General features: G+C 49.3%; 45 protein-coding genes and 2 tRNA genes (1 of these 47 running past the window's edge). 19 read left to right on the top strand and 28 right to left on the bottom strand.

Translation table 11 applies throughout. The annotated features are described in order from the left end of the window. Positions 1-1,104: the 5' portion of a CTP synthase gene (locus BMW31_RS10205; protein ID WP_091825161.1), read on the bottom strand. It extends 501 nt beyond the left edge of the window; only the first 1,104 of its 1,605 coding nucleotides appear in the window; the start codon lies at positions 1,102-1,104; its stop codon lies off the left edge, out of view. Between the two features lie 112 nt (positions 1,105-1,216). Between BMW31_RS10205 and BMW31_RS10200 the strand changes: the two genes are divergently transcribed. Continuing rightward, positions 1,217-2,500, top strand: a complete 1,284-nt coding sequence (locus BMW31_RS10200) for a DUF3078 domain-containing protein (RefSeq protein ID WP_091825156.1) — start codon at positions 1,217-1,219, stop codon at positions 2,498-2,500. Between the two features lie 69 nt (positions 2,501-2,569). Here BMW31_RS10200 and BMW31_RS10195 read toward each other — a convergent pair whose 3' ends face one another. The 6 genes from BMW31_RS10195 to BMW31_RS10170 form a co-directional block, all read right to left on the bottom strand. After that, positions 2,570-3,769: an L-serine ammonia-lyase gene (locus BMW31_RS10195; protein ID WP_091825153.1), complete on the bottom strand. Its 1,200-nt coding sequence runs from the start codon at positions 3,767-3,769 to the stop codon at positions 2,570-2,572. 71 nt (positions 3,770-3,840) lie between these two features. Next, positions 3,841-6,315, bottom strand: a complete 2,475-nt coding sequence (gene feoB / locus BMW31_RS10190) for a ferrous iron transport protein B (protein ID WP_091825150.1) — start codon at positions 6,313-6,315, stop codon at positions 3,841-3,843. Between the two features lie 441 nt (positions 6,316-6,756). Then, positions 6,757-7,497 carry an ABC transporter ATP-binding protein gene (locus BMW31_RS10185; RefSeq protein WP_091825147.1) on the bottom strand — a complete coding sequence of 247 codons (741 nt, stop codon included), beginning with the start codon at positions 7,495-7,497 and terminating at the stop codon, positions 6,757-6,759. 104 nt (positions 7,498-7,601) lie between these two features. Beyond that, positions 7,602-10,946, bottom strand: a complete 3,345-nt coding sequence (gene secA, locus BMW31_RS10180; protein ID WP_091825144.1) for a preprotein translocase subunit SecA — start codon at positions 10,944-10,946, stop codon at positions 7,602-7,604. Positions 10,947-11,135: 189 nt separating this feature from the next. After that, entirely contained in the window at positions 11,136-12,539 is a 1,404-nt protein-coding gene (locus tag BMW31_RS10175; RefSeq protein ID WP_091825139.1) for an alkaline phosphatase family protein, read from the bottom strand. Next, entirely contained in the window at positions 12,532-13,758 is a 1,227-nt protein-coding gene (locus BMW31_RS10170; RefSeq protein ID WP_177166308.1) for a lipoprotein N-acyltransferase Lnb domain-containing protein, read from the bottom strand. The genes BMW31_RS10175 and BMW31_RS10170 overlap by 8 nt, the downstream gene beginning before the upstream one ends. Positions 13,759-13,901: 143 nt before the next feature. Between BMW31_RS10170 and BMW31_RS10165 the strand changes: the two genes are divergently transcribed. From BMW31_RS10165 to BMW31_RS10150, 4 genes are all read left to right on the top strand, one after another. Continuing rightward, positions 13,902-15,197, top strand: coding sequence for a porin family protein (locus BMW31_RS10165; RefSeq protein ID WP_091825212.1), 1,296 nt, complete (start codon positions 13,902-13,904; stop codon positions 15,195-15,197). Positions 15,198-15,223: 26 nt separating this feature from the next. Continuing rightward, positions 15,224-15,883, top strand: coding sequence for an LPS export ABC transporter periplasmic protein LptC (gene lptC, locus BMW31_RS10160; protein ID WP_091825135.1), 660 nt, complete (start codon positions 15,224-15,226; stop codon positions 15,881-15,883). A gap of 18 nt (positions 15,884-15,901) precedes the next feature. Continuing rightward, positions 15,902-17,176, top strand: a complete 1,275-nt coding sequence (locus BMW31_RS10155) for a hemolysin family protein (protein ID WP_091825209.1) — start codon at positions 15,902-15,904, stop codon at positions 17,174-17,176. A gap of 146 nt (positions 17,177-17,322) precedes the next feature. Next, positions 17,323-19,464 (top strand): peptidylprolyl isomerase, encoded by a 2,142-nt coding sequence (locus tag BMW31_RS10150; protein ID WP_091825132.1) that lies wholly within the window; start codon positions 17,323-17,325, stop codon positions 19,462-19,464. A gap of 220 nt (positions 19,465-19,684) precedes the next feature. Here the strand turns inward: BMW31_RS10150 and BMW31_RS10145 are convergent, their stop codons facing one another. Genes BMW31_RS10145 through BMW31_RS10125 form a run of 5 tightly spaced genes read right to left on the bottom strand, consistent with a single transcriptional unit; the run spans position 19,685 to position 25,835 of the window. Then, positions 19,685-21,709 carry a YgiQ family radical SAM protein gene (locus tag BMW31_RS10145; protein ID WP_255404935.1) on the bottom strand — a complete coding sequence of 675 codons (2,025 nt, stop codon included), beginning with the start codon at positions 21,707-21,709 and terminating at the stop codon, positions 19,685-19,687. Positions 21,710-21,734: 25 nt separating this feature from the next. Beyond that, positions 21,735-22,058, bottom strand: a complete 324-nt coding sequence (locus BMW31_RS10140; protein WP_091825124.1) for a hypothetical protein — start codon at positions 22,056-22,058, stop codon at positions 21,735-21,737. 17 nt (positions 22,059-22,075) lie between these two features. Continuing rightward, a complete protein-coding gene (locus tag BMW31_RS10135) occupies positions 22,076-24,979 on the bottom strand; it encodes a golvesin C-terminal-like domain-containing protein (RefSeq protein WP_091825120.1) in 2,904 nt (967 codons plus the stop codon). Between the two features lies 1 nt (position 24,980). Further along, positions 24,981-25,535, bottom strand: a complete 555-nt coding sequence (locus BMW31_RS10130) for a 1-acyl-sn-glycerol-3-phosphate acyltransferase (RefSeq protein ID WP_091825117.1) — start codon at positions 25,533-25,535, stop codon at positions 24,981-24,983. Positions 25,536-25,562: 27 nt separating this feature from the next. Beyond that, on the bottom strand, positions 25,563-25,835 hold the full coding sequence (locus tag BMW31_RS10125; protein WP_091825113.1) for a hypothetical protein: 273 nt from the start codon (positions 25,833-25,835) through the stop codon (positions 25,563-25,565). Positions 25,836-26,089: 254 nt separating this feature from the next. Between BMW31_RS10125 and BMW31_RS10120 the strand changes: the two genes are divergently transcribed. Both BMW31_RS10120 and BMW31_RS10115 read left to right on the top strand, forming a co-directional pair. Next, entirely contained in the window at positions 26,090-27,733 is a 1,644-nt protein-coding gene (locus tag BMW31_RS10120; protein WP_091825109.1) for a diphosphate--fructose-6-phosphate 1-phosphotransferase, read from the top strand. Between the two features lie 63 nt (positions 27,734-27,796). Beyond that, entirely contained in the window at positions 27,797-28,681 is an 885-nt protein-coding gene (locus tag BMW31_RS10115; RefSeq protein ID WP_410524444.1) for a glycoside hydrolase family 25 protein, read from the top strand. A 571-nt stretch (positions 28,682-29,252) separates the two neighbouring features. Here BMW31_RS10115 and prmA read toward each other — a convergent pair. Next, positions 29,253-30,113: a 50S ribosomal protein L11 methyltransferase gene (gene prmA, locus BMW31_RS10110; protein ID WP_091825104.1), complete on the bottom strand. Its 861-nt coding sequence runs from the start codon at positions 30,111-30,113 to the stop codon at positions 29,253-29,255. Between the two features lie 152 nt (positions 30,114-30,265). Here prmA and BMW31_RS10105 point away from each other — a divergent pair, with 152 nt between their 5' ends. Together BMW31_RS10105 and BMW31_RS10100 are read left to right on the top strand one after the other, a co-directional pair. Continuing rightward, entirely contained in the window at positions 30,266-31,231 is a 966-nt protein-coding gene (locus BMW31_RS10105) for a hypothetical protein (protein WP_091825100.1), read from the top strand. A gap of 85 nt (positions 31,232-31,316) precedes the next feature. Then, complete coding sequence (locus BMW31_RS10100; protein ID WP_091825096.1) at positions 31,317-32,870, top strand: OmpP1/FadL family transporter; 1,554 nt, start codon at positions 31,317-31,319, stop codon at positions 32,868-32,870. A 239-nt stretch (positions 32,871-33,109) separates the two neighbouring features. On the opposite strand, the gene menA is transcribed toward BMW31_RS10100, so the two are convergent. Continuing rightward, positions 33,110-34,015, bottom strand: a complete 906-nt coding sequence (gene menA, locus BMW31_RS10095; protein ID WP_091825202.1) for a 1,4-dihydroxy-2-naphthoate octaprenyltransferase — start codon at positions 34,013-34,015, stop codon at positions 33,110-33,112. A 75-nt stretch (positions 34,016-34,090) separates the two neighbouring features. Between menA and BMW31_RS10090 the strand changes: the two genes are divergently transcribed. After that, positions 34,091-34,732 (top strand): HD domain-containing protein, encoded by a 642-nt coding sequence (locus BMW31_RS10090; RefSeq protein ID WP_091825091.1) that lies wholly within the window; start codon positions 34,091-34,093, stop codon positions 34,730-34,732. A 14-nt stretch (positions 34,733-34,746) separates the two neighbouring features. On the opposite strand, the gene BMW31_RS10085 is transcribed toward BMW31_RS10090, so the two are convergent. Genes BMW31_RS10085 through BMW31_RS10075 form a run of 3 tightly spaced genes read right to left on the bottom strand, consistent with a single transcriptional unit; the run spans position 34,747 to position 37,696 of the window. After that, on the bottom strand, positions 34,747-35,388 hold the full coding sequence (locus BMW31_RS10085; protein WP_091825089.1) for a trimeric intracellular cation channel family protein: 642 nt from the start codon (positions 35,386-35,388) through the stop codon (positions 34,747-34,749). Between the two features lie 48 nt (positions 35,389-35,436). After that, positions 35,437-36,393, bottom strand: a complete 957-nt coding sequence (locus BMW31_RS10080; protein ID WP_091825198.1) for a D-2-hydroxyacid dehydrogenase — start codon at positions 36,391-36,393, stop codon at positions 35,437-35,439. A 28-nt stretch (positions 36,394-36,421) separates the two neighbouring features. Then, positions 36,422-37,696, bottom strand: a complete 1,275-nt coding sequence (locus BMW31_RS10075; RefSeq protein ID WP_091825085.1) for a replication-associated recombination protein A — start codon at positions 37,694-37,696, stop codon at positions 36,422-36,424. A 398-nt stretch (positions 37,697-38,094) separates the two neighbouring features. Here BMW31_RS10075 and BMW31_RS10070 point away from each other — a divergent pair, with 398 nt between their 5' ends. Beyond that, positions 38,095-38,850, top strand: a complete 756-nt coding sequence (locus BMW31_RS10070; RefSeq protein ID WP_091825081.1) for a nitrilase-related carbon-nitrogen hydrolase — start codon at positions 38,095-38,097, stop codon at positions 38,848-38,850. A 15-nt stretch (positions 38,851-38,865) separates the two neighbouring features. Beyond that, on the top strand, positions 38,866-39,681 hold the full coding sequence (locus BMW31_RS10065; RefSeq protein ID WP_091825078.1) for a hypothetical protein: 816 nt from the start codon (positions 38,866-38,868) through the stop codon (positions 39,679-39,681). 143 nt (positions 39,682-39,824) lie between these two features. Here the strand turns inward: BMW31_RS10065 and BMW31_RS10060 are convergent, their stop codons facing one another. The 3 genes from BMW31_RS10060 to BMW31_RS10050 all read right to left on the bottom strand — a co-directional run bounded on the left by BMW31_RS10060 (position 39,825) and on the right by BMW31_RS10050 (position 40,499). After that, complete coding sequence (locus BMW31_RS10060) at positions 39,825-40,265, bottom strand: T9SS type A sorting domain-containing protein (RefSeq protein ID WP_091825074.1); 441 nt, start codon at positions 40,263-40,265, stop codon at positions 39,825-39,827. Between the two features lie 85 nt (positions 40,266-40,350). After that, positions 40,351-40,421: transfer RNA gene (locus tag BMW31_RS10055), tRNA-Gly, on the bottom strand. A gap of 5 nt (positions 40,422-40,426) precedes the next feature. Then, positions 40,427-40,499, bottom strand: a tRNA-Thr gene (locus BMW31_RS10050). Between the two features lie 230 nt (positions 40,500-40,729). Between BMW31_RS10050 and rd the strand changes: the two genes are divergently transcribed. Together rd and BMW31_RS10040 are read left to right on the top strand one after the other, a co-directional pair. Beyond that, on the top strand, positions 40,730-40,894 hold the full coding sequence (gene rd, locus BMW31_RS10045; RefSeq protein WP_091825070.1) for a rubredoxin: 165 nt from the start codon (positions 40,730-40,732) through the stop codon (positions 40,892-40,894). Between the two features lie 339 nt (positions 40,895-41,233). Beyond that, a complete protein-coding gene (locus BMW31_RS10040; protein ID WP_143049185.1) occupies positions 41,234-41,863 on the top strand; it encodes a hypothetical protein in 630 nt (209 codons plus the stop codon). A gap of 124 nt (positions 41,864-41,987) precedes the next feature. Here BMW31_RS10040 and BMW31_RS10035 read toward each other — a convergent pair whose 3' ends face one another. Genes BMW31_RS10035 through BMW31_RS10025 form a run of 3 tightly spaced genes read right to left on the bottom strand, consistent with a single transcriptional unit; the run spans position 41,988 to position 45,898 of the window. After that, a complete protein-coding gene (locus BMW31_RS10035) occupies positions 41,988-43,289 on the bottom strand; it encodes an NCS2 family permease (RefSeq protein ID WP_091825062.1) in 1,302 nt (433 codons plus the stop codon). A gap of 53 nt (positions 43,290-43,342) precedes the next feature. Continuing rightward, on the bottom strand, positions 43,343-44,128 hold the full coding sequence (gene nudC, locus BMW31_RS10030; protein ID WP_091825060.1) for an NAD(+) diphosphatase: 786 nt from the start codon (positions 44,126-44,128) through the stop codon (positions 43,343-43,345). A gap of 15 nt (positions 44,129-44,143) precedes the next feature. Then, entirely contained in the window at positions 44,144-45,898 is a 1,755-nt protein-coding gene (locus BMW31_RS10025; RefSeq protein WP_091825057.1) for a bifunctional metallophosphatase/5'-nucleotidase, read from the bottom strand. A 403-nt stretch (positions 45,899-46,301) separates the two neighbouring features. On the opposite strand from BMW31_RS10025, the gene BMW31_RS10020 reads away from it, so the two are divergent. Continuing rightward, positions 46,302-46,988, top strand: coding sequence for a DnaJ domain-containing protein (locus BMW31_RS10020; RefSeq protein WP_091825055.1), 687 nt, complete (start codon positions 46,302-46,304; stop codon positions 46,986-46,988). 62 nt (positions 46,989-47,050) lie between these two features. Here BMW31_RS10020 and BMW31_RS10015 read toward each other — a convergent pair whose 3' ends face one another. From BMW31_RS10015 to BMW31_RS09995, 5 genes are all read right to left on the bottom strand, one after another. Next, positions 47,051-48,220, bottom strand: coding sequence for a zinc ribbon domain-containing protein (locus BMW31_RS10015; RefSeq protein WP_091825053.1), 1,170 nt, complete (start codon positions 48,218-48,220; stop codon positions 47,051-47,053). 52 nt (positions 48,221-48,272) lie between these two features. Then, entirely contained in the window at positions 48,273-48,956 is a 684-nt protein-coding gene (locus BMW31_RS10010; RefSeq protein WP_091825051.1) for a glycoside hydrolase family 25 protein, read from the bottom strand. Positions 48,957-49,027: 71 nt separating this feature from the next. After that, complete coding sequence (locus tag BMW31_RS10005) at positions 49,028-49,831, bottom strand: hypothetical protein (RefSeq protein ID WP_091825048.1); 804 nt, start codon at positions 49,829-49,831, stop codon at positions 49,028-49,030. A 61-nt stretch (positions 49,832-49,892) separates the two neighbouring features. Continuing rightward, a complete protein-coding gene (locus BMW31_RS10000; protein WP_255404934.1) occupies positions 49,893-51,179 on the bottom strand; it encodes a Na+/H+ antiporter NhaC family protein in 1,287 nt (428 codons plus the stop codon). A 21-nt stretch (positions 51,180-51,200) separates the two neighbouring features. Further along, the gene (locus BMW31_RS09995) at positions 51,201-52,265 is read right to left on the bottom strand and encodes a LacI family DNA-binding transcriptional regulator (protein WP_091825044.1); all 1,065 of its coding nucleotides are present in this window, start codon (positions 52,263-52,265) and stop codon (positions 51,201-51,203) included. Positions 52,266-52,499: 234 nt separating this feature from the next. Here BMW31_RS09995 and BMW31_RS09990 point away from each other — a divergent pair, with 234 nt between their 5' ends. The 4 genes from BMW31_RS09990 to BMW31_RS09975 all read left to right on the top strand — a co-directional run. Beyond that, entirely contained in the window at positions 52,500-56,015 is a 3,516-nt protein-coding gene (locus tag BMW31_RS09990) for a sensor histidine kinase (protein WP_255404933.1), read from the top strand. Next, a complete protein-coding gene (locus tag BMW31_RS09985; RefSeq protein ID WP_091825035.1) occupies positions 55,988-56,713 on the top strand; it encodes a DUF5932 domain-containing protein in 726 nt (241 codons plus the stop codon). Before BMW31_RS09990 ends, BMW31_RS09985 begins: the two co-directional genes overlap by 28 nt. Next, entirely contained in the window at positions 56,710-57,309 is a 600-nt protein-coding gene (locus BMW31_RS09980; RefSeq protein WP_091825032.1) for an AbgT family transporter, read from the top strand. The genes BMW31_RS09985 and BMW31_RS09980 overlap by 4 nt, the downstream gene beginning before the upstream one ends. Before the next feature lie 108 nt (positions 57,310-57,417). Beyond that, the coding region (locus BMW31_RS09975; protein WP_091825028.1) for a transposase at positions 57,418-57,671 on the top strand (254 nt) is incomplete at its 3' end.

Here is a 57,671-nt window from a genome sequence, read left to right as displayed (position 1 = left end):
GGCAGCTATAATCTTTCCTTCGATACCTCTCTGGCCGAATCCCGGACAGATGACGATGCCGTCCAGACCATCCAGCTTCTCACCGACATTCTCCTCTGTGAGGCCTTCTGAATTGATAAAGGTGATAATGGTCTTGTGGTCATTATAGGTTCCGGCCTGCGAGAGGCTCTCACGAATGCTCTTGTAAGCATCCTGCAAATCATATTTGCCAACAAGACCTATATGCACTTCTTCCGTAGCTTTGTTCCTGCGTTCCAGAAAAGCCTTCCAAGGACCCAGGGTGGGCTTCTCGCCTATAGGTTCTCCTACTTTGCGGAGGATAGCCTGATCCAAGCCTTGGTCCTGCATGTTTACCGGAACTTCGTAGATGCTTGGCAAGTCTTCACTCTGTATAACACAGTCAAAATCTACGTTACAGAAAGCTGCAACCTTCTTACGTAGTGCATCGCTCAGATGCTTCTCGGTTCTCAGAATGAGAATATCGGGCTGGATACCTACACTCTGCAGCTCTTTGACAGAGTGCTGGGTTGGCTTTGTTTTCAGCTCGTCGGCTGCTTTCAGATAGGGAACATAGGTTAAGTGTACGTTGATAGCATTCTTGCCGAGTTCCCATTTCAACTGTCTGATAGCCTCCATAAATGGTGCACTCTCAATGTCTCCAATGGTGCCGCCGATTTCGGTGATAACAAAGTCATAGTGATATTTCTTTCCCAGCAGCTTCACATTCCGCTTGATTTCATCCGTAATGTGAGGAACAACCTGGATAGTCTTGCCCAAATAGTCGCCACGTCGCTCCTTGTCAATCACAGCCTTGTAGATACGACCAGTGGTCAGCGAGTTAGCCTTGGTGGTCCTGATGTCTGTAAACCGCTCATAATGTCCCAAATCCAGGTCAGTTTCCATACCGTCGGTAGTTACGTAACATTCTCCGTGCTCGTAGGGATTCAGCGTTCCCGGGTCGATGTTGATATAAGGGTCGAATTTCTGGATGGTGATATTGTAACCTCTTGCTTGAAGAAGTTTCCCGATGGAAGAAGAGATAATTCCTTTGCCAAGCGATGATACTACTCCGCCTGTGACGAAGATATATTTTGTTTCAGCCACGATAGTGAAAATTAAATATTAAAGATGGTGCAAAATTACAATAAAAACATGAAACGGGCAAGCAACTCCCAACTTTTATTACTATCTTTGCAGCCAAATGCAAGAACTTGTTATGAAAGTAAAATATTTGTTCGTCTTGTCGTTTGTCCTGTGTTCTGTGTCTGCTGCGGCACAGGTGAGAAATCGTGTCTTCAACAGAGGTGTTGTCAGTTCAGCTTTTTCCGATCGCTATATGGATTCCCTGCGACAGGTTAATCAGCGGCTCGACAGCATTTATAACATATCCGTAGCCCGGCAGACAGCAGAAGGACGCTTGGAGAGCCAACGGTATTCTACATTATTTCTGCCACTCACTTTCTACAATGGTGTGGCCCATCAGTCTTTTTCTTTAGATGCTGATGTCTCCGATTTAGATAAGACTCTGCTTGGCATCTACCTGCACCGCCCCGAATTGATAAGCAATACAGAGAGCCAACTCGACCGCATAAACATAATAGAGCCTGTAACCAAGAAGCAGAAAACGGAAACCAATATCGTAGAGAAAGTAGCTCCTGTACCTATAGAGCCTGATGTGATTCCGACGGAGGTGATGATTAAGAAGCCCAACTTCTGGACAATCTCTGGCGATTACTATCTGCAGTTCCTCCAGAACTACGTATCGTCCAATTGGTATAAAGGCGGTGAGAGCAACTACTCGGCTGTTGGCGCTGTAACACTGAATGCCAATTACAATAATAAACAGAAAGTAAAGTGGGAAAACAAGTTGGAAATGAAACTCGGTATGCAGGCCAGCCGTGGTGACACCCTGCACAGCATGAAAACTTCCGAAGATCTCTTGCGCTATACCAGCCGCTTAGGTCTGCAGGCAAGCACTCATTGGTACTACACGCTGCAGATGGTTGCGTACACCCAGTTCCTGCGCGGTTACAAGAGCAACGACAGCTTTGTTTATTCCGATTTTATGTCTCCGCTCAACGTGAACCTCTCACTTGGTATGGACTATACCGTGGAGTGGCTGAACAAGCGGCTCACGGGAACCATTCATTTGGCGCCGTTTGCCTACAACTTTAAATATGTTCAGCGCCTCGAACTGTCCACCCGTTACGGCCTGGACGAGGGCAAGCACGCGCTCAACGATATAGGTTCCGAATTCGATATCAACCTTTTGTGGAAGATGACCGACAACATCAGTTGGAAAACTCGCTTCTATGCCTACACGACTTATAAGCGTTCGGAATTAGAGTGGGAGAATACGTTCTCTTTCCAGTTCAACAAGTACATCTCCACCAACATCTTTGTTTATCCGCGTTTTGATGACGGAGCTTCGCGCGACGACCATCACGGTTTCTGGCAGCTGAAGGAGTATGCCTCCATTGGCTTTGCCTATTCGTTCTGACAGTAGCTGATTACAAACAAACAGGGAACCGTGTTGAGGCGCGGTTCCCTGTTTGCATTATGTGGGTTGTTACATTTGCGTATAGCCTTTTGCAAGTCCGCCGGCCGCCGTTTCCTTATAGAGCGACGGCAGGTCGTGCCCGGTCTGCTTCATGACGGCTACCACGCGGTCAAAACTCACCCGATGTTTACCGTCTGAAAAGGCGGAATAGAGATTGGAGTCCAGCGCCCGGCAGGCCGCGAAGGCATTGCGTTCTATGCACGGAATCTGCACCAGGCCGCACACGGGGTCGCAAGTCATGCCCAAATGATGCTCCAATCCCATCTCGGCAGCATACTCTATCTGAGCCGGACTGCCGCCAAACAGTTGGCAGGCTGCTGCCGACGCCATGGCACAAGCAACGCCCACCTCTCCTTGGCAGCCTACATCGGCTCCGCTGATAGAGGCGTTCTGTTTCACGATATTGCCGATAAGGCCGGCTGTAGCCAGCGCATGCAGAATGCGAGAGTCGCTGAAGTCGTGTCCTTTGGCCAGATGATAGAGCACTGCCGGCATAACACCGCACGAACCGCAGGTGGGCGCCGTGACGATAGTTCCGCCCGAAGCGTTCTCTTCACTCACTGCAAGCGCATAGGCGTAAACCAGTCCCCGGGTTTGCAGAGATTGTTTGTACCCACGCGCCTTTACATAGTAGACGGGTGCCTTACGAGCCAGATTGAGCGGCCCGGGCAGCACTCCCTCGTGGTTGATGCCCCTTTCTACGGATTCCTGCATCTTCTTCCACACCTCCATCAGGTAGTCCCAGATGTCAGAATTTTCGTTCTTGTTCACGTATTCCCAGTAGCTGCGGCCGTTGTTTTCGCACCATCGCATGATTTCGGTGAGCGTGTTCATGTCGTAGATGTCTTCCGTATCAAACCTGTCACCGTGCGACTTACCTTCCGAGAGTGCGCCACCGCCTACGCTGTAAACCGTCCATTCATCCTTTCCTCCGTCGTGGCTGAACTTCATGCCGTTAGGATGAAAGGGCAGGAAGACCTGAGGCTGCCAGTTGATGGTTGTGGGAGCAACGGGACGGAGCACTTCTTCTATGGCCAAATCGGTCATGTGCCCTTTGCCTGTTGCCGCCAGACTGCCGTACAGTGTTACGTCAAACGACTTTGCATCGGGATGCTGTCCGCGGTATATCTGGGCTGCTTTGTTTGGCCCCATCGTATGGCTGGACGACGGGCCTTTACCTATTCTGTATAATTCTCTTAATGATTTCATGGGTACAAAGATACAAAAAGCTCACGTGATATTGCCATCGCGTGAGCTTTTTATGTATAGTTAAGTTCCTGTCAGATGAACAAACTGCCAATCTGGAACGCCAGAGCGCTGACGCACCAAGCCAGACAGGTCGTATAGATGGCGGCAAAGCCGGCCCACTTCCACGACCCCGTTTCGCCTTTGATGGCGGCTATCGTCGCTATACAGGGGAAATAGAGCAACACAAAAAGCAGGAAGCTGTAGGCCGTGAGCGTAGCTACGGGACCAGCCTCGCTGGCACTGATGCCGTGCAGGGTGGCTATGTCCTTCGTCATTTGCTGCCGCAGAATGGCGTATTTTCCGCCTTCGTTGTTGAAACCTATATCGTCGCCGAAGCTGTCGTTGTTGGAGTAAAGCACTCCCATAGTTGAGGCCACAATCTCCTTGGCACCTACACCGGCTATGAGTCCTACGTCGAGCTTCCAGTCAAAGCCCTGTGCGCGGAACACGGGTTCCACGAATTTGCCTATGTGGCCGATGTAGCTTTGCTCCTGCTGCGCCTGTGCGTCAAGCCGATCGTTATGGGGGAAGTAGCCCAGCGCCCACACAATGATGCTGGCCACGAGGATGATGCCTCCCATCTTCTTGAGGTATTGTTTGCCTTTCTCCCAAGTGTGTCGGCCTATGGCTTTCCAGGTAGGGAAGCGATAGGGGGGCAGTTCCATCACGAAGGGCGTGTCCTCGCCCTTGACCATGAACCTGGTAAAGAGTTTGCTCATGACCACGGCCATTAGAATTCCAATGAGATAGAGCGACAACATGATGAGTGACTGATACCTTACGGCAAAGAAGCTGCCTATAATCATGATGTAGATGGGCAGCCGGGCAGAGCAACTCATCAGCGGCAGGATAAGCATTGTGACCAGACGCGACCGCCGGCTCTCGATGGTTCGGGTGGCCATGACGGCCGGAACATTGCATCCGAAACCCATGATGAGCGGAATGAACGATTTGCCATGCAGCCCCATCTTGTGCATCAGCTTATCCATGATGAAGGCGGCACGTGACATGTAGCCGCTGTCTTCCATGTAGGAGATGAAGAAGTAGAGGATAAGAATCTGCGGCAAGAATACGATGACGCTGCCCACACCGCCGATAACGCCGTCGGCCAGCATGGCTTTCACGGGGCCGTCGGGCATGTTGCGGCTGATGGCATCGCCCAGCCAGGCCACGCCGGCATCAATCCAGTCCATGGGATATTGGCCCAGAACGAAGGTTGCCGTAAACATGACGAACAGAATGAGGATGAAAATAGGGAAACCAACCCACTTGTTGGTCAGGACGCTGTCCAGCAGATGGGTTATCTGATAGGTATCCTTGTTGGTGCCGGTCTTGTATTTTGCCTCTTCGAGAGCTCCGTGTATGAAGCCGTACTTGGCATCCATTACGGCCGTTTCGCTGTCGTCTCCGGTCTCTTCTTTTACACGGGCAGCGGCTGTTTCGCGATGTTCAAGTATCTCTTCGGCATCGGGCAGCTGTCTGACAAGCCGCTCTATGTCCTTGTCCCTCTCCAGCAGTTTGATGGCCAGATAGCGTGTAGAGTAGCGCTCGCGCAGGTTTTCCTCCTTCTTGAGATGCTCCTGTATCTCGGCTATGCCGTTCTCTATCTCGTGCCCGTGGTTGATGTGGATGTGGCGAAAGTGCGGGTCGGCATCCTCTGTACCTTCATACATCTCGATAACAGCATGGAAGAGGTTCCTTACACCCTCGCCGCTGGTAAAAACGGTAGGCACCATCGGCACGCCAAACAGCTTTCCGAGCTTATCAAAGTCCACGTTGTCGCCACGCTTCTCGGTTTCGTCGAACATGTTCAGAGCCACCACCATGCGCAGGTGCATGTCAATGAGCTGCGTGGTGAGGTAGAGGTTACGCTCCAGATTACTGGTGTCGATGACGTTGATAACAATGTCGGGAGTCTTCTCGACTATCTGCTTTCGCACGTAAAGTTCCTCGGGCGAGTAAGCCGAAAGGGAGTAGGTGCCTGGCAGGTCGACGAGGTTAAACACGTAACCTTCGTATTCGGCATGCCCTTCCTTGGCGTCAACAGTCACGCCGGAGTAGTTGCCCACGCGCTCATGAGCTCCCGAAGCAAAGTTAAAGAGCGAAGTCTTGCCGCAGTTGGGATTGCCCACCAGAGCCACGTTGATGACTTTGTGGCTGCGCTCTGCAGCCTCTTCCCAGAGCTTGTTGGTCATGGCCTGTTCGTCGGGGTCGGCCGAATCAATGACAGGTGAACTGATGTTGGGAATTGGCTGCTTGCCTTGTGCGTGCCGTTTCACGTCTTCCATGGATATGACTTCTATCAGGTCGGCCTCGCTGTGGCGCAGACTGATTTCATATCCCATTACCTTGTACTTCACCGGGTCTTTCAGTGGGGCATTGAGGAGCACCTCTACCTGCTTGCCTTTGATAAACCCCATCTCGATGATGCGCTTGCGGAAACCGCCGTGTCCGTAGACTTTGACGATGATTCCTTTCTCACCGGTTGCCAGTTCTGATAATTTCATGTCTTCTTGTTTTCTTCCGTTCGGGACTTGCGACCTGGGTACTAAGACCGCATTCAGCCGTTTAAGAACCTATGCAAAGATACAATAAAAATACGGTATAAGGGCTTTTCCTGCGGTCTAAAGCATCAAAATACCTACTAATTGTGATGGTTTGGAGGTTCTGAAGATGTGGTTTGTAATCTTTACCACTATCTGGTAATGCCTTTACCGCTATCTGGTAAAGGCTCTACATGTATCTGGTAAAGCCTCTACATGTATGTGGTAAAGGTTCTACATGTATCTGGTAAAGCCTCTACATGTATGTGGTAAAGGCTCTACATGTATGTGGTAAAGCCTTTACCAGCTATCTGGTAATCTCTTTACCACTATCTGGTAAAAGTTCATGAGCTATGCTCACGTGCCTCTGAAGAGGTGCTTTTCGGCCGTTGTTGACTATTGATTTTACACTTCCTTGATGTCGAAGTAATCTTTGAGAACCTGTTTGGCGCTTCCGTCCAGGTTCGGTATGTCACGCAGTATGTGCCCGTGTTCCAGGAGTGCCACGCGGTTGGAGATGTTAACTGTGTGCTGCAAGTTGTGACTGCTTATCAGAATGGTGGCGCCGGTGGCATCGTGATAGTCGGTGAGGAGCTTCTTCAGGATGTTCTGGCTCGATGGGTCGAGGAAGTTGAAAGGCTCGTCGAGTATCACGACTTGAGGCCGGTTGAAGAGCGCCGAGATAATGCCTATCTTCTGTTTGTTACCTGCCGAGTAGTCGCGTATGAGCTTTTTCTGCCCCATGATTTCGCCGGCCATGAAGCGCTCAAAGTCCTTTTCCCGCTCTGCTATGGCGGTTTCGTCCATGTTGTTCACCTTGCCGATGAAGGCAAAGTATTCTTCGGGCGTGAGGAAATCTATCAGGAAGCCCTCGTCAATATAGGCTCCGGTAAAGTTCTTCCATTCCTCATTCTCAGCCGGGTTTATGGTGGTTGGCTCCGTCTCGGCGTCACGGTGGGGCAGGGTGATGCCCACACGGCCGCTGTCGGCTTTGAGCAGGTCGAGAATAAGACGAAAGAGCGTGGTCTTGCCGGCGCCGTTGTTGCCTACAAGTCCCAGCATGTCGCCGTCGTGTATGGTGAATTCGGGAATGTCTACGGCAGTTTTTTCGCCGTATGTTTTCTTGAGGTCGGTGAGTTGTATCATCTTGACAGTTGTTTGGGTGTAAGCGGATAAACGAAAAAACGAAGAACAAGCAGAAGCCTGTCTTGGGGCTTTTCTGTTTATTCTTCGTTGTATGGGTGCGGCTGTTATCTCAGGTTACGGCCGTGGCAGTTCTTGAATTTCTTGCCCGAACCGCACGGACACGGGTCGTTGGGGCGTGGCATCTTCTCGGCCCTGTAGGGCGTGTGCTGCGCTGCCTGTGCCGACTCGCGCGTGTCCTGGTTGGCTGCAGCCTGCTGGGCGGGGTCGTTGAGGTCCTGCTTCTGCTCGTTGTAACGCTGGGCATGCTGCTCCTCTGCGGCTTCGTGAACTTCTTCCTGCTGCATTTCAGGTATCTGGGCGCGCATCAGGATGGAGGCAATGCGGTTGTTGATGTCGTCAATCATGCTGTCCCAAATCTTCGCACTCTCCAGCTTAAACACCAAGAGAGGGTCTTTCTGCTCGTAAGAAGCGTTCTGAACACTGTGGCGCAGTTCGTCGAGCTGCCGCAAGTTCTCCTTCCAGTCGTCGTCGATAACGTGAAGCAGAGTTTGCTTTTCAAATTCCTTGACCACCGTCTTGCCTTCGGTCTGATAGGCCTCGTGGAGGTCGCAGGCAATGCGGTATTGGCCTTTTCCATCGGTGAAGGGGATGGCGATGCGCTCAAAACGGCCTCCCTGGTTTTCCTCCACCTCCTTGATAAACGGCCATACGAGGCTCTGAACCCTGTCGGTCTTGCGCTTGAAGGTTGCCATGGCATTCTGGAAAGCACGCTCGGCCAGCTCTTCCTTGCTGCCGCTGAGGAACTCGTTTTCGTCGAACGGACATTCCATGGCAAGCACCTTGAGGAACTGCTCCTTGCATCCCTCGAAGTCGTTACGCTCGATGATGTTGATGCAACGGTCCCAGATGATGTTGGCGATATCCATGCCGATGCGCTCACCCATGAGGGCGTGGCGGCGCTTTTCATAGATAACGGTGCGCTGCTTGTTCATCACGTCGTCGTACTCCAGCAGGTGCTTACGGATGCCGAAGTTGTTTTCCTCGACCTTCTTCTGGGCTCGCTCAATGCTCTTGCTAATCATCGGGCTCTCGATACGTTCGCCTTCGTCATAGCCCAAGCGGTCCATGACGTGAGCAATACGCTCGGAACCGAAGAGGCGCATGAGCTTGTCTTCGAGCGAAACGTAGAATACGGAAGAGCCGGGGTCGCCCTGACGGCCGGCACGACCACGCAGCTGGCGGTCTACGCGACGGCTCTCGTGACGCTCGGTACCAATGATGGCCAGACCGCCGGCAGCCTTCACCTCGTCGGTGAGCTTGATGTCGGTACCACGACCGGCCATGTTGGTGGCAATGGTTACGGCACCGAGGCCGTTGGTAGAACGTCCGGCTTCGGCCACGATGAGAGCTTCTTTTTGATGAAGTTTGGCATTCAGCACGTTGTGGGGAATGTTGCGCATCTGGAGCATGCGTGAGAGCAGTTCGCTGATGTCTACAGAGGTGGTACCAACCAAACAAGGGCGGCCGGCATTGCGCATCTCGATGATTTCGTCGATGACGGCGGCATATTTCTCGCGAGCTGTCTTGTAGACACGGTCGTCCATATCCATGCGGACAACGGGGCGGTTGGTAGGTATCTCGACTACATCGAGCTTGTAGATATCCCAGAACTCTCCGGCCTCGGTGCTGGCCGTACCCGTCATACCCGAAAGTTTGTGGTACATGCGGAAGTAGTTCTGAAGGGTAATGGTGGCAAAGGTCTGCGTGGCGGCTTCAACCTTTACATGCTCCTTGGCCTCGATGGCTTGGTGCAGGCCGTCACTCCAGCGGCGGCCTTCCATAATGCGGCCTGTCTGCTCGTCAACAATCTTAACCTCGCCGTTCATGACAACATACTCGTCGTCCTTATTAAACATGGTGTAGGCTTTGAGGAGCTGTTGGAGGGTATGCACACGCTCGCTCTGGAGACCGTAGTGGTTCATCAGGTCGTCCTTCTTGTCCAAACGTTGTTGGTCGGTGAGGTTGGTCTCGTTCTCCAGTGCGGAGAGTTGCGAGGCAATGTCGGGCAATACAAAAAGCTCGGGGTCACCAGTCTGCTTGGCCAGCCAGGCTCCGCCCTTGTCAGTAAGGTCGGCAGAATTCAGCTTCTCGTCAACAACAAAGTAGAGCGGTTCAATGGCCTTGGGCATCTCGCGGTTGTTGTTCTGCATGTAGTATTCCTCGGTTTTCAGCATTCCAGCCTTGATGCCGTCTTCCGAGAGATACTTGATGAGCGGCTTGTTCTTGGGCAGTGCCTTGAAAGAACGATAGAGGGCAAGGAAGCCTTCTTCTGACATTTGAGCGGCCTTCTTGCGGTCCTGTTCCTGCTGGGAGGCTGTAATGAGCTGTTTGGCTTCGGCCAGCAGTTCGGTAGCTTGCTTGCGCTGAACTTCGTACAGACGTTCTACCAAAGGCTGGAAGGCCTCGAACATCTGGTCGTCGCCCTTGGGAACGGGGCCGGAAATAATCAGAGGTGTACGGGCATCGTCAATCAGCACGGAGTCGACCTCATCGACAATAGCATAGTTGTGGCGACGTTGTACGAGATCCTTGGGGCTCATGGCCATGTTGTCACGCAGATAGTCGAAACCGAACTCGTTGTTGGTACCGAACGTGATGTCGGCCTGGTAGGCCTTGCGACGCGCTTCGGAGTTAGGCTGATGCTTGTCTATACAGTCAACACTGAGGCCGTTGAATTGATAGAGAGGCCCCATCCACTCGGAGTCACGCTTTGCCAGATAATCGTTGACGGTAACCATGTGCACGCCGTTTCCGGTCAAGGCATTGAGGAATACCGGCAGGGTGGCAACGAGCGTTTTACCCTCGCCGGTGGCCATCTCTGCAATCTTGCCCTGATGGAGGGCAATACCGCCAAAGAGCTGGACATCATAGTGCACCATGTCCCACTTGATTTTGTTGCCGCCGGCAGTCCACTCATTGTGATAGATGGCTTTGTCTCCATCAATGGTAATGAAGTCGTTGGCGGGATTGGCGGCCAGTTCACGGTCGAAATCGGTGGCTGTAACCACTGTCTCCTCGTTTTCGGCAAAGCGGCGAGCAGTGTCTTTCATAATGCTGAAAGCCACCGGCATCACCTCGTTAAGTGCCTTCTCGTAAATATCGAGGACTTCTTTGTCTAACTTGTCAATTTCGTTGAAGATGTCTTCACGCTCTTCGATAGGCGTTTCTTCGATTTTTGCCTTGAGCTCATCGATTTGAGCCTTTTGTTCTTTTGCCGAGTCCTGGACGTACTGCTGTATCTCTTTAGTCTTGGCGCGCAGTTCGTCATTGCTCAGTGCCTTGATTTGGGGATATACTTCTTTCACTTTTTCAACCAGCGGCTGAATAAGTTTCATATCCCGTGTACTCTTGTCACCGAACAGTGATTTAAGAAAGTTGTTGAAACTCATTGTTTATTTTGTTTTATTTGTTGCTATTAATATAATGTGTAATTGGATGCAAATTTACGAATAAAATTCTGAATAGCACTACATTGTAGCTACATTTCGTCTCAAAACAATCAATACGACAGCTGCAATGTTTAATGTTACTGGATGTTTGAGAGCGAAAAAGAATTGGATTGTAAAAATGCTGGCTGGTCAGAACAGAGGTTCTGCTTTGCAGGCGTTAGGTGCCCGGATACGGATGGCTTTGGCAATGGTAGGCGCAATGCGGTCTACCGTTACCGGGGTGTTGATGCGTTCGGCCTTGGCTCCTGCACTGTAAACAATAATGGGGAAGGGAACAAAGGAAACGCGACTGATATATTTTTCCTGATTATCTTCGTTGTATAGCTGCCAGCCGGAGGCCACTTCAATGATGATATCACCACTGATGGCCGGATTATGGCCGTTGCGAATCTTGAGGATATCGTTGCCTCCCGACAACAGTCGGGTGGTGGTGTAGACATCTCGTACGCCTGCGTTCTGGATGAGGAATTCCTGACATCTGTTCAGAACTTCACCCAATCCGATACGCTTCTGCTCGATGAGTTTGTGGTTGAGATAAATCTCGTTGTGGAAGCAAGACTCGACATAATGTCCCTGACCGTAGATAGCGCTCAGGAATATGTTCATCAAGTTGGCCGTGCGGTTAATGTAGAAAGTACCTGTGGGAATGCGAAATTTGGCATAGTCGGTTTTGTCTTCATCTGTATATCCTGTGCTTGTGATGAAGAAAAGCACATTCTGCTTGCCTACGTTAGTTTCAATTCCGGATATCAGTTCGCCCAGTACGGAGTCTAACTTGCGGTAGATGCTCTCCATGTCGAACTGCCAGTTTGTCGCGCTTTTACCTTTGGCTGATAGCGTGATGCAGAGTAAGTCGGTCACGTCGTCCTTACCCATTGAGTTGGCAAGCACGCACTCTTTGGCTGCATGCACTATTGCTATATTCTTAGTAGCTTCATCTTCAGTGCGTTGAGAATAGATGCTCTTGTATGCGTTTAGCCACTTTCTGCCCTTGTCGGGATAGTAATTTGAAGTAGTGAAGACGCCCGAGTGGTCGTCTATCCATACAGCGCCGTCAACAGCATGGCCGGCTGACAATACGGCAGCATCCTTGTTGGAGGCAAGAGAGTAAACGAGCGCATTGCCGTTGGATGCGACTTTGAGTTCGTCACCTATTGTAGAAGTGGAAATCTTGGCCGGCGAAACGGTGTATTTGTTATCGTCTACGCATACCACAGGCCGTAATGTGCTCCGGTCGAGCCATTGAGTGCCGACGATACTATTGTAGTATGGAGAGGTACCGGTGGATATGGAGGCAATGGCTGAGGCTCGGTCTACCGGTGTAAAGGGATAGCTTGCAGCCTCGTAGACACGCCCCTGACTCAACAGTTTGCGAAATCCGTTCTGCCCGTAGAATGGAGAGAAGGCTTCTATATAGTCTGTGCGAAGCTGGTCTATGGTTATGCTCACCACGAGTTTGGGTGCAGGCTGTAAGGATTGAGCCTGCCCGGTGGCCGAGAGAGCGAAGAGAATCGCGGTGAGATATCTATTCATTTGTCAGTTTGGGCTTCTTACACCAGTATTTAATGATTGCTATTCTGATTAGCAAAATCAATGCCAGAATGTACATGGCAACATCATATCTTTGCCAAATACCTAAGAACAGGGCGATTATGAGGAATGCCATCAGCACATTCAAATATCCGTGTGCCTGATGCTTCCTTAGCTTCCGGACAACCGGAATGAGGAAAATAATCGACAATGGACAGAGAATGAGTATCTGAAAGTTTAGACTCACCGTTGGGTGTTGTGAGAAAACCATGGCCAGAATGATTAACCCGCACAACCCATCAACCAAAAGCCATAGTGCGTCGAACCCCCATATAATCTTTTTGGTAAAGGCTTCTACGAAACAAATTGTGATAGTAATCGCGGCAAGAACCAATACGCAGCCAATAGGAGACAAGGGGAAACCCCCGTCGGTGTGGTTTGCAACAGGCGGAAGCAAATAAGTGGATTGAGTGACTAACTTCCTTCGCGAGCCGTCTTTGTTGATAATAATGGCATTATCGAAGTCATTCTCAAGATGAACCGGCAGAAATTGCTGCTGCTCCTGGTTCGTTTTGGCATCAGCCTTCACACCCAGAAGCAAGTCGTTACCTAATTGCATCCAAGGATGTCCGTGGGTGTAGTCGTGAATTAAGGAGCGATAGCTTGGCGAATAACTTCTGTTTTCGGCATAGGAAACTTTGCCTGTGATATGCTCAACTATCATGTCTCGGGCACGGGTTGTGCAATTATCATAGAAATAATTGTATCGGTAGACTTTATTTTCGGGTCGATAGTTTTCGTCAATGGCCTGAGTGATGGCCCATTTCTCCTCTCTCGAGAGATTGAGAGCTTGCTCTTTAACCCAACGGCCGTCGCTTCTGTACTCTTCAATAAACAGATTAAAAGGTTGAATTGCCATTTCATAATCGGTAATCCCGAAAACAAATCTGAGGATGAAGTTCTTCTGTTGAAAAGAGAACATGCCGTAATTGATGCTCAGATCCTGATTTCTGCCAATATCGTGGAACCTGATGGCGGTGTGTCCATACAAAGAGTAGACCTCTTGCCCTGGCCCACAAGTAAGCAGACTTACCTCTACCGAATCCATGCTCTTGAGTATAGGATTCTGTTCTTCTACAGCTTCACGGGCTTCTACTGCCGTCGTTAAAGACAATAAAATAACAGCCGAGAGGCCTCTCAAAATATGTTTTAAATGTTTCACGATGCAAAAATAGCTTATATTTTGCAGTTATCATGCTATTGTTTCGAAAATTTTCGATAATTTTGCAACCAATAATTAAAGGCGGGCTTTTTGTCTGCAACTTTACACTTCACGTAAATCTAAGGAATTTGAAGAGTTTCAATATGAGAAGAATATTGTTTAGCGCCGTTGTTCTGGCTGCATGTTCAACTACAGCTTTAGCACAAAGCGGTACTAATTCCCCTTATAGTCAATTCGGATTAGGTGTTTTGACAGAGCAGACGAGTGGTTTTAACCGAGGTATGAATGGCCTTGGCATCGGCTTCCACGAGCACAATCAGATTAACTTCCTTAATCCTGCATCTTATTCAAGTCTTGATTCCCTGAGTTTTATTTTTGATGTCGGAATGTCCGGACAGATTACGAACTTCGAGGAAAACGGCAAAAAACAGAACGCCAAAAACGGCAATCTGGAATATGTTGTAGCAGGTTTCCGAGTCTTGAAACATGTAGGTATCAGCTTTGGTGTGGTTCCCTTTACAAATGTAGGCTATAATTATTCGAATTCCAGTTTTGTAGGCAATTCTCTATCCACGAGCGTTACCAATACCTACTCCGGTTCCGGAGGTTTGCACCAAGTGTATTTGGGAGCCGGATGGGAACCTTTCAAAGGCTTTGCTTTTGGTGCCAACGTGTCTTATCTGTGGGGCAATATCACCCGTTCTGTTGTCAATAGCTACAGTGATGCCTCTGTAAACACGCTCTCAAAATACTATGCAGCCGACGTGAGAAGCTACCGAATTGATGTAGGTATGCAATACACGGCGCAACTTTCTGCTAAAGATGCCGTCACGCTGGGCATTACCTATGGTCTTGGACACAAACTGAAAGCCGACCCCTCGTGCACGGTGGTTTCCAAGAATTTGCAAACAGGGGTGGCGGATTCTACCGTCCAGACAATAAAAGATGGCTACGAACTGCCAACCATGATAGGTGCGGGTTTGATGTATAATCATCACAACCGCCTGAAGATAGGACTCGATTATAGTCTCCAGAAGTGGGCAAAGATTGATTTTCCTGAATACAGCGTTGTTAATGACCAACCGCAGTATGCACTCAAGAGTGGATTGTTGAAAGACAGACATAAGTTTACCTTTGGCGGGGAGTTCTGTCCTAACGAAATGGGACGTGGTTTTGCTCAGCGCATGCACTACCGTGCCGGAGTTTCCTATGCCACTCCGTATTACAAGATTAATGGAGCCGATGGGCCAAAGGAAATCAGTGCCAGTCTGGGTTTCGGCATTCCTATTATCAATACGTGGAACAACCGTTCCATGCTCAACATCAGTGTACAATGGGCTCGCCAGAGTGTAACAGGATTTATCACTGAGAATACATTCCGCCTCAATGTTGGCTTGACTTTCAATGAACGCTGGTTTGCCAAGTGGAAGCTGAATTGATGATAGCTTATTAGTAAAACGAAGTCTTGAAGAGAGTCCTCTTTATATTGTTGCTGACAGTCAGTCTGCTTCTGTCACTCGCTTCTTGCGAGGAGCAGAAGGAACATACGGCTCCTGCCATCTATCCGCGAGATTCGGTGGCAGTAATGATTAGCTATGGTGTCAATACGTTGATATCGGATTCGGGCGTCATCAAATACCGTATCGTAACTGAGAAATGGGAGGTAAACCAGAACCGGAATCCGCAAAGGTGGATATTCGACAAGGGGCTGTTCCTTGAACAATTTGATGAAAAGTTTCACGTGCAGTCGTTCATTCAGTGCGATACTGCCTATTACTATAATGAGAACCGCTTGTGGGAATTGAGAGGACGGGTTCACATCTTGACCAAAGACGGGCTCCGCTTTAACAGCGAACAGCTGTTCTGGGATGAGCGTGAACATCAGCTCTATTCGCATGTATTCTCCAAGTTAATCACTCCCGAAAGACAGTTGCAAGGCAGTTATTTCCGCAGCGACGAGAAGATGACGAAATATTATGTGTCAAATACGCAAGGTTCTTTTGAGAAGGGCGACATTGATAGTGGCGGCGATACGCTTACGACAGCTGCCGATACTGTTAAGGCTGCCGTCAGACCGCAGACGCCTCCACGCCGTCGCAACACCTCCATACCCTTGACACATTAAGAAACGACTAAAACAATGATGGGTAGCGCAGTCGATATACCACTTATTATAGGAATAATCATCTCTATGGCTTTCTCTGCCTTCTTTTCCGGCATGGAGATGGCTTTCGTATCCAGCAACCGTATGCTGGCAGAGATGGATAAGGAGAAGAATGGCCTTTCGCAGCAGCTGCTCTCCACCTTCTACCGCCATCCCAACGGGTTTGTCAGCACCATGCTTGTTGGCAACAACATCGTGCTGGTTGTTTACGGCATTCTGATAGCCCGTTTCTTCGACAACACCATCTTTGCAGGTATGGAGCCAGGCTTCACCGTGCCAGCAGATACCATTCTTTCCACGTTGATAGTGCTCTTTACCGGTGAGTTCCTGCCCAAGACTCTCTTTAAGAGCAATCCTAATAAACTGCTGACAGTATTCAGCATCCCTGCTTATTTGTTCTATATCTTGCTATGGCCCATCAGCAAGTTCTCCACTTTCTTATCCAAGATACTGCTGCGCATCATCGGCATCCACATGAGTAAAGACGATGACGACGAAGGATTTTCGAAAGTGGATTTGGACTATCTTGTCCAGTCGAGCATTGACAATGCCAAAAATGACGACGATATTGAGGACGAGGTCAAGATATTCCAGAATGCGCTTGACTTCCCTGACACCAAAGTGCGGGATTGTATGGTGCCTCGCACCGAGATTAACGCGGTAAACCTGAACGAGTGCTCACTCGACAACCTCAGGCAGATGTTCATCGAGAGCGGTAACTCCAAGATTGTTGTCTATAATGGCGATATTGACCATATCGAGGGCTACATCCACTCCTCCGAGATGTTCCGCGCCCCGGAGCACTGGCAAGAGCACATACAGAGCATGCCTTTCGTGCCCGAAACCATGGCTGCCCAGAAGCTCATGCAAATCTTCCTGCAGCAGCAAAAGTCATTGGGAGTGGTTGTTGATGAGTTCGGCGGAACCAGCGGAATCGTATCATTGGAGGATATTGTAGAGGAGATTTTTGGTGAAATTGAAGATGAACATGACAATACCAAATACATTGCGAAAAAGACTGACAACGGAGACTACATTCTCTCTGCTCGTCTGGAGATTGACAAAGTAAACGAGATGTTTGACCTCAACCTGCCCGAGAGCGATGAGTACATGACCATTGGCGGACTTATCTTATATTATTACGAGAGTTTTCCCAAGCTCAATGAAATCGTCACCGTTGGCCCCTACGAATTCAAGATATTGAAGAGCACACGTACAAAAATAGAGTTAGTAAGACTAAAAGATAACTCCTAATTGAAAATTTCGGGCGAAACTTTCCGTCATTTGATATCTTTTTAGTATTTTTGTACGCATTTTAATAACTGCAGGATGTGTTTACGCTCAAGGCGATGCCTTGTAATAATACGTGAAATAATAATTAAATAAAAACATAAATATTAATGGCAGCATTAGGAAAAATCAGAAAGAGAGGCGTGATTCTTATCGGAATCATTGGTTTTGGCCTCTTTGCGTTCATCGCCGAGGAGCTGTTTCGTTCTTGCGAATCGACCAAGAACGACCAGCGCCAGCAGATAGGCGAAGTCTTAGGTGAGAAAATCAACGTGCAGGAATTCCAGAAACTGGTCGACGAGTACAGCGAAGTCATCAAGATGCAGCAGGGTACCGAGAGCCTGAACGAGGAACAGCTCAATCAGGTAAAGGACATGGTATGGAACACATTCGTCCAGACCCGTATAGTGGAAGACGAAGCACAAAAGCTCGGCCTCACCGTTACCAACGAAGAGTTACAGAATATCCTGAAGGAAGGAACCAATCCCATGCTTCTCCAGACTCCGTTTGTCAACAGGCAGACAGGCCGTTTCGATGCCAATGCCCTGCAGAAGTTCCTGGCCGATTACAACAACCAGAAGAACGCCAACTCGCAGATGTCGCAGCAGTACGAAACCATTTATAAATACTGGACCTTTATTGAGAAAACTCTCCGTCAGCAAACGCTGGCTCAGAAGTATCAGAGTCTGCTGGCCCATTGCGTACTCTCCAACCCTGTAGAAGCCAAGATGGCATTCAAGGACGAGACCGAGGAAGCGCAGATACAGCTGGCCGCCTTCCCTTACAGCAGCATAGAGGACAGCAAGGTGAAGATAGCTGATGCCGACCTGAAGGCAAAGTACGAGGAACTCAAACCTCGTTTCAAGCAGTATGTGGAGAGCCGCGATATCAAGTATGTAGATATTGAGGTTGAACCGTCTGCACAGGATCGTCAGGCTCTGCAGAAGCAGTTTGCCGACTATACCAAGGATTTGGCTGCAGCTGCTGACCCTTCAGAGGTTGTGCGCAAGAGCACTTCGCTCATCAGCTACCTCGGCTTGCCGGTCACTAAAGAGGCTTTCCCGCAGGATATAGCACAGCGTCTCGACTCCATGACAGTAGGCCAGACCTACGGCCCTGTTGAGAACAAGATGGACAACACCATGAACATTGTGAAGCTGGTTGCCAAAACGCAGCTGCCCGACTCCGTGCAGTACCGCATGATTCAGGTGCCCGGTACCACACCCGAGGCAGCTCGCAAGAGCGCTGACTCTATCTATACGGCTCTTGCTGCCGGTGCTGATTTCGAGGCAACCGCGAAGAAGTATGGCCAGACGGGTGAAAAGCAGTGGCTCGTTACCGCTCAGTATCAGAACGCCCCTTCGCTTGACAAGGATACCAAGGGCTACCTGATGGCGCTCAACACGATGGCTGTTAACGAGCTGAAGAACTATTCAATGACGCAGGGTAACCTCATCATTCAGGTGCTTGACCGCAAGGCAATGGTCAACAAGTACACCGCAGCCGTCATAAAGAAGCCCATTGAGTTCTCAAAAGACACTTACAGCGCAGCCTATAACAAGTTCAGCTCTTTCGTGAGCGCCAATCAAACTGCCGACGGCATTGTGAAAAACGCCCAGAAGAGCGGCTACCGCGTACAGGAAGCTAAGGATATAACCACCTCTACTCACTATCTGGCCGGCATTCACAGCACCCGCGAAGCCATGAAGTGGCTCTTCGAGGCCAGTGAGGGTGATGTTTCGCCCATGTACGAGTGCGGTGATAACAACCACCTGTTGGTGGTAGTATGCGAAAAAATACATCCTGCCGGCTTCCGTGGATTAAATGATCCGCAAGTTCGCGAGCTGGTGCAGGCTGAGGTTTTGAAAGACAAGAAGGCCGACATGCTGATGGACAAGGTCAAGGGAGTTACCTCACTTGCCGCCGCCAAAGGCAAGGGTGCCAAGACGGTTGATGTTAACCAAATTACTTTTGCAGCTCCCGTGTTTGTATCTATGACAGGTGCCAGCGAGCCCGCGTTGAGCGGCGCCGTAGCCGCAACGGCCAAGGGTAAGTTCAGCACTCAGCCAGTAAAGGGCAACGCCGGCGTTTATCTCTTCCAGGTTGTGAACAAGAGTACACATCAAACCAAGTTTGATGCCAAGGCGGAAGAAGCCAAGCTCGCACAGAAATACTTGCAGCTGGCCGGCAACTTTATGAATGAACTGTTTGTGAAGGCAAAGGTTGTAGACAACAGATACCTTTTCTTTTAGCAGTAGTGTGCTCCATGGGGAGCAGTAACTGAACAGAAAATACAAATAATCCCAATGCCTTTATGGCGTTGGGATTATTTTTTGCGGTTCTCGAATGTGGTTATCGGTAACTTTTGACAAGTGTCGCATAATCGTGCGACAAGTGTCAAACGATTATGCGACACTTGTCAAAAGTTGAATGATCAACTTTCTGAAGTTCAAAAAAGGTGGCAGAAACAGGTCACTTGCTGCGGCGGCTACGCCCCTGCCTGTTTCCGGAGTGAGTCTTTCCGCCAGTTGCCTTTCGGCGATTTGCCGGCGTGAAGTTTGGATTGAATGAATGTTTGGTGCCCTGATCCCCGCCTGTCGGAGAACTGCCAATGGCTTTTGAGTCATAGCTCACTTGCGGATGCCTTATCGAGTTACCGTCATATAGTCTTCCGATGAGATCCGCCCGTCCTATTCGTTTGAGCTCCTGCTCTATGTTCCTGCGTTCTTCATGCTTGTACCAGAAGAAGAATTGCCGTTGCGAGAGCTTTTCTTTCGGCGTTTTAGCACTGAATACAGGCTCCAGGGTATATGGATCGTAGCCGGTGTACCAGGTTTCGGTGCTGACTGTCATGGGGGTAGGGGTGAAGTCCTGAACCTGTTCGAGATGAAAGTCAAGCCCTTTGGTGATAACAGCCAGCTCGGCCATGTCTTCTTCTTTGCATCCGGGGTGGCTGCTGATGAAATAAGGGATAATCTGCTGGCGTAGGTTCTCCCTTTTGTTTATGTCGTCAAATATCCTTTTAAATTCGTAGAATTGCTTGAAAGAAGGTTTTCTCATCAGCTTCAGTACTCTGTCTGATGTGTGCTCGGGAGCCACCTTCAGTCTTCCGCTTACATGTTTGGTTATCAGTTCCCGTGTGTATTGCCTGGCGGCTTCGTTGCTTTTTTCATCCTTGCTTTTGTGCAATAGCAAATCATATCTTACTCCGCTCCCAATGAAACTCTTCTTTATTCCGGGCAAAGCGTCAACGGCGTGATATATATCAAGCAACTTACTGTGGTCTGTATTCAAGTTCGGACAAATCTCCGGATGAATACATGAGGGGCGTTTGCAGTGCTCGCAAGCCTTCAGGTTGCGTCCTTGCATTCCGTACATGTTGGCCGAGGGACCTCCAAGGTCGGAAAGATAGCCTTTAAAATCAGGCATTCGGGTAATCTGATCCACTTCTTTGAGTATGCTTTCTTTTGACCTGCAAGTGATGAACTTGCCCTGATGTGCTGATATCGTGCAGAATGCACAGCCCCCAAAACACCCGCGATGGATGTTTACGGAGAACTTAATCATCTCGTAAGCCGGAATGGTTTTGCCTTTATACTTTGGGTGCGGCATCCTTGTATATGGCAGGTCATAGGAAGCATCAAGCTCGGGTGTTGTCAAGGGAGGATATGGAGGATTTACCACAGCATACATTCCGCCCACTGCCTGCAACAGCCGCTGGGCGTGTATCTTATTGGATTCTTCTTCTATATGACGGAAGTTATCAGCTTCTGCCTTCTTGCTCTGCAGGCATTCCTCGTGACTGTGCAGTACAATATCATTGTCGGTTATTCCTCCGGGAATATCCTCTTCTTTGCTCAGGTAGACAGTTTGAGGAATCTCTCTGATTTCTTTCATCTTTCGCCCTTTGTCGAGTTCCTTGCACAGTTGCAGCGTCGGCTTTTCGCCCATGCCGTAGATGATAAGATCGCCTCCAGAATCACACAGGATGCAACGCATGAGTTTGTTCTGCCAGTAGTCGTAGTGAGTCAGTCGTCGCAAGGAGGCTTCAATCCCTCCAAGTACAACGGGAACGTCCGGATATAACTTCTTGAGTATCTGCGTATAGACTATTGTCGGGTAATCGGGTCTCATGTTGTGGCGTGCATCGGGACTGTAGGCATCTTCGCTTCGGAGTCTTCTGTTCGCAGTGTATCTGTTCACCATTGAGTCCATGGCTCCGGGAGCTATTCCAAAGAACAGTCTCGGACGGCCTAACTTCTTGAAATCCCTATAATCTCCATGCCAATCGGGTTGCGGAACTATGGCCACTTTATAGCCATTTGCTTCCAGTATGCGCCCTATGACAGCAGCCCCAAAGGCGGGATGGTCGATATAGGCGTCACCGGAGAACAGTATGACATCGAGCTGTTGCCAGCCCCGTAAGTCACATTCCTTCCTGGTAGTAGGAAGGAAGTCTGTAAGCTGAAATCTTGCAGTTACGTTATCTGTCTTCAAAGGGTTATGGTCTGTATTAGCAGTCTTACTCAGCTTCATTGTCCTGCGTCACCTTTTGCTTGCCTCTCCATTCTATATAGAGCAGCACCAGCTGATGCAGGCCGAAAGCCTTCATATTGTTATTGTAGATTACATCTAAGCAAAGGTCGAGCAGGGCTTTGTCCTTGCCTGCCTCCGACTCCAGCATAGAGCGGACGTTGAATTTCAACTTGTCGAGCACGGTTTCGTCAATGATGCCGCTACTGTCTACAAGATTTTTGAGCAGCGAGTATTTCTCGAGTGTCTGCAAATGTTCGTCAGAAACTTCGATGCTTCTGGTTCCTGACTGGTTGGCTTGAATTTTGTACATCATATTTATGTTTTAAGTTATTTCAAGAGAAAGTCTAATATTCCGTGCATGATGGAGTTCCGTGTTGCCTGTGAAGTAATGCACTCGAAAGGAAATCCCATCACGAAACTTCTGTGGTCATTTCCACGATAGGCAACGCCAGCACTTTGGCCGTCGGCGTATAGCATGGAGCTGTATGCAGGCGCCAAGGGTTGGAGCACTTCGGGATGAACAGCGGCATAGTGCTTAGCGTTCAGGCTGCGATAAATGTCGAAGTCAAGTCCCAGACCTTTGATGATGGGAGATGATGTCAGCGTGTCAGTTACCATGTAGTTTGCTTTCAGCGTATTGGCCAAAAAGTCCTTCTCTGTTGAAGACAACATGTCGGAGCCTATGTAAGAACCACTGACAAGCAGATTGCCATGTCGGGAAACGTACTCCGTGAACATTTTTTGCATCCGGACAGAGAAAGTCTTGTAATATTCCAGCGCATGACGGTCGTATTTTTCAAGTCCCAAGAGGTAATCTACACAAGGATAATCGGACAGATTGGTAGTTCCCGTCTCCACAGCTTGCTTCGAACAGCTTACAATATTGTATGATTTCGTACTGGCAATGGCATCGGCATGCGTGCGAACATAGTTGAAGTCGTTGCCTGCAATGAAATGGCCGGCAAGTTCGTCGCCTCCGTAACCTAACCCGCCGGGGCCTTCTGTCCCCATGTCTTTTTTCTCATAAAACTGTTGCTGTCCGTTCCACCCGGCAGTCAGTCCGTAACTTACGCCTTCATCCTTGTTCAAGTCAAAGCCCTGTCTGTCTGCATTGTCAATAATGGCGGGGGCTGAAAGACGGTTGAATCCGTTAACTATCAAAACCGTTTTGGATGCCTCGGGCTGATAGTAGGCAGAAAGTACCGCCGTCGGGAAGCTCTCGCCGCCTCTGTTCACAGCTGTAACTTTAAAGTTGTACATCACACCGGGTTCCAATTCTATTGTATAGCTGCTTTTCTTCGTGCTAACTCCGTTGTCGAAACCGCTTGTACCCGTTGCCATGTAAACGTTGTAGGAGGTGGGCGTTGCGGTTGATTCGAATTCGTCCTTCTGCGGTGCCCAGTTTAATTCTACCTTATTTCTTTCAACAAATCTGATATTAAAATTGACGGGTTGCAGGGGCTGCACCACGTAGCGGCATCCGTGTTGAGTGGCTATGAAGCGCAATATCGTTTTGTAGATGGAGCGTGCCAATGTGAATTTGAAGTTGGGGTCTTGGCCATAAACCATATCAGGAAAACTCTGGTGTGACAAGGTTTCCAGAATTGCTGATGGCACTTCAGGCTTTCGGGTCTCAGAATAGTTGCGATCCCAGAGGTAGCGTTTGTTCCAAATCTTGTATTTGTTCTTGATATCGCGGGTAACTCCTTCAAGCAAAGTGCGGGCAAAGTTCTTGGAAGCCATGCGCGAGATACCCGAGTTGAGTTTACCGTCATTGAAGCGGGTCGTGCAGATGGCCAAAGAGCCCACAAGGCTCTGGCCGTCTCTCTCGTAGCCTGCATCGCTGTGAACTGCCAAGGAAAGTTCGATGGGAACACCCTTTCCCTGCAGGGATGGGACATAGCAGGAGCCTCCGGCCAGCCAGTTCGTCATATCTGACCTTACGTTAATGTCGTCGGCGTAATCGTCTGCACCGTTTTTGCCACTGTACACAGAGTAGGGGGCACCGGCCCACTGTGCATAATATCTGGCTCCTTCAAGCGTTCTCGGCAATCCGCTAATGGTGCCACCTCTTTCTATATTGCCCATTCCGCCGCCTATTCTGACTGCATCGGCAGTTACTATGCCGCGATGGGATGATTTTGTTGTGAGCACTACACGGTTGTACTGATTGTTCCCTTTGTCAAAATCGAAAGTTCCCAAATACACCCACGTGCCGCCACCTATCCGTTGATTGACTTTGAAATGAGTTTCAACGCCCTTGTGAAAAACGATGTATTCGGCATCCGGAATGCTTTTGGGCAGCGATTGGTAGCTGATATACACAGCGTAATTCCCTTCTTCCGGAATATTTGGCTGATAGGTTACGAGGCTTATCTTGGAATTACTTTTCGTGGCATCCATCATCCGTGCCGTGCCTGCCTCAAAGGGATTCTCGTTGTTGTGATACACACCGGCGTGTGATTTAAATCCTCTCGTACCGGTAGTTGTCCATGAACCTTTGTTTGCATACTCCGAATAGCTGGAGCCGGGGCCGGAACCATCGTTGTCAATGATAATCTCGTTGGTTTGCCAGTCTCGTTCCCGTGGTGTAAATACAACGGCTCCGGCATTTTGAAGCATTGGGATGAGATAGGGGATGACGATGGTTTGTGTGAACAGATCCTCCGTAGTGCCAAATAGATTGGGGCGTTGCCAGACCCATTTTAGCTTGTTCTGGTCATAATACCTTCCGTGACTGGCCCATACAGACAGATGTCTGTTACTCAAACCATGAGTAATCTTGTTGGGTCTCGACACATTCTTTACCCACGGTTCGCCCTTGTAATCAATGTCACCCCATGCCTGCGTAACGCCGTCGTTAACTGATACAAGGTCGGGCACTAACTCTTCTATGGTCATGCCGTTAGTAACAATGCGGATTTTATAGTCATCATGCGGGTTGGGAAGAATCCTTCGGATTTTTCCATATATGTCCTTAACGGTGCGTGCCGTAAACTCCTGAGCGGCAAAATAGTCGTTGGCAGTTATCGTAACCGTTTTGGCAGAGTCGTCTACTTTATACGCCACCATCCTGGCTTGCTGATACTGACGGCTGTCCTTGGGTCTGTAGGAAAGAAAATAGTTGTTGAGCCGTCCCACCGTCTTTTCCGGAAGGACGGTCTGTTGACCCCACAGGCTCGAATGGAAAAGGAGACATGTCGTTATCAGGAAAACAATCTTTCTGTTCATCTTATATCTCTCCGGTTGTAAATAGCTCGGGTCTTTTGCCCTTGAAATCCGTAAAATACAGTTTTATCTCCCTCATTTCTTTCTCAAAGTCGCCTGTCGGCACAAAGCTCTTCGTACACCGGATGAGTTTCTTTTCATAGTCTACACCATAGAGCAGGATGGGAATTTTAGCTTTCAGTGCGATGAAATAAAAGCCTTTCTTCCATTCCGGATTAAGTGAGCGGGTTCCTTCCGGGGTGATGCAGAGGTGGAACACCTTGCTCTGTGCAGCCTGCCCGGCGAGATGGTCGGTCATACTTGTATGCTTGCTCCGCCAAACGGGTATGCCGCCAATGGCTCTGAAGAAAGAGCCCAAGGGGCCTATGAACCATTCCTTTTTCATCAGGAAGTTGCTCTTCAAGTCTTCGGCACGCATGTAGAGCTGTCCGATAACGAAGTCCCAGTTACTTGTATGGGGAGCCAGGCAGATGATGTACTTGTCAGGATGAGCTACGGTAATTTCCTTTGTCCATCCCATGCGCTTGTACAAGAGCCATTTACAAAATTGTTGCAACATCAGCTGTGTGAATTAAATAGGGTTGGGTTAGCCAATGTTTTTTATTTGGTCGATAATCTCCGAAACTTCTTCGTTGAATTTCTTAATCAAGTCCTGGTAATATGCTTTCTGCTTGATGCCCGGTTCGGGATGTGAGATGCGGCTGATATAATGGTTGTGAACTACCAAAATGGAGTTAAGCAAGGCGTTCATGTTTTCGTCGTTCTGCTTTCCGGTGTAAAGATAAGCAGCTACACATTCTGCAAAGAGGTCGCTGCACACATAGTTAATGGTGCGCTTCAAATTTCTTTTATTTGCCATAGTCGTATTCTGTTATTCACCCCAAAGATAGGTAAAAAATCCAGATCGGCAAGAGGTAATGCGAAAAAAATGTTTCCAAAGTTCGATTTCTTTCTTTTTTCTTTCCTTATATCAAGTAAAAGAAGTAATTTTGCATCTAAATATAAGGCTCCCGTCTCGTTGCAATCGCAGGGTCTGCAAGTGCGGGGCTGTTATATTTCTTTTTATGGACAAGCGTAAAAATTGTCTAATATTTATATAAACTATAAGGTAAAATGAAAAAAAGTCTTTTGCAGAAAGAGAGAGCTGCTTACCAGCCTAAGCTGCCAAAAGGTCTTCGGGGTGCTGTCAAGGTACAGGAAGGCGAAGCTACGCAGAGTGTAGGCGACCAGGAAGAAATCAAGAAATTGTTCCCCAATACCTATGGCATGCCATTGGTAGAGTTTGTTCCCGGCGAGGTTGAGAACACCCAGAAGCTGAATGTGGGCGTAATTCTCTCCGGCGGTCAGGCTCCTGGCGGCCACAATGTAATTTGCGGTATCTTTGATGCTGTTAAGAAACTAAATCCCGAAAACAAGCTCTATGGCTTCCTGATGGGACCCGGCGGACTTGTTGACCACAATTACATAGAGCTGACTGCCGACATTATTGACGAGTACCGCAATACAGGCGGCTTCGACATGATTGGCTCCGGCCGTACCAAGTTGGAGAAGGTAGAGCAGTTTGAGAAAGGTCTCGAAGTTATCCGCGAGCTTGATATCAAGGCCATCGTTATCATTGGAGGCGACGACTCCAACACAAACGCCTGCGTTCTGGCAGAATATTATGCTGCAAAGAACTACGGTGTACAGGTAATTGGGGCTCCGAAGACCATTGACGGCGACCTGAAGAACAGCCAGATTGAGACCTCTTTCGGTTTCGATACCGCTACAAAGACTTACAGCGAGGTTATCGGCAACATTGAGCGCGATGCCAACTCTGCCCGCAAGTATTGGCACTTCATCAAGCTGATGGGTCGCTCGGCTTCTCACATCGCCTTGGAATGCGCACTCCAGACGCAGCCCAACATCTGCCTGATTTCCGAGGAAATAGAGCAGAAGGACATGACTCTGAACGAAATAGTGGAGCAGATTGCCACCGCAGTGGCCAATCGCGCTGCCGCCGGAAACAACTTCGGCGTTGTCCTCATACCCGAGGGACTGATAGAGTTCATTCCTTCTATCGGTCGTCTGATAGACGAACTCAACGACCTGATGGCCGCTCACGGCGACGATTACAAAGACTTGGACAAGGATGCCCAGCGCGCCTACATTCTGGCTCACTTGAGCAAAAAGAACGCCGAGACGTTTGCAACACTGCCGGAGGGCGTTGCCCGTCAGCTTTCTCTTGACCGCGATCCTCATGGAAACGTACAGGTTTCGCTCATTGAGACCGAGAAACTGATTTCGGACATGGTTGAGGCCAAGCTGGCCGACTGGAAGAAAGTAGGCAAGTTTACCGGCTCGTTTGCCCCCTTGCACCACTTCTTCGGTTACGAAGGCCGTTGCGCCATGCCTTCCAACTTCGATGCAGACTATTGCTACACCCTCGGCGTGAGCGCCGTTGAACTCATTGCCAACGGCAAGACCGGCTACATGGCTATTGTGAAGAACCTGAGTGCCTCTACCGATGAGTGGAAAGCAGGAGGCGTGCCAATTACCATGATGATGAACATGGAGCGACGCAACGGCGAGATGAAGCCCGTTATCCGCAAGGCGCTGGTAGAACTTGACGGCAAACCGTTCAAGAAGTTCGCCGAGAAACGCGACCTTTGGGCTAAGGAGACCTGCTACGTGTACCCGGGCCCGATACAGTACTGGGGACCGGCCTCTGTCTGCGACCGTACCACCCGCACGTTGGCACTGGAACTTGAAAAGTAATTTGTAACCTACATTGATAAACCGCAGAGAGCACCCCGGGTGTCTCTCTGCGGCTTCTTGATTATGATGAACCGACGAACCTCTCATCGCAGAACCACCACTTCCGCTTCCGGAAAGGGGAGGGGCAGGCGTACGCGCCATTCTCACTCGTCGTTTCTCAACCTCTCCTTCCTTAACCGTTACCCGCGCTGGGCATGGTGGATAGGCGGCATCGGTGTAGTCATATTCTACATTTGGGCCTTTTACCACTTCTTCGTAGGCCCCACCGGCTTTCGCTGGCGCGCGCTTTATGGCGATGCCAACTACCCCGAGGGATATGAAATCCACGGTATTGACATTTCCCACTATCAAGGCACCATTGATTGGGATGAGCTGAAATATGCTGAAATAGAAGGTTATCCGCTCCGCTTTGTTTTCATCAAGTCTACCGAAGGTTCTACATCGCTTGATGAAAACTTTAACGATAACTTCTATCAGGCACGTGACCACGGCTTTATACGTGGTGTTTATCATTTCTGGAGCAATCAGTCAACCCCGCGCGAGCAGGCATATTATTTCCTTAAACAGGTGCATCTGGAGAATGGTGACCTGCCTCCCGTGCTCGATATTGAGCATAAACCTCAAGACAAGTCGGTTGAAGATTTCCAGCGTGATGTGCTCACTTGGCTCCATATTGTAGAAGACAAGTACCACGTAAAGCCCATTATCTACACCTATTATAGTTTTAAGGAGCGCTATCTCAGTGCCCCCGTCTTCGACGACTATCCTTATTGGATAGCCCACTATTATGTGCCTAAGGTGGAGTATAAGGGTCCTTGGAAGTTCTGGCAGCATACTGACGCCGGACGGTTGCCCGGTATCAAAGGGTACGTTGACTTCAATATCTACAACGGTTCTTACTACGACTTGCTGAAACTCACGATAGGGAGGCAGAAAGAAGATTGGTAAATGCGCCCGCAGCACCTTGTTGTCGGGACTGCTTCGCCCGTTTTGCGCCGGTTCATGGGTGTACGTTGATGGTCTTGCTGCCCGCTTCTGCTCGTTAGTTGGCTTCGGAATATATCCTTATTTTTTAACTTTTAAAACGCACGCCGATTGGTCCGGGCATGCCGGCAGTCTAAAATATGTCCATATTCTGATTGCTTCTAATTTGTTGAAAATCAGAAGTTTATACATTCATTTTGCTTCTCCGTCTTCCTAAATCTATGCTTTAATGGCCTGCAAGCTATCTTTCAAGCCTCTTGAAGCTATGCTCCGGCATGCTTGAAAGCATGCTATGGGAGCCTTGAAGGTATGCTTTGAAGACGCTGAAGGGCAAAAGGAGAGTGCCCGATAGCGGAAAAATGAAATCAGAAAGAGGTGAAACAACCAAAATACCTGCATTCTTTTTCTGGCTGACTGATAGGTAACGACTGGAAAGTTGACCAACTTTTCTGACAAATTAAGATTCCATCAGCTGGCCTGGCTGCAGTTGCAAACCGACGTCGCCACATGGCAATCGCTCCGTCAGAACAACAGGTTAAGCCAACTGCAGCATGAGGCAGGCCCACTCGCCATCGGTTTTTCTGCCCACTTCTTTCAGCTTCAGCTCTGTTGCCTTGGCCAGCAGCATGGGAATGTCGGCTTCATAGAACCCGCTCATGACGAGCAGCGCGCCCGAAGCCATGATGTCCTTGAAAGTTTCGAGGTCGTGAAGCAGAATGTTGCGGTTGATGTTGGCCAGCACCACATCGAACACACCGCTTACATGGGAGAGTACAAGCGCATCGCCGTGCAGCACCTCCATGTTCTCTACATGGTTTATTTGGCAGTTGTGCTCCGTGTTTTCTACGCTCCATTCGTCGATGTCGTAGCCTACAACGCCTTTGGCTCCCATCTTTGAGGCGGCAATACCCAGAATGCCGGTACCGCATCCGCAGTCGAGCACTCGCCTGCCATCCAAATCAAGAGAGAGCAAGGCAGAGACAATCATCCGCGTGGTTTGATGCGTTCCGGTACCGAAGGCTTGGCAGGCATCGATAAAGATGGGTGTCATGTTGTCAGTATCGGGGATGGGGCGTTTGGCGTCGCAGATAATGATGCGGCGGTCAACGATGACAGGGTCGAAGCCCGATGCCTCCCACGAAGCATTCCAGTTCTTGTCCTCTGCAGGGCAGATGGTGTAGGTAATGTGCACATCGGGCATGGGAAAGTCGGCGATGCCTCCATCCAGCGTTTGCTTGTCCAATGCGTCGGTCTGAACATATCCCCTGATACCTTCGGGCGTATCTTCAAACGATTCGAAACCTGCTTCGCCCGCCAAGTCGGCAACCAGGTCTCTGGCTGTTTGCATCAACTCTGCTGCACATGCAATATTGAAGTCTGCTACCAAGTATTTCATATCCCCAATCCGTTCTAAGTTTAAATTCTCTTGCAAATTTATAAAATTTAGGGAAAAACCTATCACGGATTAGGGAAATTCCTTAAATTTGCAATAAAATAGGTACTATTTTTGCATTAGGATAAGTAGGAAAATAAAAAAAGGAGTAAATAATGAAAAAAATCTTTCTTCTCGCAGTCCTTGTTGGAGTGACGCCATTGTCATTGATGGCTCAGGACGACGACCTCTACTTCACACCGAAGAAGGCGGCTGAGATGAACTCCAACGCAGATAAAGTTTCAGAGAAGCCTGCATACTATGCGGGCAGTAACCGGGATGTGGATGAATACAACCGCCGCGGTAAGTTCTGGAGCCATTACCAGAAGATTGGTACGGACAAGGACGGCAATGACATCATCCAGTTCCAGAAGGGTAACGGTGTTTATCCGGACTCTACGTACATTGACACCACCTTTGTGGGCAAGTATTATGACACAATGGTTGATGACGATTATCGGTACTCGAGCCGGATGAGCCGCTGGGATGGCTTCTACGATCCCTGGTTCTACAGCTACCGTTGGGGCTTCGGTCCTTACTGGCGCGGCTGGTACGACCCTTGGTATTATGGTTATGGTGGCTGGTATGACGGCTGGTACGGCGGTTATGCAGGCTGGTATAATCCGTGGTACTATGGTTATGGCGGCTGGTACGACCCTTGGTATTATGGTTACGGATGGGGACCTTACTACGGATGGTATGGATATCCGTGGGGTGGTTATGTAAGCTACAGTCGCCCTGCTGGCCGCACGTACAACTCCTGGAGTGGTTACGGCAGCAACAACGCGGCCTATCGCACGGGAACTTTCGGCGGACGCAGTACCAACAACGGCCGCAGATACGGTGCCAACAGCAGAGCCTATTCGCGTGCTTCGGGTTCTAACCGCTCGGTTTTCGGAGGCCGGTCAACCTCAACGCCGTCAAACCGCAGCTATACACCGTCGCGTTCCAGCGGCAGTTTCGGCGGTGGCTCTTCATCAAGTGGAGGCAGCTTCGGTGGCAGCAGCCGTTCTTCGGGCGGTGGCTCCTTTGGAGGCGGACATGTGAGTGGCGGTGGCCATTTCGGTGGCGGCAGGCGCTAAGGACAACAAATCTGTTAGTATATAAGATTATATATAATAAGGAGTAAGGGCAGTAATTGTCTGCTCTTCTTTAACTCAAAAGATTATGAAGACAAAATATATTATAGCAGCAGCGCTGGCCATACTGGTTATGCCGGCCACTGCGCAGGAAACTTACGAGAATGCCAAACTTGCCAATACTGATTTGAACGGTACCGCCCGCTACGTTGGTATGGGAGGTGCAATGGATGCCTTGGGTGCTGACCTCTCAACCATAAGCAGCAACCCGGCCGGTATCGGACTCTTCAGAAGGCCAACGGCAAACATTTCCTTTGGACTGGTGTCGCAGCAGGATGGCAAAGATTTCGCTAATGGCAACAAAACGAATGCCAGCTTCGACCAGGTGGGCTTCGTCTATGCCATGAAGAGCGGCAGAAACTCGTTCTTGAATTTTGGTTTCAACTATCACAAGAGCAAGAACTTTGATTATATTCTCTCCGCTGCGCATGATTTGAAGGATGCGTCACAGAATAAGCTCACCTATATCAAAGGCGATGCCGGTTATCTTTTCGACGACAAAGGGCAGGATTATATCACCAGTACACGGCTGGATGAACTGCTGGCAAACAAGCTGATGGACTTGGGTGATGACCAGTCGGCCGACTACAGATACGAAAACTCAACCGGCTACATGTTCGACAGGGCACATACAGGCTACATCGGGCGCTATGATTTCAATGTAAGCGGAAATCTGAACGACCGGGTTTACCTGGGTTTGACAATGGGAATGAGCGATGTGCACTATAAAGGATACAGCGAATACATCGAGACTTTGGAACCCAACAATGGCTTTAACCGGACTGAGGTGAACGTGGCAGACGACCGTCGCATTACCGGTACGGGCTTTGATATTACTGCCGGAGTTATCGTAAGACCAATAGAAGAGTCGCCGTTCCGCATCGGTTTGTCGGTCAAGACGCCAACCTGGTACGATTTGTCTACAAGTAACCAGGTTTCCTTGGGTTCTGACTACGTGCGTTCCGACTATGACTTCAAGGTCTATACGCCCTGGAAGTTCGGACTGAGTTTAGGCCATACGATTGGCAATGTTCTGGCTCTGGGTGCTGTGTATGAGTATGAAGACTTTGGAAGCATTGACAGCAGGATCAATACCGGTGCAAGTTACGATTACTGGTACGATGATTACTACAACACCAGCGAGAGTGACAATGACATGAACGATCACGCCGGAGAGACGCTGAAAGGTGTTTCGACCTTGAAGCTGGGCTTAGAATACAAACTAACACCTGCCTTGGCATTACGTGCGGGCTACAACTATCAGAGCGCAATCTATAGTGAGAATGGTGTCAAAGGTGTACTGGCCAATGGTAACTTGGTTGAATCTCCAGGCATTTATTACTCATCCACAACCGATTACACAAACTGGAAAGGCACTAATCGCTTTACTTTGGGTATAGGTTACGCGGTGAAGAACTTCAATGTAGACCTGGCCTATCAGTACAGCACAACCGATGGAGAGTTTTATCCTTTCATGAGTTATACTGATAATCAAGCCCCTGATATGAACAATATAGCTGATGCAGTGAGCGTAAGCAATAAACGCCATCAGGTATTGCTCACTTTGGGCTACCGTTTCTAAATATGTATTGTGACGGACGAACGCATCAGTTGCTATATTTGTTGTTGTAAACAACAGCTGGTTTTATGCAAACTTGATACATACAATAACACAAAATAAGATTAGTTTTTTTAGTGGTTAATTTAGTTTTAGTAAGTATTTGAGTGAGACCTGTCGAGAGACAAGTCTCACTTTTGTATTTCCGCATTGCCAAGTTTTTACCATTCAGCGTATCTGCAGATACCAAATCTTACTTTGTCTTATAACAACAGGCCAATGCTTACCAACACTCCATAGACGAACATGTTGCGGGCTGTCTTGCCCAACACGGCGTTGAGTTGCTTGCCTTGGCTGATTTTAACCATTTCGCGCCATGTATAAACATGAATAATCAGATACAGGAAAGGGAGAAAGAAGGCCAGGATATTACCATAAAACAAGTGAACCAAGCCAAGCATACAGGCTGTTATGCCAACAAACAGATAAGCTAACTCCGCATTCCGTTTGCCAACTCGTACCACAAAAGTCATCTTTCCAGCTTTGCGGTCGTTGTCTATATCACGGTAGTTGTTAACCAGCAAGAGCGCATCTATTACAAATCCGCAAGCCAGACTTGCCAACAAAACTTGCCAGGTTATGGCCTGCGAGCCTACTGGCATTGCCAAAAAATAAGTCATGGAAACCGGAATAATGCCGAAGAAAAGCAAGACCAGCAAGTCACCTAATCCCATATAGCTTAATGATGTGGTGTAGAGAAAGCAGAACGTCACGCACAGCAATCCGATTAAAATCATTTCGCTGCCGCCATACCACACCAGAGGCAGCCCCACGACGCATGCCAAAATGGTTGTAAGAACAAGCCCCTTCTTCATGGCTCCGATGGTTATCCAGCCTTGAGCGCAAGCACGCTTCGGGCCAAGGCGTGTCTCATCGTCGTTTCCATGTATGAAATCGAAATAGTCGTTCACGAAGTTTGCGTCTATCTGCATGATGAACGCGAAAAGGAAACACAGCACTACAGGAAGCACCCTGATAGCACCACCGGCATTATTCAGCGCAAGTGCCGTGCCCACTAATACCGGTACGGCTGCTCCAGTCAGCGTTTTAGGCCGTGCAGCAAGTACCCACGCCTTAAAGGAATTAATCCTAACATTATCTTCATTCATCTTAATAGCCCTTAAAATCATTTGCAAAATTAAACAGAAATAATTATATTTGCAAAAATAAATGAATTCTTTCGCATGATAGATACAAACGTTAGTCTCGACTTGATGTCATTTGTCGAGACGAATATCCTGCCCCGTTATACCGCATTTGGGCGTTCCCACGGCCTTAACCACGTTCAGCGAGTGATTGCCAATTCGCTGGTTCTGGCCAAACAGATGGGTGCCGACATCAACATGGCTTACGTTATAGCGGCTTACCACGATCTGGGTATGAGCGGCCCAAGGGCCATCCACCATCTTACCAGCGGCAAGATACTGGCAGCCGACATGAGATTAAGAAAGTGGTTTACGCCCGACCAAATCATATTGATGAAAGAGGCGGTAGAAGATCACAGGGCTTCTGCCAGTCATGTGCCCCGCAGTATCTATGGTAAAATTGTTGCCGAGGCTGACAGAGACTTGGATGCAGAAGTCGTTTTCTCGCGTGCAGTGGAATTCGGAGTAGAGAACTACCCTGACAAAGATAAGGAAGAGCAGTGGCTCAGGTTCCAGCATCACATGCAGGAGAAGTATTCCAACAATGGCTATATCAAACTGTGGATTCCCAATTCACCGAACGAAAAGAAGCTCAAGGCCGTGCGCGACATTATCGAAAATCCCACTCTGCTCCGAGAACAGTTTGAGAAATACTATGCGCAAGTAGGCCGCAACAAATAGCCCGGCCTGCAACTTTACCCGTTATCTTCCGTTTTGAGCAATGGCAATGATATGTGGTAGCGTACTGCTGTAAAGCGAATGATGCAGATAAGCAGAAAAGTAGCGATGGCCGTGATGCCCACATTCGCATGCAACGAGATGAGGAGCCAGTAGAGTAGTCCTCCTGCAATGCTCGCCATTGCGTAAATTTCCTTTTGGAAGATAACCGGTTCCTTGTTTAACAGCACGTCACGGATAACTCCACCGGCAGCACCGGTAATACATCCCATGATGATAGCAACCCAAAACGGGTGTCCGCAGGCCAAAGTCTTCTGAATTCCGGCTATGGTAAACAGTGCCAAGCCTAATGTGTCGAACACAAACCAAGCGTTGTTCAATGGACGAAGATACTTGGCAAAGGCCACCACAAACACCTGTGCCAGTGCGGTACAAATAAGATAAACGGGGGTTGTCATCCAGAAAGGTGTTACTCCCAGCATTACGTCTCGTACCGTACCGCCGCCAATGGCAACGGCAATGCCACACACAAAGCCCCCGAACCAGTCGAAGTGCTTGGCCGCGGCATGCCGAATACCGGAAATGGCAAAGGCGAAAGTTCCTACAAATTCTATGATTTGCTGAACCGAACGGGCAAACTCCGGATCCGAATAAAACAAGATATCCACTATCAGCAGAGGTTGTATAACATGATTATTCGCTGTTTGTTATGCGTTAACCACATTCTGTGGTCTGCCTTCCAAGTAAGCCTTCACGTTCTCAACCGTTACTGCCATCAGGCGTGTGCGGGCCTCGTAGGTTGCCCACGCTACGTGCGGAGTAATGTAGGCATGAGGTTGGGCCAGCAAAGGATTGTTGGCTGCAGGCGGTTCGGAGCACATGACATCTGCTCCGTAAGCCGACAGTTGGCCTTTGGCAAGAGCCTCGGCTACATCAGCTTCGTTTACAAGCGGGCCTCGTCCGGTATTTATCAATATGGCTCCATGCTTCATTTGGGCAATGGTCTCCTTGTTAATCAACTCGCGTGTGGCGTCTGTTAACGGGCAATGAAGAGTCAGAATATCGCTGACAGCAAACAGACCCTTCATAGTTGTCTTCTGGATTCCTTGAGGCAAGTCGGCTGAATTCTTGCTGGTATAAGCAAATACATCCATTCCGAAATCCTTGGCAATGACAGCAACCTTGCTGCCTATATTCCCCAGTCCCACGATACCGATGGTTTTGCCTGCCAGCTCATGCAGCGGTTCATCCCAATAACAGAAGTCGGGATTAGAGCTCCATCTGCCCTTGCGGTTCTCGCGGGCAAAACTGTCTACGTGGTTGGTGATGTTCAGGATATGGGCAAACACCATTTGTGCAACGCTGTCCGTACTGTAGGCCGGAACATTGCATACCAGAATGCCGCGTGCCTTGGCTGCCTTGGTATCTATAATGTTAAATCCCGTGGCCAGCACGCAGATGAGTTTCAGCTTAGGCAGCTGCTTCATGATGTCAGCAGTCAGTGCAACCTTATTGGTCATCACCACTTCCGCATCCTTGGCACGTGCCTCTATTTCGCCTGTGGCCGTACGGTCATAGACTTTCAGTTCTCCGTATTGTTTCAGAGCATCCCACGAAAGGTCGCCCGGATTGGCTCCAAAACCATCTAAAACTACAATTTTCATCATATCTATTTTCAGTTTCCTTTAGTTTCTATTCTTTGTAACGGTCGCCCCAACATTGCAGCATCCACTGGTACTGGCGTTCCTCCGCCGGGCTGTGTTGAGCAAACCACAAGCGTTCGTTCCTGAGATTGTCGGGCATGTATTGCTGCTCCACAAAGTGGCCCGGATAATCGTGAGCGTACTGATAGCCGTCATGATAACCCAGTTGCTTCATCAAACTTGTCGGTGCATTGCGCAGATGCAGGGGAACAGGCTCGTTGCCCGTTTCTTTGACCAACTGCTGGGCGCGGTCAACACCCAAGTAGGCAGAGTTGCTCTTTGGGCTTGTGGCCAGGTAAACAACAGCTTCCGCCAGCGGAATTCGCCCCTCCGGCCAGCCTATCTTCATCACGGCATCAAAGGCGGCATTGGCAAGCAACAACGCGTTGGGATTGGCCAGCCCTACATCCTCGGCAGCACTGATAACCAGCCGGCGGGCAATGAACTGCGGATCTTCACCGCCTTCTATCATGCGTGCCATCCAGTAGAGTGCCGCATCGGGGTCGCTGCCGCGGATACTCTTGATGAATGCGGAGATGATGTCATAGTGCATCTCGCCTTGCTTGTCGTAGGCAAGCGGGTTCTGCTGCAGGTTTCGCACCACCTTCTCGTCCGTTATCTCTATTGTGTCGCTGTTCTCGCTCTCCACAACCAGCTCGAGTATGTTAAGCAACTTACGTGCATCGCCGCCGCTGTATCGCAGGATGGCGCCCGTTTCTTTCAGTTCGATGTGCTTCTGCCTGAGCTCCACGTCCTCTGTAATGGCCCGATGAAGCAGTTCCAGCAGGTCGTCAGCATCGAGCGGCTTGAGAACATAGAGCTGACAGCGCGAGAGCAACGGCCTGATAACCTCGAAAGAAGGATTCTCCGTCGTAGCACCAATCAGGGTAACGATGCCCTGTTCCACGGCGCCCAGCAAGCTGTCTTGTTGTGACTTGGAGAAACGATGGATTTCGTCGATGAACAGAATGGGTGAATTTGTATTGAAAAAGCGGTTGTTTTTCGCTTTTTCTATTACCTCCCTCACATCCTTCACGCCACTTGTAACTGCGCTCAGCGTGTAGAAAGGAGTCTTCAGCTTGTTGGCAATTACCTGTGCCAGCGTGGTTTTACCCACCCCCGGAGGGCCCCAGAGGATGAAAGAAGAAATGCGTCCTGCATCAATCATCTTGCGCAGCACGGCACCCTCGCCAACAAGTTGCTTTTGCCCGACGTATTCATCGAGCGTTCGGGGTCTCATTCTTTCTGCTAAAGGCGCACTCATATTCATCTCACTATCTATTGCAAAGGTAGCAAAAGAATGGTAAAAAGGCATCATGCCGGGGCTTATTTTTTGTTTTTTTATATGCGCTAACGGCCGAATTTCGGTGCCGAAAGATACCTTCAGGAACTTTCGACACTTGTCGCACGATTGTTTGACACTTGTCGCACATTCGTTAGACAAGTGTCGAAAGTTGCCAGACCCTATCTTTAGCGGAGCAACCAGCCATTTTTAATACCTCGTTCTCATGCACGCCGGTCTTCCACAACTTGTATTCCGCAGTTTTACTTTTGCCGTTTTCACGCTCTGCAAATTTTTATAAGCGGAGCCACAATTTTTCTATAAAAAGTTTGTGAGTTATAAATTATGTACTTACATTTGCAACGAAAACAAAGATTGAAATGAAGGTAACAATACTCCAGATGGACATCAGCTGGAACAAACCAGACTGCAACATCGCTGAAGCAGAGCGTCTTATCAACAATTCGCCGTCTGCTGACCTCTATGTGTTACCTGAAATGTGGAATACTGGGTTCGACATGAACCCTCGTGGCGAGCGCTCGGAAAACAATTCCGCCACTCTGGCATGGATGAAGCGCACGGCGCACGATACCGGGGCGGCCCTTTGCGGAAGCCTTGCTATCAAGGATGACGAAAGCCGGTGGCGCAACCGCTGCTACTTTGTGAGGCCTGACGGGACCTTCGATTTCTATGACAAGCATCATCTGTTTACCTACAGCGGTGAGAATATTGCTTATACCGCGGGCCAAAAACGCTCGGTGGCAGCATGGAAGGGCTGGAGGTTCCTGCTGCTTACGTGCTACGACCTTCGTTTCCCCGTGTGGTCACGCTATCACGAAGACTACGACGGCATCATCGCAGTGGCCAACTGGCCCGACTCCCGGCAGCATGCCTGGAACATCCTGACACGTGCCCGCGCCATCGAGAACCAATGTTACCTGATAGGTTGCAACCGGGTAGGGGCCGACGAGCTGAACCAATATGCCGGCGGCAGTTGCATCGTAGAATCGCGGGGCTACGCCATAGCCGAGGCGTCTGCCGACAACAGCGTGCAGACTGTAACGGGTGAAATCAGCCTCGACACACTCAATTTATACAGAAACAAGTTCAGAACACTGCAAGACCGTGACAAATAAAAACAAAAACAGTATATGAAGCAAGACAAAAAAGCATTAACGCTAAAGACACTCAACAAAAGTAATGTCTGGAATATCCAGGAGAACGACATCTTCCGGATGTGGGAAGCCGCAGAAAAGGATGCCGACCTGAAGGACAACATGCGCCATTACCAGGATATAGTGCGCAGTGCGTTCGAGATAGAAGAAGTGAAGATAGACAAGCCTGAGGTCATCAAGAAATACGAAAGCCGTGGCTTTAAAGTAGGACAAGTGCGCCTTGACGACGCCACCAAGGTGAAGTGGGCACTCAAAAAGCGGCCTATCATGCGCGTAACCGACCTGACCTATGAGAACATCCATCACATCTCGGCGGCCAAACTCATCGAGGTACTCGAGCGAAACTTCGGTGGCGGATGGGAAAGTCTGTCCCAGAGCATACAGGATATCATAGAGAGCAGCTTCGACATCAGCACCACCACTTTGCCCACCGAGCGCCTGCACAAGCCCGGAGGCATGTATGAAAAGAAGGTGAACGACGGGTACGAGGTTCTCGAAATAACCAAAGGCACCTGGACCGAGGCCATTTTTGCCAAGGAAAAGCCCGAAGTTGAGAAGCCCCGGTACAAGAGCGACAGCGACAACAAGTTGGATGATGACGATATCAGCGACAGCATGGAGGACGAAGAAGAACTGCCTGAAGTTGATGACAAATACAGTGCAGAGGATGAAGACGAAGACTACGATGAGGACAAACTGACCGAAGAAAGTTATCGTACCACCTTTGATGCCGACCCGGAAGACTTGAACTTGGAGGCCGAAGATGTTTCCGACGAAGACGGGGAGTTCTAAGCCACGTCCTTTTTCATGACTCTTTAATCCTCGCCGTGATATGTTGGTGTGCTTTGTGGTGTTGCTGCAAAGTTATCAGCATAGCATGGCGAGGCTGTTGTTTGCAAGCAGCCGCATGAAAAACGCGCACCTTTTTAACTTGATTATTGCTTGATGAACTTTACAACAACATTGTCCTGGCTCAGGAGATAGATGCCGGTGTTAAGGTTGCCAATCTCTATCTGCGTTGTCTTGTCGCTGACCGGCATCTGCAGCATCAGCTTGCCGTGCATGTCGTAGATTGAGAGAGGAGTGTTTGTTGCCAAGCCTTGAACGAACAGATGGTCGGCATAAAGACCGCATACGGACGTGATGCAAGCCTTGTCAATGCCCTGGGCGGAAGCCAACCGCATCATCACGCGGTCAATACTGCTACTGGTTTTGGTCTGGTCGTTCCAAAAGAGCGTAACAGAGTCGTTGTTAAAACCTATTCGTATAACTTTCTTTTCCGCCCTGTTTCCATTAATAACCAGCACTTTATCCTCTGTTCCGGCCCATGCGAGAGCGGGAATAAGCAGAAATAATGATATGATAAAGCGGTTCATAGACTTACAGTTATCAATGCTGTGTATGGAAGTTTCGGGGCAAGCAGTATGAAGACAGGGGGCAAAAGAGGGGAAAAGAGCACAGAGCGGAATACGGGAGTCGAACCCGCCTTTCAGGCTTGGGAAGCCCGCGCACTACCGATGTGCTAATTCCGCATCAGAGCCGATACCGGGACTCGAACCCGGGACCTACGCATTACGAATGCGTTGCTCTACCAACTGAGCCATATCGGCAAATCCGAATGCAAAGATAAGGCTTTTTTTGTAACCTGCAAAATTTTCTCAGAAAAATCTATTCAGGCTTCTTCCGGCCTAAAATAAATGAGTATTTATTTGTCGGAATGAGTTTTTTTCTCTAAATTCGCAACTTGAAAGAGTGCTTCCTATGATTGGAGTTTTCAACTTAGGCTGAACTTGGACGAATTAATTAAAACATTTTCTAATCATTAACAACAAAAGCAATTATGAAGAAGTACGTTTGCGATACTTGCGGTTGGGTTTACGATCCCGAAGTAGGTGACCCGGACAATGGCATCGAGCCAGGAACTGCATTTGAGGATTTACCTGAAGATTGGGTATGCCCACTGTGTGGAGTAGGCAAGGAGGATTTCTCTGTTGCAGAGGACTAACCCGAGTGCTATTTGAATAAAAGACTAAGAGAAGCCGCCAGGCTTCTCTTTTTTGTTTGCCTTCAAGAGCGGGCCTATGCACGGACAAGGAACCCTGTTATATAAGGTGGTTTTGCAGGACATGTCGTTCAAGCCTCTTGAAGCATACTTTCAAGCGCCTTGAAGCATACGTTCAAGGCTTCAATTCGATAGGTTCAAGAATAGGGGATTTCCCTTTACGTTTAGGGAAACCTACGTTTCTTTTTAGGTGTTTGCCGTTGCAGGGTTGCGCTGTACGTTCTATCTTTGCAGTAACAAGAAGAGAACAACCACATGTAGAACCTTTAAAAGATTACGATAATGAAAACTTTAAGACTTTTAATGGCAACAATGATACTTGCTTTTGCAGTATCTGCCAACGCAATGAGTTACGAGCAAGCTCGCGAGCGTGCATTGTTTCTGACGGACAAGATGGCTTACGAGCTTCAGTTGGACGACCGCCAGTACGAGGCAGCTTATGAAATAAACCTCGACTATTTACTGTCACTGGACCGTAGGTCGGACATCTACAGCTCGTATTGGCGCAGCAGAAATCGCAATCTGCAATATATATTCTCCGAACTGCAGTACAGACGCTTTGCTGCTGTCGGCTACTTCTATCGTCCGGTATATTGGACAAACAACTCATGGTATCTGCCCGTGTACAGACATTATACCGACCGAAGCCGTTTCTACCGTGGCCGGCCGAGGGTGTATGCCTCTTATCGCGGCGGATTGCACCGTGGCAACCACAAGTATTACAAGGATTTGGCCCACAGTTGGAAGAAATATCAGAAGGAAATGAGGAAGGAGAGACGAGTGATTGAGCACGACTACCGTCATGGTTCCTTTGATAAACACCGCCGGGACATGCAGAAGCATGCCGACCGGAAGTATTGGGAGAAGAACCGCAAAAGGTATTCTTTCGGCACGATAGGCCGCTCTCTGTAAAGTTCTGCATTGACTCAGGTAGGCGACAGAACAGGAAGAGCCCTTCAACATTGCCATACCGAAAACCCTCAAGGACAAGCCACGGCTTCGTCTTGAGGGTTTTCGGTATATAATAAGGAGGGTGTTATCCGGCTATGAAGTTGATGACGAACAGAATGCTCAATACGATGAGCGTTATGTTCAAGTCCTTGAACTGAGCCGTGCACAGCTTGAGGATGACATAGCTCAGGATGCCCAGGCAGATACCGTCGGCTATACTGTAACACAGCACCATTGTAATCATGGTGATGAAGGCTGGGAAAGCCTCGCTTACATCTCCCAAGTCAATCTTTTTCACGCTGTCTATCATCAGCACGCCCACCATGACCAGCGCTCCCGAAGTGGCTGCACTCGGAATGAGGAGGAATACAGGCGAGAGCAGCAAGGACACGATGAAGAACGCTCCCACTGTGAAAGCGGTGAGGCCGCTGCGGCCTCCTTCGGCTATGCCTGATGCACTTTCAACGTAAGTTGTAAGTGTCGATGAGCCTAACATGGCGCCACAGGTGGTTCCGATGGCATCGCTCATCATGGCTTCTTTCACGTGAGGAATGGTGCCGTCGGGCCGTACGATGCCAGTTTTATAGGCCAGTCCGACAAGTGTTCCCACAGTATCGAAGATGTTGACAATGAGCAGCGAGAATACAACCAGAACGGTTTTCAGGTTCAGCAGTCCGCTGAAGTCGAACTGACAGAATATGGGTTCCAGGCTCTGCGGTGCCGCTACGGGCAGCCATCCTTGCGGAATGGAGGTTACGCCCATGGGGATTCCAATCAGCGTAGCTGCAATAATGCCGTAGAAGAGGGAGCCTTTGACGTTGCGGGCCATCAGCACGCCGCTTGCCAAAATGGCGATAATGCCGAGCAAACACTCCGGAGTGAAAGCGCCAAGACCCACGAACGTGCTTTCTTTGGCAACGATGATGCCGGCATTCTTCAGTCCGATGAAGGCAATGAACATACCGATGCCCGCCGAAATGGCAAAGCGCAGGTTCTTCGGAATGCTCTCTAAAATCAGCTCCCGCACATTAAAGAAAGTGATGACCACGAATATAATACCTTCTATAAACATGATAGCCAGCGCGTGTTGCCACGTATATCCCATGGCCTGGCACAGCGTGTAGGCAAAGAAAGCGTTAAGTCCCATGCTGGGAGCCTGGGCAAACGGCAGCTTTGCCATGAACGCCAGCAGGAGCGTGGCGATGGCAGAAGCGAGCGCAGTTGCCGTGAACAGCGCTCCTTTATCCATGCCGGTAGAAGACAGAATGGCCGGATTGACGGCCAGAATGTAGCTCATGGTCAGGAAGGTTGTGGCTCCTGCAATGACTTCGGTTTTAACTTTCATGCTTTGGAAATCAAATCCCAAAGCCCTCTCTAAAATGTTCATACGTACTTAATTTATCGGATGAGTTTTTGTTTTTGTTGCTATTTGCTTGTTTTTTAGTGCCCGAAGCCTTTGAGCCAGTTGTCTATCAGCCTGCGGGCAATGCTGAGTTTCTCCGGTATCTGGGGCAACCGGTCGTGCCGGAACCAAGCTCCGCGGCTGAGTTCCGACTTCTGCAGCCTGATGTCTCCGCTCTCATATTCGGCATAGAAGCCCACCATCAGCCCGCAAGGGTAGGGCCACGGCTGGCTTGCCCAGTAGCTGAGGTTCTTGATAGTGATGCCGGTTTCCTCCATTACCTCGCGGTGTACGGCCTCTTCCAGCGTCTCGCCGGTTTCTACAAAGCCTGCAACCAGCCCGTAGAAATCGGTCTTGAAGTTGCGGGCATGCACCAACAGCACTTCGTCCTGCCTGTGAATGAGCACGATGATGGCCGTAGCCAGCTGCGGCCATACTTCCTTTCCGCAGACCGTACACTTCTTGGAGATGTCCGTCGACATTTCCATCGGGGCACCGCACACGCCGCAGAAGCGGGTATTGCCGTCCCAGTACAGCAGCTCCTGACATTTGCCGGCCTTGAGATAAAGCTCGGTGGGCAGTTTGTAGAACGACGGGCGGAGACCGCACATTTCATATTTCGGATTGTCTTCAGGTACCAAGGGCTTTTCGATGCAGTAGGTTCTCACTTGAGAGCCGTCGTCGAAGGGGGTGATGTTCATCACGTGCGTCCACGCCTTGAGAGGTATGGGCGGTTCTTCCTGAAAGGGAATGGTATAGCTGCCGTCCTCACATTTCTCGAGCATGAGGTCGGACTTGCAGAACACGAACCAGTATTTCTTCATTTTGATGATGAGCTTTTATTTTTCTGCCGATGGCCGGTTGCTCTTTCCGAACAGTATTTTGTAGTCTCTCTTGGCTGCTTCCTTCACCCAGTTCTCGGGTACAAAGCGCCAGTTATTATTGGGTTTGGGAGCCAGAGTCTTCTGTTTCTCAATCTCCTCCATAAGGTAGAAGCGCTGATCTCTCTCGCTTGCCCAAACAATTCGGCTCTCCAAGCTGTCGCGGGGAATACCGGCGCCTTTGGTGAGCAGCTCGCCTCCGCCGTTGCCCCGATAGCTGTTGATGGCCACCTTGTACCATTTGTGCTCGTCGAAGGGTTGCCCGTTGCTCATGCGCAGTATGCGCACCTTCTCTCCGTAGGGCTTGGTAACGTCTACTTCGTAATCAATACCGGCCGCACTGTCGAAGTTGAAGGAGAAGTTCTTGAACCCCAGCCGCTGCTGGTCGCCCTTGGTCTCCTCGTTCAGCAGGAGCAGATGGTCGTCAGGACCTTGCATGGTGTTGGCCCACAGGTTGTAGCTCATCTCGAGATGTTTGCGTATCTCCTCGCCCGTGAGCCGCATCACGTAAAGTTGGTTCTCGTATTTGTAGAGCTTGAACATATCGCTCATGTACACGTTACCTTTGTTTATTTTGGCATCAAAGGACAAAGGCGCATTGAAGGCGATGTCGGCACCCGAAATCTGAAGCTCCAGATTGAGGATGAGATCATTGAAAGCACTGGAACCGAAGAAGCTGTCGCGGGTGTAGATGGTTTCGGCCAGCCTGCCTATTTTCTTGCTTACGAAAGCCTGCACTTCTTTCATCTGCCGGCTGAAGTGGCGCTCGAAGTCCTTGTCTATGGGCTGGCTGGTCATGTCTACCAGTTGTCCGTGCACGCGGGTCACTATCCCCTTGCTGTTCTTAGTTACGGTTATTTCGGCATCGCCCACAGTCATGGCGTTGTTGGCGGGGTCGAGACAGACAACCTTCTTGCCCTCGCAGTTTACCACCTGGTCAACGTGGCGCGTGTGGTCGTGCCCATAGAGCACGAGGTCAAAGCCCGGAACTTCTCTTGCAACGCGAAGAGAAGCGTCCTCTTCGTACTCGGGCGTGGTGATGCCTCCTTCGCTGCCGCTGTGAAAAAGCCCGATAACAACGTCGGGCTTTTCATGCTTTTGCACATAGTCCATCCAGTATCTGGCCGATGTTACCATGTTGTCGAACTTGAGACCCGACCACAGGTTGCGGCTCAACCAGTTGGGTATGGCCGGTGTCAGCAGGCCTATAACGGCAATCCTGATGCCTTCGCGCTCCATGACCGTATAGGGGTGCAGGTACGGTTTGCCCGTTTTTACGTCAATAACGTTGGCACCCAGCATGGGACATTTTATCTCCCTTATCCACTTGTCGTACACGCTGTGCCCCGTTTCAACGTCGTGGTTGCCTATAGTCTGGGCATCGTAGCCCATGTAGTTTACCACTTCGGCAGCCACATTGGGCGCCTGGGTGTTGATGAAGTTATAGTAGTAGCAGGTGGGCTGGCCCTGCAGGATGTCGCCGTTGTCAAGCAGTATGAGGTTTTTGCCATAGGTTTGGCGCAGTTGATTAACGTAGGAACTGACCCTGGCCAGTGTGCCTTGCTGAGGTTTGCGGTTGATGAAGTCGTAGGGAAAGAAACTTCCGTGTACGTCGGAGGTCTCGATGACGCGGAGCTTGACAGTTGTTTGTTGAGCCATTACACAAGGATTGAAACAGAGCACTGCCAGCAGTGCTGCGAATAGTTTTCTCATATCATGTAGCGTTTACGTGGGTGTGGCGGCACATTACGGCATATCGCCAACTATGTGCAAAGGTAGAAATTATTCATGAAAACCGAGTATAATACGCCGAAAATTGTTGTCTTAGGGTCTCGGATGTGCCTCTTGCAGAGGCAATGAGGCGGTTGAGGCGACGTAGAGAGCAACGTGCAGGAACTTTCGACAAGTGTCGAATTCATGTGTGACACTTGTCGCACGATTGTGCGACACTTGTCGAAAGTTCCTGAAGCATATCTTTGAGCTGCAGAAAGGAAAAGTCCGCGCACCGTGTAGTTGGTTTTTGGCAGCGTTGATGTTTTTGCCGGACAGAGGGAGAAATGCTGCATACACGGCACGATTTTTGCTGTTAAGTTTCATAGAAATGGAGGAATGAATAATGGCATTTATAGATTATTATAAGATTTTGGGTGTAGACCGCTCCATCCCGCAGAAGGATGTGAGGGCGGCTTACCGCAAACGGGCCAAGCAGTTCCATCCAGACCTGCATCCTAACGACCCGAAGGCTAAGGCCAAATTCCAGGCTCTGAACGAGGCTTACGATGTGATTGGCGACCCGGAGAAGCGGAAAAAGTACGACCAATATGGCGAGAAATGGCGCGAGGCCGATGCTTTTAATGCGGCAGGAGGCGGCAATGGCAGTTCGTTCCACTGGTCGTCGCAAGGCGGCGGGTCTCCCTTCGAAGGCTTCGACTTCAGCGGTTTTTCCGGTAACGGAGGCTTCTCGAGCTTTTTCCAGGATCTCTTTGGGGGTGGCAGTCCGCGCGGTAAGTCGCGTGCAAGGGCTGCTTCGCCCCATAGCGGAGAAATGAACGCCAACGTGAATATTGACCTCTACACGGCCATGCTGGGTGGAGACGTCATCATCCAGCTGAGCAATGGGGCAAAGATTAAGCTGCGCGTAAAGCCCGAAACACAGAACGGAACCAAGGTGCGCTTGCGGGGCAAGGGCTATGACAGGGGCGACGGCACCTTCGGTGACCTGATTATAACCTACAATGTGCAGTTACCTACGCATCTTACCGAACGACAGAAGGAGCTGTTGCGGGAGATGAGGATGTCATAAAGCATAAAGGCCGCAGATTCGGTTGAGTCTGCGGCCTTTATATATAATATGGTGTAGCGCTGCTATTCTATGATTCTGACCAAGTTGAACGACGATATCTTGCCGTCAGGACCAACCTTGGCGTTAATGCGGAACTTGTTGTTTTCTGTTTCGTCTGCCTTCTGTACATCCTGAATGGCAGAGAACTGGATGGTGTATTCATACTTCTCGTCGCCCACTTCCTTCTTATCAATCTTCATGTCGTTGTTCATTTGCCAGTTCATGCCTGTGACATCGGCTTTGTAGATTTTGTTCATGAAGGTAACGACATCGCTTTTCGTGGCATCGTTCTTGCCTAAAAAGGACGTCATAATCGTAGCCACCGAGTTGGTAAGGCCACTTTCGTTCCGGGTATTGAGGCTCTGGAAGAAACCTCGCAGTATGGTTGTGAGCCGTTCCTTCTCGTCGGGCTGAACGGTTTTGGCCTTCAGTCTCTTGATGGCAGTGTTGGCCTCGTCAACATGTTCGCCGTTGGCATGCTCGTCAAGATAAGACTGCAGTGCCTCCATGGAGTTCTCGTTGTAGGCGTACTCCCAGTCAATGGAGTCTATCCGGTGAATGGCCTCGGCCTTGTGAGGGGAGTTTGGATAGTTGCGCAGATAGTCTGCCAGGGATGTGGCAGAACCGCTTACGACGGCGTTTGTCCACTCCTGTTCGATTTGTCGCAGGTTCTTGAGCCGGCTTTCAACGGCTTCGGTATGTGCCGCAGGTGCATCGCCGAACTGGTCGAGATACTGTTGCAGGATGAGCGGGTCGCCACTTTGCAGGGCATATTCATAGGCCTCCTGCTCCTTGGCGTTCTTGCTGTCGTTGTAGAAGTAGAACAACGTGCCGGTTATGGCTATGGCTATAATGAGGCAGGTGATGATGAGACCCGTCTTCTTGTTTCGTTCTGGCCGGTTGGGCTGTGTTGTCGTTGGTGCTGTTGGCGGCACGGGCGGAACCGGCGCATGCGTAGTTGGCTCGTTGCCAGCAGGAACTGATGGCTGTGCGGGAGCTGACGGAGTGGCTGATGCCTGCTGGCCTGTGTTCAGGTGGTGGCATTTGGGGCACCTTTCCTGGCTCTTGAAATAAACCTCTCCACATTGTGGGCATCGGGTAACCTTGCCGGCTATCTCTATGCCGCACTGCGGGCACGCGGGTGCCTTGTCGCTAATCTGATGTCCGCACTCAGGACATTTGATGATAGACATGTTGTTTATAGAATTAAATATTCACTTATCTCTGTTTGTGTACACATTTCCGTCAGCGGTGGCGGAACCTGATTTCGCGCAGGGTGTGGGTTCCCATGAAGCGACTTTTGTCTACATGGCCGTTTACTCCGTCAATTCTACCTTTTCCGGTGTACTGCCACATGGTAATGTCGCGGCCGTCTTTCAGGTATGGTTCACGCAGGGTGTATTGGGCTATCATGATTTTGTAATCGTCGAGCAGGTGTTGGAAGTTCTGGTCATAGAAGTTGGCACCGGTGTAGATGAGCGGTTTTTGCTTGTAGGCTATCTCTATCAGGTTCAGGAACTTGAAGAGTGAGTCGGTAAATTCCTCTTGTGAGAGTCCGCTGCGGGTCTCGATGTCTATCATGGGGATAAGGTCCTGCTCTCCCGGTTTGCACTGTGCCATGAAGTTGGAGAGCTGAACATCTTGTGGAATACGCGCCCTGTAGAAGTGGTAGCTGCCAACTTTGAGCCCGTTTTTGTGGGCAATGTCTATGTTTTCCAGGTACTTGTCGTCTATGTTGTTGCCGCCCTCGGTTGCCTTGAGATAAACGTATGCGGTTTTTGTCTGTCCTACGGCATCCCAGAACACGGTGCCCTGGTAGTGGCTCAAATCAATGCCGTGAATATGCTGGCATGTGTCTTCGCACTCCACCTGCGCACTGGCAGTAATGGAAGTAAATAAACCTATGATGAAAAAAAACAGTCTATTCATAATATGCAAAGATACTAAAAAGAGTAGATACAGGAACAGCTAAAGCTGTGTTTTTTACAAATATTAAGTTGCTATTCCTCAATCTCTGACAGAGAACGGGTAAAATTGCTGATAAAGTTGCTGGAGGTTTCGATGGGAGCGTAGCTAATGTAGCGGATGCTGCGGCGGAGGTTGCGGCGAAGTACGGTCGAGTTGTTTTTTACAAAGCCCGTGCGGCTCTGGCGGAAGTGCCACTCCTTGGATGTGTCTATGGCCGTATGCTTTACCGACCGCATGGCGAGCTTGTAGGCAGCAGATACAAATTGGTGGACGAAAGGAATTTCTTCTTGTTCGAAGTTGAAAACACTCATCAGGATGCTGCCTTGCAGCTGGGCCATGTTCTGCATGTGCAGCTGCTGTAACCAGCCTTCCAGTTTCACAAAGTCAACCTTGTCGCCTTTGGTTCTGAGGTAAATGCCCAAATCAATGATGCTCCGCAGCGAGATGCCACTGTTGAGCATGTGGCCTACATTGTTGATGATGAGGTTCAGAACATCTACTGTAGCCATGGAGGCATCCATTTGGTGAGGCTCTTCCTTTCGTATTTTCTTCAGTCGCTTGTTGAGTAAAAGGTTGGAGAGTTGGGTGTTCATGCTCTCTGGTTTGTCTGCATATTCTTCTTGCTGCATTTCTTCGGCAATGTACTTGGGTATGTTTATTTCTTCGTCGTACTGATGGTTCTTGAGTCCCTTGTATGCTATGGAAACAACATTCTGTGCCCGTGCAATCTGCGCCAACCTTTTCCATTTGAATGCCGACATGGGTTCCAGCGTTTCATACTCGTTGAGGGCTCCGGAACGCAGCAGTCTGAAGAAATTCCGATTGATGATGTCCATTTTGTTGTTGCGATACTTTAAATCAGTTGTTTACAGATACAGTCAAGTCTGTCGGCGGATGTTATGAATACCGTTTGGGGTAACGCAGAAGGATGGCCAGCAGGGTCGAAAAGCCTATTGCCATCGGATAATAGAGATAGGGGAGTATCAGTATGGGATTAACTCCGGCAAGTCCGGCTGCCAAGAGCAGTTGTACGCCGTAAGGAAGCATTCCCTGCACGGCACAGGAAAAGGTATCCAGGATGCTGGCGGCCTTGCGCTTGTCGACTCCGAATTTATCGCCAATCTTCTTGCTGATGCTTCCCACCGTCAGAATGGCTACGGTGTTGTTGGCCGTACATACGTTGACAAGTCCTACGAGTACGGCGATAGAAAATTCTGCTCCGCGCTTGCTGGTAACATGACTTGTAAGTTTGGCTATCAGATAGTCTATTCCTCCGCCTTCTCGGATGATTTCGAGCATGCCTCCCGCGAGCATGGCAATAATGACAAGCTCGCCCATTCCGGTTATGCCTTTGCCCATGGCACCGAACCATCCATAAATGTCATAAGTTCCGTTAGCTATACCGATGATGCCGCATAAGGCAATGCCAATGGCGAGAACAGCCATAACGTTCATGCCGAACACAGCTGTCAGCAAGACAACCAGATAAGGGATAACCTTAATGAATTCAATGTCAGGAACCTTTCCGGGTGCCTGTATGTCGGCTCCCATGAACGCATAGATAATCAGTATGGCCAGCGCACCCGGCATGACAATCAGGAGATTGGCTCTGAACTTATCGCTCATCTTGCAGCCTTGGGTCTGAGTGGCTACAACAGTAGTGTCAGAAATAAAGGAAAGATTGTCGCCGAAATATGCTCCGCCCACAATGATGGCTGTAACCAATGCGATGTCGGCATCCGTGGAGTGGGCGATTCCGGCAGCAATCGGCACCAAGGCTACCACCGTGCCAACGCTGGTGCCAATGGAAATGGAGATGAAGCAGGCTGCCAGGAACAAGCCGGGAAGCAGCAAACTGTCAGGAAGAACGTGGAGTGCCAGGTTCACAGTGGCATCAATGCTGCCCATCTGCTTGGCAGACTCGGCAAAGGCACCTGCCAGAACATATATCCACAGCATGAGAAGCAATGTGCTGGAGCCGGCTCCACGGCTAAAGATATCTATCCGTTTGGCTAACGGGAAACCTCCCGAAATAGTAATGGCATAAATGCTGGCAATCATAAAGGCAACCGTAATGGGCACCTTATAGAAATCGCCTGCTATGATGGACATGGCCAAATACAGCACGATGAAGACGATGAGCGGCGAGAGGGCGAGGATGCCTTTTTTATTTGAAACTTCCAATTTGATTTGCTAAATGAACTTCTATAACTGATTTCTGCGGTAGAAATCCAGGTTTTCTTTGGTTATCAGTTCAATAGGCATATAGTTAACCGGATTAACCTTCTTTTTCAACACAATGGCCTGGAACATGGTGTCGATGCAACTATAACCCTGCATATAGGCATGTTGGGCTATCACGAAAGAGATGCTGCCTTCACGAATACATTCTGCATTCTTCTGAACAACATCATAACCCATCGTCTGAACATCACGTATGTTATGTTTAAGCAGATATTCTCCGATGATGTGTGCTTTGGAACTCAGCGTTACACAATGATGGATGTTAGGATGGGAGGTGAAGAAACGGTCGAGGATGGTGTTGTAATCCTCGGTTCGGTTGCTTTCTTCCACATTCAGTTCTGTAATCTTGACCTTTGGAAAGTGATCTTTCATATAATGAAGGAAGCCTACTTCCCGGTTTGCTTGCTGCTTGCTGACTACAACTCCGTTGTGAACACGCTTGAAAATCATGATTTCTTTTTCTTTTGCAGCAAAGAGCATCAGCATCTTTGCAGCAAAGCAACCGCTGCTGAATGAGTCTTGACCATAGAAAGAGAGTGGACGCAAGTCGGGCATATAGGAATCAAGCAAGATAAAAGGAATGTTTTTTTCATGCAATTTGTCTGTAAACGTCTGCGTTATTTCCAGAGTCGAAGGAACGATAACGACGCCGTCTGGATTAGCATTTAGTATTTCCGTATAGCTCTTGGCATAGGAGGTGAAGTCGAACCGGTCGTAATAAACAATCTTCACTCCAATGTGAAAGTCTCTTCTTGCTTCCATGGCTTTGTGAGCGCCGTCTTCTATTTCCTCCCAATAAGCCTCAGATTCATGTCTGGGTATCAACAGATAGAATGTGTAAGAACGATTATACGCCAAGGCACTGGCGTACATGTTTGGTTGATAATCCATCTCTTGAAGAGCTTTCTCCACCTTATCTCTGGCAGGCCTGGATACGTTTGGGCGGTCGTGCAGCACTCTGTCTACGGTGCCCACAGAGACTCCAGCCCGCTCGGCAATATCCTTAATTCTTATTTTCTCTGTCATTCTTTAAAAGTGTTTACTATAATGCAAAAGTAATCATTTCTTGTTTAATTGTGCGAAAGCACGGGATTTATTTTTCTATTCTGCATTTTTTTCATTGGAAAAAGTGCCAATTAAGACAAAAAAGATTATCTTTGTCTCATCAATATGATAGACTGTAAACAACATAAGGTTAGTTATAAAGCATCCGCACTGTTGCTGCCACTCGTCCTGTTATTCGCTGCATGCTCCCATGAAATGACAGACAGGATTGATGAGTTGAATGAGCGTTCGTATGCTTGGCATTACCGTAACCTGGATTCTACGCTTAGCTATGCACAAAAAGCCTATGACTTGTCTGCTGATTACAAAGAGGGCAGGGCAGAGGCTTTGAATAACATGGCCTTTGTGAATATAGCCAAGATGGAATATGCCAAGGCCTATGCCTTGTTGTATCAAGTAGAAACTTCTACAAACAATCAGGTGGAGCTGTTTATTGCTGACGTTCAAATGATGCGATTGTGCCAGCGGCAGTCTCACAACAAGGATTTTTATATCTATCGGGAAAGTGCTTCCCGCCGATTGAGGCGTATCAACGAAGAGCGGGGAGTCCTTACCGACCATCAGAATAAAAGACTCATCTATGGCGACAGTGAGTTTAAGATCATCAATTCCACCTATTTCTTTTACGTCGGACTTACTCCACAGTCCATTGCCGCACTCGATTCCATCAATCCCGATGGCGAAATAGCTGCGGATACTGCGCAGTTACTTAACTACTGGTATAATATCGGTTCCGGGGGAATTATAACTGCCAAGGCTCAAGAGGAGATCAACCAGATTGAGTTCGACTACCTTATGCGCTGCTATCTGCTGGCACGGCAAGCGAGCTACCCCTTTTTTGAGGCCCAAGCACTGCAGGCACTCAGCAAACACTTGGAAACTCCCAAGTACAGGAAACGACTCATGGCTGATAATCTGCCGGCCATGAAGTTTATCAATACCGACGAAATGGCCGATAGCTTGTTGGCAGGGAACCTGGCCTTACGTGCGCTTAATATATTTGCTGACTATGGTGATGTTTACCAGACTGCAGGCGCTTATCGAACACTTGCAGAATGCTACTGGGCGCTAAACGACTATAAGTCGGCCATCATCTGTTTACAGAAAGCCTTAAACAAGAATACGGCCATTCAACTGGCACCCGATCTTGTTGCTTCCATTCGAGAACAACTTTCGTTGGCTTATTCCGCCATAGACAACAAGCCAAACAGTGATTTCAACCGTAACAGGTATCTGGACATGCAGGAGATGACTCGCCAGGACAGGCTGCTCGAAGCCCGAGCCGATCAACTGCAAAACTCGTCCAGACAGCTTAACCGCTTGCTTCTGGCTGTTATTATTATGATAGTGTTGGTGTGCATATTGCTTTTCGCATTCGACTATATGCGCCGGCGCAATGACAGTAAGTATCCCTTGTCTGATTTGCTGAAACCACTTGAACAATGGAAAAAAGAAAATGTGGAAGTGGCACGCTTGCATCAGGAAGATATGGATGAGCTGAAGGAGCAAACTAAGTTGGCACAGCTCCATGTGCTTCAGAACAAAAAGCGGAATTTGGAGCAAAGAGCCAAGGTCTCGTTAGTCTGCAGCATCACTCCTTTCATTGACCGGATGAAAAATGAGGTGCACCATTTGTTGAAATCGGAAGAGAGTGAAGAAACGCGGCTGGAACGATACCAGTACATGGCCGAATTGACCGATAAGATAAACGATTACAATGGCGTACTGACCAATTGGATCCAGCTGCGGCAAGGTCAGCTAAGTCTTCATATAGAGAGTTTTCCGCTGCAGTCTCTGTTTGACATAGTTGCCAAAAGCAGAATGAGCTTTCAGCTTCGGGGCATTACGCTGTCGGTGGAACCCACACAGGCCGTTGTAAAAGCGGACAAGGTACTTACGCTCTTCATGGTTAACACGATGGCAGATAATGCCCGCAAGTTTACGCCTAAAGGCGGACATGTCGTCATCAAGGCAGTCATAGAACCAGATTACGTGGAGATAAACATCATAGACAATGGGCAAGGTATGACCGAAGAGCAGCTTATCCACTTGTTCGACCATAAACCTGTTATTGATGAAAGTGCTGAAAGCGTTAACGCGTCTCATGGCGTTTCTGCCTTCTCAGTACAGAGTTCCCCCAGAAGTCATGGCTTTGGACTGATGAACTGTAAAGGTATTATTGATAAGTACCATAAAATCAGCCAGATATTCCGTGTTTGTTCTATTGGAGCAGAGAGCCCTGTAGCTTCATTGCCAGATAGTGACAACAAGGGCAGTCGCCTCTGGTTCCGTCTCCCAAAAGGCATATCCCGACTGTTGTTTGCCGTTACATTATTGGGCTTTGGATGCTCGCAGCCTGTTGGTGCAGCCAAGCAATCTGCACAAAAAAAGTATCCGGTAGAGTTACAGCGTGCCTCTACGTTTGCTGACAGTGTCTATAACAGCAACATCAAGGGCACTTTCCTTCAGACTTTAGCCTATGCCGACAGTGCGCGATACTATTTAAACCGTTACTACCTGAAGCGTAATCCGCATGGCAGCGATCTGATGGTTTCCTATACCGATAAACCCACTCTGCCTGCCGAACTGAAATGGTTCCACGACAGCCTTGAAACGGCCTATGATGTCATTCTGTCCGTCCGCAATGAGAGTGCAGTTGCAGCGTTGGCCCTGCATCGGTGGAATCTGTACAGATACAACAACGGCGTGTACACTCAACTGTTCCGTGAGCGCAGTGCCGACAATACGCTGGGCGATTATGTGCGCGTCATGCAGCGTTCTGAGAACAACAAGGACATAGCCATTATTCTCCTTATTATCCTGCTGGTCCTTATTTTCCCCGCCTATTATATCATGTACTACCGGCACCGGGTTCACTATCGCTTCTGTCTCGATAGGGTAAACGATGTAAACCGCATCCTGCTGAGTAATGATTTGCCGCAGGAGAAACTCAAGCAAATAGAGAAACTCAATTTCAAGAAGCTGATGACCAATGTCGGTAACGACCAGTATGCCCGGCTCAATGACATAGTTGAGCAGATAAAAGCTGCCTTGCAGCAGAGCATAGTGTCCGATACCGAGCAGGCTGTGAACGAAGAACTTGCCAAAGACGAGCTGCGGAGAGCGGAATATGAGAGCGACAAGTTGCATGTCAGCAATAGTATTCTGGATAATTGCCTCTCTACGCTGAAGCACGAGACCATGTACTATCCGTCTCGTATTCGCCAGCTGATAGACGGCAACGACGAAAACCTCTCGAAGATATCGGAACTTGTGAGTTATTACAAGGAACTTTATTCCATCCTCAGCGAACAGGCGTTGAGGCAGACGGAGGGAAACATCCACATTGACCAGGACATGCTCAGTTACCTTTTCGATATTTTGCACAAGGCAAGCGGCGAGAAACAGATAGCCATGCGATGTAAGGAGGATGGCGACAGATATGTAGTCGTCACGCTGCTCATGCCACATTTCCTATTAACCGGTGCAGAGTGCAGCCAGCTCTTCACGCCGCTTACGGTCGATGTGCAGTTCCTTCTTTGCCGTCAGGTGATGCGTGAGATAGGCGAGGCAACCAATGCCAGAGGCTGTGGCATCTATGCCACGCCAATGAGTAAAACCGATGAAAGAGGTGAGAATACCAAACAACCGATAGAAATCGACATTAAAATACTAAAAGAGATATGGAAAAATTCAAAGTTATCATCGTAGAAGACATACCTTTGGAGTTAAAGGGAACGGAAGGAATCTTCCGTAACGAGATACCCGAAGCAGAGATTGTGGGGACGGCTGACAGCGAGCAGGCTTACGTCCGGCTCATCAAAAATGAGCTTCCTGATTTGGTTCTGCTCGATTTAGGCCTTGGCGGAAGCACCACGGTGGGTGTGGAGATATGCCGATACACGAAAGAACGCTATCCTCAAGTCAAGGTCCTTATCTTTACGGGCGAGATTCTTAACGAGAAATTGTGGGTCGACGTGCTTGATGCAGGCTGCGACGGCATCATCCTCAAGAGTGGAGAACTGCTTACGCGCGGCGATGTTTCAAGCGTAATGAGTGGCAAGAAGCTCGTTTTCAACCAGCCTATTCTGGAGAAAATCATCGCCCGCTTCAAGGCCAGTGTGAACAATCAGCTCATGCGACAGGAAGCTCTCATCAGCTACGAAATCGACGAGTACGACGAGCGTTTTCTGCGTCACCTGGCTTTGGGATATACCAAAGAGCAGATAACCAACCTGCGCGGTATGCCTTTTGGCGTGAAGAGTCTGGAGAAAAGGCAGAACGAACTGGTGCAGAAACTGTTTCCCGACGGCAACAACGGCATGGGCGTAAATGCTACGCGGCTGGTAGTACGGGCTCTCGAACTTAGAATATTGGATATAGACAACCTGCAGCCCGACGAAGATTGAAACGCTTTCTATCATATACAGCTCTGTGTTTGGGCATTGCGCAGCTATTGCTCATCCTCTCGTCGTGGATACTCACGTCTGCCATGCCTGATGCCGCCATGCGCTCATTGCTCAGTTCGGAGGGCATCAGATGGTTTTTCGGCAACTTTGTAGAGAACCTGGCCACTCCCGTACTGGTGTGGATGCTGCTGATAGGCATCGCCTACGGAGCCTTTCAGTACAGCGGGTTGGCCGCCTGCATTACCCAACGGCAGCCCCGCTCGTACCGTGAGCGTTTCGCCCTGCGCATGGTTGCAGTCGAAGTATTGCTTCTTGTGGGTATCGTCATGCTGCTTACGCTGCTGCCACAAGGCATCCTGCTCAGCGTTACCGGCAATCTGTTTCCCAGCAGTTTCAGCAAGAGCGTTGTGGCAATCATAGCTTTCATCGTATCTCTGGCATCCGTCAGCTATGGCATGTTGTCCGGACGAACGAACACGCTTGAGTCCGTTTTCAGCAGCCTTACGGCCGGTATGATTTATTTGGCTCCGTTCTGCATCTTGTACGTGCTGGCTGCACAGCTCTATTTTTCCACCAAGTTCGTGTTCGGTATTTAAGCTGCAAACAGGGGCCTGTTGACAAGCTATGGTTCAGAAAGCCTTTCCCTGAAGTGACCTGTACTGAATAAGTTGACAGTTTACATCAAACAAAAAAAGTAAAAAGTCATGAAACAGTACAATGAAATCGAAAAATTAGAGTTATTACGTCGGTACCTCACGAGTGGCCTGTCGATACGCGCCTTTTCCGCGAGTGCCGGCATTCCCGTGGCGACATTCTTCGGATATCTCCGCGCGTACGGCCACCCCGACAACTCATCAATTTCCTTTCTTATGAAACACGAAGAACTGCCAACCACACTTGATGAACTTCGCGCCCAGCTACTCGAGGAGCGCAAGGCGCATGAAGCAGAACTGAAGCG

It is taken from the genome of Prevotella sp. kh1p2 (assembly GCF_900111525.1).
In the GTDB taxonomy this organism is placed as follows: Bacteria; Bacteroidota; Bacteroidia; order Bacteroidales; family Bacteroidaceae; genus Prevotella.
This window is presented reverse-complemented; position numbering and strand designations above follow the sequence as displayed.

Excerpts from the sequence above, each read along its gene's own strand:
- secA (WP_091825144.1), bottom strand. The coding sequence starts at position 10,946 with ATGAGTTTCAACAACTTTCTTAAATCACTGTTCGGTGACAAGAGTACA.
- menA (WP_091825202.1), bottom strand. The coding sequence starts at position 34,015 with ATGAATGAAGATAATGTTAGGATTAATTCCTTTAAGGCGTGGGTACTT.
- BMW31_RS10010 (WP_091825051.1), bottom strand. The coding sequence starts at position 48,956 with ATGAATAGACTGTTTTTTTTCATCATAGGTTTATTTACTTCCATTACT.
- BMW31_RS10015 (WP_091825053.1), bottom strand. The coding sequence starts at position 48,220 with ATGTCTATCATCAAATGTCCTGAGTGCGGACATCAGATTAGCGACAAG.
- BMW31_RS10080 (WP_091825198.1), bottom strand. The coding sequence starts at position 36,393 with ATGAAAATTGTAGTTTTAGATGGTTTTGGAGCCAATCCGGGCGACCTT.
- BMW31_RS10090 (WP_091825091.1), top strand. The coding sequence starts at position 34,091 with ATGATAGATACAAACGTTAGTCTCGACTTGATGTCATTTGTCGAGACG.
- BMW31_RS10135 (WP_091825120.1), bottom strand. The coding sequence starts at position 24,979 with ATGAACAGAAAGATTGTTTTCCTGATAACGACATGTCTCCTTTTCCAT.
- BMW31_RS09985 (WP_091825035.1), top strand. The coding sequence starts at position 55,988 with ATGGAAAAATTCAAAGTTATCATCGTAGAAGACATACCTTTGGAGTTA.
- BMW31_RS10105 (WP_091825100.1), top strand. The coding sequence starts at position 30,266 with ATGAAAAAAATCTTTCTTCTCGCAGTCCTTGTTGGAGTGACGCCATTG.
- BMW31_RS10005 (WP_091825048.1), bottom strand. The coding sequence starts at position 49,831 with ATGGACATCATCAATCGGAATTTCTTCAGACTGCTGCGTTCCGGAGCC.
- BMW31_RS09995 (WP_091825044.1), bottom strand. The coding sequence starts at position 52,265 with ATGACAGAGAAAATAAGAATTAAGGATATTGCCGAGCGGGCTGGAGTC.
- prmA (WP_091825104.1), bottom strand. The coding sequence starts at position 30,113 with ATGAAATACTTGGTAGCAGACTTCAATATTGCATGTGCAGCAGAGTTG.
- BMW31_RS10040 (WP_143049185.1), top strand. The coding sequence starts at position 41,234 with ATGAAAACTTTAAGACTTTTAATGGCAACAATGATACTTGCTTTTGCA.
- feoB (WP_091825150.1), bottom strand. The coding sequence starts at position 6,315 with ATGAAATTATCAGAACTGGCAACCGGTGAGAAAGGAATCATCGTCAAA.
- BMW31_RS10025 (WP_091825057.1), bottom strand. The coding sequence starts at position 45,898 with ATGAGAAAACTATTCGCAGCACTGCTGGCAGTGCTCTGTTTCAATCCT.
- BMW31_RS10020 (WP_091825055.1), top strand. The coding sequence starts at position 46,302 with ATGGCATTTATAGATTATTATAAGATTTTGGGTGTAGACCGCTCCATC.
- BMW31_RS10120 (WP_091825109.1), top strand. The coding sequence starts at position 26,090 with ATGAAAAAAAGTCTTTTGCAGAAAGAGAGAGCTGCTTACCAGCCTAAG.
- BMW31_RS10175 (WP_091825139.1), bottom strand. The coding sequence starts at position 12,539 with ATGAATAGATATCTCACCGCGATTCTCTTCGCTCTCTCGGCCACCGGG.
- BMW31_RS10100 (WP_091825096.1), top strand. The coding sequence starts at position 31,317 with ATGAAGACAAAATATATTATAGCAGCAGCGCTGGCCATACTGGTTATG.
- BMW31_RS10165 (WP_091825212.1), top strand. The coding sequence starts at position 13,902 with ATGAGAAGAATATTGTTTAGCGCCGTTGTTCTGGCTGCATGTTCAACT.
- BMW31_RS10140 (WP_091825124.1), bottom strand. The coding sequence starts at position 22,058 with ATGTACAAAATTCAAGCCAACCAGTCAGGAACCAGAAGCATCGAAGTT.
- BMW31_RS10060 (WP_091825074.1), bottom strand. The coding sequence starts at position 40,265 with ATGAACCGCTTTATCATATCATTATTTCTGCTTATTCCCGCTCTCGCA.
- BMW31_RS10130 (WP_091825117.1), bottom strand. The coding sequence starts at position 25,535 with ATGTTGCAACAATTTTGTAAATGGCTCTTGTACAAGCGCATGGGATGG.
- BMW31_RS10150 (WP_091825132.1), top strand. The coding sequence starts at position 17,323 with ATGGCAGCATTAGGAAAAATCAGAAAGAGAGGCGTGATTCTTATCGGA.
- rd (WP_091825070.1), top strand. The coding sequence starts at position 40,730 with ATGAAGAAGTACGTTTGCGATACTTGCGGTTGGGTTTACGATCCCGAA.
- BMW31_RS09990 (WP_255404933.1), top strand. The coding sequence starts at position 52,500 with ATGACAGACAGGATTGATGAGTTGAATGAGCGTTCGTATGCTTGGCAT.
- BMW31_RS10065 (WP_091825078.1), top strand. The coding sequence starts at position 38,866 with ATGAAGCAAGACAAAAAAGCATTAACGCTAAAGACACTCAACAAAAGT.
- BMW31_RS10115 (WP_410524444.1), top strand. The coding sequence starts at position 27,797 with ATGATGAACCGACGAACCTCTCATCGCAGAACCACCACTTCCGCTTCC.
- nudC (WP_091825060.1), bottom strand. The coding sequence starts at position 44,128 with ATGAAGAAATACTGGTTCGTGTTCTGCAAGTCCGACCTCATGCTCGAG.
- BMW31_RS10075 (WP_091825085.1), bottom strand. The coding sequence starts at position 37,696 with ATGAGTGCGCCTTTAGCAGAAAGAATGAGACCCCGAACGCTCGATGAA.
- BMW31_RS10195 (WP_091825153.1), bottom strand. The coding sequence starts at position 3,769 with ATGAAATCATTAAGAGAATTATACAGAATAGGTAAAGGCCCGTCGTCC.
- BMW31_RS10185 (WP_091825147.1), bottom strand. The coding sequence starts at position 7,497 with ATGATACAACTCACCGACCTCAAGAAAACATACGGCGAAAAAACTGCC.
- BMW31_RS10035 (WP_091825062.1), bottom strand. The coding sequence starts at position 43,289 with ATGAACATTTTAGAGAGGGCTTTGGGATTTGATTTCCAAAGCATGAAA.
- BMW31_RS10125 (WP_091825113.1), bottom strand. The coding sequence starts at position 25,835 with ATGGCAAATAAAAGAAATTTGAAGCGCACCATTAACTATGTGTGCAGC.
- BMW31_RS10200 (WP_091825156.1), top strand. The coding sequence starts at position 1,217 with ATGAAAGTAAAATATTTGTTCGTCTTGTCGTTTGTCCTGTGTTCTGTG.
- BMW31_RS10070 (WP_091825081.1), top strand. The coding sequence starts at position 38,095 with ATGAAGGTAACAATACTCCAGATGGACATCAGCTGGAACAAACCAGAC.
- BMW31_RS10155 (WP_091825209.1), top strand. The coding sequence starts at position 15,902 with ATGGGTAGCGCAGTCGATATACCACTTATTATAGGAATAATCATCTCT.